Source organism: Bradyrhizobium sp. LeoA1Lang (assembly GCF_055413685.1).
The window spans coordinates 1-55,654 of the sequence record NZ_JBVAPG010000046.1 but is presented as its reverse complement, the minus strand read 5'-3'; the positions used below and the strand labels follow the sequence as shown (position 1 = coordinate 55,654).

The following is a 55,654-nucleotide window of genomic DNA, read 5'->3' as shown; positions in this document are numbered from 1 at the left end:
ACGCCACCCCTCGGAGCCGCCGTCGCTCGCCAGCGCTGCGCTTGGGGCGAGCGAGCGACGGCGGCTCCGAGGGGATGGCTTGGCCGGACCCCATGACCGATTTTGCTGAACTTGACGCACAGAACTGGAGAACCTGCACCTCCCTTTCGGCAACCTCACCGCGGAGCGGCCTTGAGAGTCACCTCTCCCGCTTGCGGGAGAGGTCGGCGCGTAGCGCCGGGTGAGGGCTCTCTCCATTCGGGGAATCCCAATGCGGAGAAACCCTCACCCCAGCCCTCTCCCGCTTGCGGGAGAGGGAGCGCAGCGTTCATCGCGGATACGATTCGACCTCATCTCATCATGCTCCAGGAACTTTCTTCCGGCGCCCTGATCGTGACCCCACTGCGGCCACGAGCCGCACCTGCATTTTCAAAAACCGAGTATGGTAGCTGCCAGCGCGCTCGGAGGCAGTCGTCTCATCCACGAAGCTGTTGCAAGCGCGCTAAGCGGTGATACGATCCTAACAACAGTGAGGAAACGCCAGAAATTGCCGCGTTGCAACGCAAGTTGAGCGGCGAATTTCTCCTCACGAAAAATCGGCAGCAGACCGATTGCAAGAGGGAGGACTGCAAGGTGAAGCTAACGAACATTTTTTTCGAACTTCCGGAATGCTCGATGGCTGCTACCATCAGCGGGTAAGCCCTTGTACGGCTACATTGTGCGCCGGCTGCTGGCGCTGATCCCCACGCTGCTATTTGCCAGTCTGATCGTGTTCGCCACGGTACGGATGATTCCGGGCGACGCGATCGACATGATGCTGAGCCAGAACGATCTGGCGGCTGACAAGCTGAGCCGCGAACAGCTCGTTCATGCGCTCGGCCTCGACAAGCCTATGGCCGAACAATACCTGATCTGGATCGCCGGCATCTTGAAAGGCGATTTCGGCCGGTCGCTCTGGCAATCGACCCCGGTCCTCGAACTCGTCCTGCAGCGCCTGCCTGTCACCTTCGAGCTCGGCGTTATCGCGCTCGCGGTAGGCCTCGTGATCGCGCTTCCGATCGGCGTCTACTCCGCCGTTCGGCAGGACACGGTAGGCGATTTCGTCGCGCGCTCGTTTTCGATTCTCCTGCTGGCCGTGCCGAGCTTCTGGATGGGCACCATGGTGATGGTGTTCCCATCGATCTGGTGGGGCTGGTCGCCCGAAGTGAACTACGTGAAGTTCGCCGACGACCCGATCCAGAACCTCAAGCAGATGATCGTGCCGGCCTTGGTTCTCGGCGCGAGCCTGTCGGCTGTCACGATGCGCATGACGCGCACCATGATGCTGGAGGTGCTGCGCCAGGACTACATCCGCACCGCCCGCGCCAAGGGTCTCAACCAACGCCTCGTCATCATGCGCCACGCCTTGCGCAACGCCCTCATTCCCGTGATTACGCTCGTGGGCCTCCAGGCCCCCTTGCTGATCGGCGGCGCCATCATCATCGAGCAGATCTTCGTCATCCCCGGCATGGGGCTTCTCCTGCTCGAGGCGGTGAATCAGCGAGACTACCCGATCATCACCGGCGTGTTCCTGACGGTGGGACTCGCAGTGATGCTCATCAACCTCATGGTCGATCTCAGCTACGGCCTGCTCGATCCCCGGGTGAGGACCAGATGACGGCGATCGAACAGGCCAATCCCTCCGTCGGCCAGGAGAGCAGACGCAACCCGGCACTGCAGTTTCTGGGCCGCCTGTTCCGCGAGAAGCCGTTTGGTGCCGCGGCCGGGATCATCTTTCTGCTGTTCGTCTTTGCCGGCCTGTTCGCGGATGTGCTGGCGCCCTATGGCTTCAACGAGATCAATCCCATACAGCGGTTGAAGCCGCCGTCGTGGGCGCATCTCTTCGGCACCGACAATCTCGGCCGGGACCTGTTCTCGCGCTGCCTGTATGGCGCCCGCCTTTCGGTGATCATCGGTTTCTCGGCCGCGTTTCTTGCAACCGTGATCTCGGTGCTGATCGGCGCGCTGACAGGCTATCTCGGCGGCCGCTTCGATATGATCACGCAGCGGTTCGTCGATGCCTACATGTCCTTTCCCGAACTCGTGATCCTGATCGCCGTCGTCTCCGTGGTCGGTCCGGGCATGCCGCAGATCATCGGCGTGTTGAGCCTTGCCTTCGGCATCGCCGGCTCCCGCATCATACGCGGCGCCGTCGTCTCCGTGCGCGAGCACATGTATGTGCACGCCAGCCAGTCGATCGGTGCCTCCACCAGCCGTATCCTTTGGCGGCATATCCTGCCCAACATCATGCCGCCGATCATCGTGCTGTTCACGACCCGCGTCGGCGCCGTGATCCTCGTCGAATCCGGACTGTCGTTTCTCGGTCTTGGCGTTCCCCCGCCGGCGCCGACCTGGGGCGGACTGCTGTCGGGCAGCGGGCGAACGTACATGTTCCAGGGTCCATGGCTGGCCCTGGCGCCGGGGCTCTGCCTGACCATCGTCGTCTATGCCACCAACGTCTTTGGCGATGCCCTGCGCGACCTGCTCGACCCGCGCATGCGCGGATCGCGATAGCCGGCGGCCATACAAAACAAACAAAGAGGAGGGAGAGGAACATGGATCGGAAGACGACGTTCGGCGGTTTCGCGCGAGGTTTGGCCATCGCGGCCACGCTTGGCCTGGCGCAGTCGCCAGCCCTGGCGGATGAAAAGCCGCAAGCGGGCGGCACGCTCAACATCGGCATGGTCTATGTGACCCTGTCGCCCCTGTCGTGGGATCCCGCCGACTGGACCTGGAAATTCCAGCAGGACACCGGGCTGATGTACGAACAGCTCTTTGTCGGCGATCTTTCCAAGGCCAAGCGCAACGGCGGCAAATACAGCTTCGTGCCCGACGCCTGGCTGCCGAGCGACGCCATCAAGGGTGAACTCGCGGAAAGCTGGGAATGGAAGGAAAATCCACTCCGAGTCGAGGTCAAGCTCCGCAAGGGCGTCATGTTTCCCGAAAAGCCGGGCGTGATGGCCTCACGCGAACTCGTCGCCGACGACGTCGTGCAGAGCTACTACCGCCTCGACAAGAGCCCGAAGAAGGTCCCAACCTATTTCGATCATGTGCAGAAAGTCGAGGCGACCGACCCGCATACGGTCGTCTTTACCTTCAACAACTATCACGCCGAGTGGGATTACCGTTTCGGCTGGGGCTATTATTCCGGCATCGTGCCGAAGGAAGTGGTCGACGCCGGCGCCGGCAACTGGAAGAACGCCAACGGCACCGGCCCATTCATGCTGACCGACTATGTCCAGGGCAACGCCGTCACATTCTCGAAGAACCCTATCTACTGGGACAAGGAAAAGATCGGCGGCCAGGAGTACAAGCTGCCGTTCGTCGACAAGATCGTCTATCGCACCATAAAGGACGAGGCCACATACCTCACCGCGCTCCGCACTGCCAAGCTCGACCTTCTCGAATCGATCAGATGGACCGCCGTGGACGAATTGAAGAAGAGTGCGCCCCAATTGCAGTGGTCGCGTTCGCTCGGGACCGGCGGCACCTTCCTCGCCATGCGCGTCGACACCAAGCCGTTCGACGACATTCGTGTGCGACGCGCCCTGAACATGGCGGTCAACAAGAAGGAGATCGTGGCCTCCTACTATAATGGCAATGCCGAACTGTTCGCCTATCCCATGCATCCGGACTACATCGGCTATTACGAGCCGCTGGAGAGCATGCCCGACAGCGTGAAGGAGCTCTTCACCTACAATCCTGACAAGGCGAAGGCCTTGCTGAAGGAGGCCGGATACCCAAACGGCTTCTCCTTCAAGGTCCAGGTCTGCTCCTGCTCGCCGGATCACATGGATCTGCTGCCGCTGGTTGCGGCTTATCTAGAGAAAGTGGGCGTCAAGCTGGAGATCCAGCCGATGGAATATGGCGCCTTCCTCTCCGCCATGACGACGAAGACCAACGCCGCGGGCTATTTCATGCGCAACGGCCACACCAATCCCACGACGTCGATCCGCAAGAGCTTCGTCACCAAGCAGACCTGGAATCCGTCGCAATACTCCGATCCAGAGTTCGACAAGAAGATGAACGACGTCTACCTGGAGCGGGACGAGTCCAAGCGCCAGGAGATGATCAAGGCGTTGACGCGCGACATCGTGGACAAGGCCCCCTATATCTGGCTGCCCGTCGACTACTTCTATACGGCATGGTGGCCGTGGGTGAAGAACTATGGCGGCGAACTGCGTGTCGGCTCCGAGCGACCCGGTCCCATCCATGCTCGACTCTGGATCGATCAGGGCTTGAAGAAGAAGCTTGGTTATTAGGAACGGTGAGCCTTGCAATGACGACGGCAGCCAAACCTCTCCTTAGCGTACGCAACCTCGTGACCCGGTTCGGTCGCGGGCGGGGGGCGGTGACTGCCGTCGATGATGTCTCCTTCGATGTCGGCGTAGGCGAGACGGTGGCTGTTGTCGGCGAGTCCGGCTCAGGCAAGAGCGTGACCGCGCTGTCGATCCTGCGTCTGATCCCCTCGCCGCCCGGCCGGATCGAAAGCGGCGAGATCCTTTTCGAAGGCACCGATCTCACCAAGCTCTCCGAGCGCGAGATCATGGAGATACGCGGCAACCGCATCGCCATGATCTTCCAGGAGCCGATGAGCTCGCTCAATCCGGTGCTCACGGTGGGATTGCAGGTTGCCGAACCGATCAATGTCCATCGGCGCAAGCCCTGGGATGCGGCGCTCGGCACGGCCAAGCAACTGCTCGGACGGGTGCGGATGTCGGATGCGGAATCGCGGCTCCGCGCCTATCCGCATCAGTTCTCGGGCGGCATGCGCCAGCGTGCCATGATCGCGATGGCGCTGGCCTGCGAGCCACGGCTGATCATCGCTGACGAGCCGACCACGGCGCTGGACGTGACGGTTCAGGCGCAGATCCTCGATCTCCTGAAGGATCTCGCCCAAAGTTCCCATTGCTCGCTGATCCTGATCACGCACGACCTCGGAGTGGTCGCACGATATGCGGACCGCGTCGTCGTGATGTATGCGGGGCGCGTGGTGGAACAGGCGCCGGCGCGCGAGCTTTATGCCAATCCCCGCCACCCCTATACGCGCGGCCTGATGGCGTCGGTGCCGCGGCTCGACGGCGACACCAGCAAGCGCCTGGTGCCGATCGACGGACAGCCGCCCAACCTCGCCAGGCTGCCGACAGGATGCGCGTTCGCGCCGCGCTGCAGGCAGGCCACGGACCTTTGCCACCGGGAGCGGCCGGCACTGGCCGCGATAGCACCGCAACACCAGGCCGCCTGTTGGCTGGAGACACCTGCACATGTCTGAGGTCGATGTCCTCCTCCGCGTCGATGATCTGCAGGTGCACTTCCCCGTGCACAAGGGCGCGGTGTTCCGCAAGCAGGTGGCGACGGTAAAGGCCGTCGACGGCGTCTCCTTCCAGTTGAAACGCGGCGAGACGCTTGGCCTTGTCGGCGAGAGCGGTTGCGGAAAATCGACGACGGGCCTTGCAATCCTGCGGATGTTGGAGCCGTCCGGCGGGCGCATCGAGTTCGAAGGCCAGGACATTACCCATTTCGACAAGTCCAGCCTCCGTCCGCTGCGCCGGCGCATGCAGATGGTCTATCAGGATCCGTTCGGATCGCTCAATCCGCGCATGAAGGTCCGCGATATCATCGGCGAACCGCTCGAGGTTCATGGCCTCGCGAACGACAGGAAGGCATTTGATCAACGGATCGCGCAACTGATGCGGACCGTCGGCCTGCTGCCCGACATGGCCGACCGCTTCCCGCACGAATTCTCCGGCGGTCAACGACAGCGGATCGGCATTGCGCGCGCGCTGGCGCTCGAGCCCGCGCTGATCATCTGCGATGAGCCGGTGTCCGCGCTTGATGTCTCGATCCAGGCCCAGGTCGTGAACGTCTTCGTCGAGCTGCAGCAGCGGCTCGGCATGGCCTATCTCTTCATCGCCCATGACCTTGCCGTGGTCCGCCACGTCAGTGACCGCATCGCCGTGATGTACCTTGGGCGGATCGTTGAAATCGCGGCACGGGACGAGATTTATCGCAAGCCGCTCCATCCTTATACCCAGGCACTGCTGGCGGCCGTGCCGGTCGCAGATCCCGTCGTCGAGGCCACCCGCAAACGCGTTCCGGTCTCGGGCGAGGTGCCGAGCGCCATGAATCCGCCGTCCGGCTGTCGCTTTCACACGCGCTGTCCGCTTGCGATGGATCGCTGTCGACACGAGGATCCTGCGCTGCGCGACCTCGGTGCCGGTCGGGCCGTCGCCTGCCACCTCCACGACATGGCCGCACAATAATGCCGTCCGAGAGGTCGACGCGGCGCAGTGATCCGGCTCGGTACACGCAAAAATACCTGAAGCGGCGCGAGGCGATCATCGGAACATCGGCGCGCCTGTTCAACCGCGATGGCCTGAAGGGCGCGACCCTTGCCGAGATCGCAGCGGATGTCGGCCTCCTGACCCACAGCATCACCTACTACTATCGCCGCAAGGAAGACCTCGCGGCGGCATGTCTGCTCGCGGCGATAGAGACAACCAAAACCGTGGTCCTCGACGCGGCACGGGAGAGCCGGCCGGAAGACAGAATCCGCAGCTACGTATGCGGCTACGCCGATCTCTTGGCGGAGATCGCCACCGGCACGCGGGACGAGCTGGTGTTCTTCAACGATATCCGCGCACTGACCGGATCCCATGCACGTCGCGTGTTCGACGCCTACAACGATCTGTTCCGCAGCGTGCGCTCGCTGCTTCCCCGCAGCGAGTCGGCGGAAGATCGCCTGTCGCGAAATGCGAGAGCCCACCTCCTGCTGTCGCTCGTCAACATGATGCGGGCGTGGATCTCACGCTATGAGCCGTCCGACTATCGGCCGGCGGCTGAAAGGATGTCTGCGATCCTGATCGATGGCCTTGCTCGGTCCCCCAAATCCTGGCGGGAAGGCGGAGCGCCCGAGCTCGGTTGGCCGCGAGCTGCGACCGCACGGGACGTCGTTCCAGAGGCCTTTCTGCGCGCGGCCACCATGATGGTGAATGAACAGGGCTATCGCGGCGCATCGCTGGAAAGGATCGCGAGCAGCCTCAACCTGACCAAGGGATCGTTCTATCATCACTACACGAGCAAGGACGAATTGATCCTCGCCTGCTTCGAACGAACCTTTGACGTGGTCCGGAGAATGCAGTCGCTCGCCATCGAGCGCAGCCCATCCGGTTGGGCTCGCCTCTGCACGAGCGCGCGGGAGCTTGTCCGCTTTCAACTGTCCGATCAGGGACCCCTGCTGCGGATCACTGCCTGGGGTGCGCTCCCGCTCGGCCGGCGAAAGGATGCCCAGGCCGGGCTCAACCGCCTCACCGAGCGTTTCGGCAGGTTTATCGTGGAAGGAATGGAACAGGGCCAGGTGCGCACGCTCGACGCCTCCATTGCCGCGCAGCTCGTGTCGACGATGGTCAATGCAGCGTCCGAGTTGCAGCGATGGGCGCCTGGTATCACCCCGGAGACGGCGGTTCGGCTCTACGCCCGTCCGCTCTTCACTGGCCTGTTGTCGACAGACAATTCCGCTAACTCGCCGGCGCCGAGAACCAGAGCTTGAACTGAAGACCCGGTGAATGATCGAGCATCTCGATCCGGGCGCCATGAAGGTTGGCCACCGCGGCGACTAGGCTCAGTCCAAGGCCGTTTCCAGGCGTGTAGCGGCTCTGCTCGAGCCGGTAAAATCGCTTGAAGACATGGTCGCGTTCGCACTGGGGAATTCCGGGCCCGTCATCCGTGATCGCAATGACGGCCCCGTCATCGACATTTTCGCAGGCGACCACGATCTTGCCACCGGCGCGGCCGTGCTTGATGGCATTGTCCACGAGGTTGGCGATCGCATCGAACAGGAGATCGCGGTCGCCGGTCACCCGCACCTCGCGGTCGCCAGTTATGGAAAGATCGGTGCCATCGCGCTCCGCCGCGGCATCATAGAGCTCGACGACCTCGCTTGCGATCTCGACCAGGTTCACGTTGCGAAACGCGCCCTTGCGCACCTGGGTCTCGATATGCGCGATCCGCGTGATCGACGAAAACATCCCCAGGACAGCATCGAGGTCCGCGATCGTGTCGCCGATCAGCGCTTGATCGTTCTCGCCGATACGCCCGCCGTGAAAGGCCTTCTCCAGCCGTCCGCGCATCCGGGTGAGCGGCGTCCGCAGATCATGCGCGACATTGTCGCTCACCTGCTTGACGTCGCCCATCAAGGCCTCGATGCGATCGAGCATCAGGTTCAGGTTCTCCGCCACGCGATCCCATTCGTCATGACTGCCGCGCAGCGGAATTCGCTTGTCGAGGCCGCTTTGCATGATGGCCCGGCTGGTCGCGTTGATCTCTTCTATTCGTCCCACCGTTCGCTGCGTGACCAGGATGCTCGCCACCACCGCAATCACAAACATCAAGAAAATGATCGCAATTACCGCCGCCCAGATCTTGGCGGCAAAGCTGTCGAGGTCGCTGATATCAGTTCCCACCAGCAGGCGATCGCCGCCCGGCAGCGTTGCAGACATGGCGCGAAACCGCGATTGACTTGCTGCATCCGACGCACGAGGGGCATGAAACTCCGTCCATCCCTGCGCTGCCGTGGCCGGCGAAGGCCATTTGTCGAGATTGCCGGCGAGAACGGCCGATGCATGATCGACCAGGAGATACACGTGTTCTGCAGAACTGCTGCCAGCTATCCGATTTCGGATCAGCTCAATCAGTTCCCTGCGTCCTGATCGCTCGTAAGCGCCGAGCAAACTGGAATATTCGGCCATGATGGCCTGATCTGATCGGCTGCGCACGAAAGAGGCAGTAGACAGATAGACATAGATGAAGATGGCGGAGGCGATTACGCCAAAGGTCACGATCGCGGCCAGCGCCAGCTTGAAGGTCGTTGACCTCAGTGTATCAGCCAGGAGCACGGAGACAGTACCCCATGCCGCGGACGGTATGGATCAACGGATAGGCCTGCTGGTCGTCGACCTTGCGACGCACGCGTCCGACATAGACGTCGATGATATTGGTCGAGGGATCGAAGTGAAGATCCCACACGTGCTGCAGCAGCATCGCGCGGGAGACGACGCGGCCTTCGTTGCGGACCAGATACTCCAGAAGCTGAAATTCCCGCGGGAGCAGCGGAATGTCCTTGCCGCGGCGGTTGGCGGTGCGCGAGATCAGGTCGATGGCGAGATCGCCGACCCGCAGGATGGTGTCCTTGGCGATGGTTTCGCTGCGCCGGCCAAGCGCTTCCAGCCGCGCCAGCAATTCGACAAAGGAGAAAGGTTTGACCAGATAATCATCGCCGCCGGCGCGCAGGCCACGGACCCGATCATCGACCTCGCCGAGCGCGCTGATGATCAGGAAGGGAGCGGCGACGCCACCGTCGCGCAATTGACGCATGACCGCGAGGCCATCGATGTCGGGAAGCATGCGGTCGATCGTGATCAGGGCATGGTCGCGAGACGTGCCGCGGCGCAGGGCTTCGTTGCCACTCGCGGCCAGATCCACCTCGTAGCCGCTGCTCGTGAGTTGCTCGGCGAGTTGGCCGGCGGTTTCCGGGTCGTCCTCGACGACCAGAATGCGGCGATGACCTGCCGTCATGGTCTTCTTCCGAATGACTGGCCACGAACGCGCGGCGTTCCTGCAGACCAGGACGTCGCGCAACTGGCTTTGTCGGAGACGCTCATCGTACTCCGATGGTTGCGCGGGACGGCTCACATGAATGTGACGATTACCCAAGGCCACCCGGCGAGGCTTCGCCGGAAGGTACCCTGGCGCGATCATCACACCGTCGTTCGGCAGTCAGTAGTAACCGTCGTACCCGCAGACGTTGACCCACTGCAGTCCATATCCCGTCCACACTCTGGTCCAGCAGTCGTCGTAGTAGCCGGCGTAGGCGGCGTAGGCGAAGGGCACGCCGATGAACGCAAAGCGATTGAAGCGGTTGCGGAAGAAGCGGTTATGGAAGCCATGCCGGAAGGCTGCGCTTCGAAAGGCTGCGCCTCGAAAGGCAGGGCTCGCGAAGCGAGGCGCGAATGCAGCATTCGCGAACCGCGCACTGGCAAACCGCCCACCCACAAAACGCGGTCCTCCGCCTATGGCGGCAAAACGCGGTCCTCCGCCCATGCCGCCGAAACGCGGACCTCCGCCTATGGCATGCATCCCGCCTCCGAAGCCACCGCCGCGGAAGCCTCCGCCAAAGCCGCCGCCGTGAAAGCCGCCGCCCATGCCACCGCCGTGAAAGCCACCGCCCATGCCGCCGCCATGAAAGCCGCCACCGCCGCCGCCCCCGAAGCCTCCGCGAGCGAAGGCCGGCGATGCCAGCGCAAGCGCGGTCGTGAGCGCACCCGCGATAAGGGAATTGACGAGCTTGCTCTTCATCCCGATTCCTCCTGGTTGAATTGCAGCGACGCATCACGTCGCGACAAGAGAAGGATCAGGAGAGCCAAATCTTCCTTCGACTTCAACTGACAACGGTGACAGATTCTGACACGAAAGTTATCTTCCGTGCTTGATCCTGATAAAGGCGAGCGATGGCACGTCTCCCGTCCTGGACGGGAAGAGGTTTGGAGTGAGTGGCTGCGTCCGCGAGCACGATGAGAGATCAGCCCGCGGAGGCTGCCTCCGCTTAGCGCAACGGTTTGCCGTTCTTCTCGTTGGCGCGACGGAAGGCGTCGGCGAAGGCGTTGCCGGGCTGTTCTTGCTTGCGCGGGGCAGAGGACGTCATCGGCCCGCGAGCACCGTCGCGCGATGAGCCCTTCGAATCCTTCTTGCCGGTCTCGTCGTCGAGCCGCAGCGTCAGCGCGATGCGCTTGCGGGCGACTTCGACGTCCAGCACCTTCACCTTGACGATGTCGCCGGGTTTGACGACCTCGCGCGGATCCTTGATGAAGGTCCTGGACATCGCCGAGATGTGCACCAGCCCGTCCTGATGCACGCCAATATCGACGAAGGCGCCGAAGGCGGCGACATTGGTGACAGTGCCCTCGAGGATCATGCCGACCCGGAGGTCCTTGATCTCCTCGACGCCTTCCTTGAACACCGCAGCCTTGAACGCCGGACGGGGATCGCGGCCGGGCTTTTCCAGTTCGCGCAGGATGTCGGTGACCGTCGGAAGGCCAAAGGTCTCGTCGACGAACGATTGCGGCTTCAACTGGCGCACGATCTCGCTGTTGCCGATCAGCGCCTTGATGTCGCTCTTGGTCGCTGCGAGAATTCGGCGCACCACCGGATAGGCTTCGGGATGCACGCCGGACGTATCGAGCGGGTCCTCGCCATCATTGATGCGCAGGAAGCCGGCGCATTGCTCGAACGCCTTCGGCCCCAGCCGCGGCACCTCCTTCAGCGCCTTGCGCGACTTGAACGGGCCGTTCGAGTCGCGGTGCTGCACGATGCTTTGCGCTAAGCCGGGCCCGATGCCCGACACCCGCGACAGCAGCGGGACGGAGGCGGTGTTGACGTCGACGCCGACGGCGTTGACGCAGTCTTCCACCACGGCATCGAGCGAGCGCGCCAGCTTGCTTTCGCCGAGATCGTGCTGATACTGGCCGACGCCGATCGCCTTGGGATCGATCTTCACCAGCTCGGCGAGCGGATCCTGCAGGCGGCGGGCGATCGACACCGCGCCGCGCAGGGTGACGTCCAGCCCGGGCAGTTCCTCCGACGCATAGGCAGAGGCCGAATAAACGGAAGCGCCGGCCTCCGAGACGACGATCTTCGTCATCTTCAAGTCCGGCAGCCGCTTCACCAGTTCGGTGGCGAGCTTATCGGTCTCGCGCGAGGCCGTGCCGTTGCCGATCGCGATCAGGTTGACGCGATGCTGAATGGCGAGCTTACCGAGGATCGCGAGCGCCTCGTCCCATTGCCGCTGCGGCTCGTGCGGATAGACCGCTGTCGTCGCCAGCACCTTGCCGGTCGCATCGACGACGGCGACCTTGACGCCGGTGCGATAGCCGGGATCGAGCCCCATGGTGACACGCGCACCGGCGGGCGCCGCCAGCAAGAGGTCGCGCAGGTTGGAGGCGAACACCCGCACGCCTTCGGTTTCCGCCGCCGTCCACAGCCGCATGCGCAGGTCGATGTTGAGATGCACCTGGATCTTGGTGCGCCACGCCCAGCGCACGGTTTCGATCAGCCATTTGTCGCCGGGACGGCCGAGATCGGAAATGCCGAAACGTTTCATGATCTTCAATTCATAGGCACTCGGCACGCCGGCAACCGGCGGCTCTGCCTCCGGCTGCATCTGCAGGTCGAGAATCTCCTCCTTTTCGCCGCGGAACAGCGCCAGGATGCGGTGCGACGGCAGCTTGTGCAGCGGCTCGCTGAAGTCGAAATAGTCCTTGAACTTTTCGCCCTCGGTCTTCTTGCCCTTGCGCACGGCTGAGACCATGCGCGCATTCGTCCACACCTCCTCGCGCAGCGCGCCGATCAGATCGGCGTCCTCGTCGAAGCGCTCGACCAGGATCGCGCGCGCGCCTTCCAGCGCCGCGGCGGCATCGGCCACGCCCTTCTCCGCATCGACGAAACCTGCCGCCTGCGCTTTCGGATCATGCTGCGGCTGCGTCATCAACAGCTCGGACAAAGGTTCGAGCCCGGCCTCCTTGGCGATCTCGGCCTTGGTGCGACGTTTCGGCTTGTAGGGAAGATAGATGTCCTCCAGACGCGCCTTGTTGTCGGCGGCCATGATCTGCGCTTCGAGCGCGGCATCGAGCTTGCCCTGCTCGCGAATCGAATTGAGGATCGCGGTGCGGCGCTCCTCGAGCTCGCGCAGATAGGTGAGCCGTTCTTCCAGCGTGCGCAATTGCGCGTCATCGAGCGCGCCGGTCAATTCCTTGCGATAGCGGGCAATGAACGGCACCGTGGCGCCCCCGTCGAGCAACGTGACGGCCGCCTCGACCTGCTGTTCGCGCACGCCAAGCTCTTGCGCAATCTGCTGATGAATCTTTGCCACGCAATTCCCTCTGCACCACTTCGAAGCAACCGAACCACCGGTCGCGAGGACGCCGCTTATGGACCATGCCCGCCGATTTGATCAAGTCGCAGCGACAGGCAGTTCACAAGCGCGGCCCGCGCGAACGGCGAATCGGTATCGCGGTCTGTGCGCCGTCAATCTGCCGAAGATGTGTCGAATCGTCCTCCGGCAAAGCTCTCCGACATTTTCTAGTTTGGCCTGCTTGACGAAGGGCAGGTTTCGTGATGTTCTTTTTTTGTTCTTTCGATCTTAAGTTGCGTACAAGAGGTATTTCATGGACGACGGGTATACCGGCGCCGAATCGTTTCAGTTTGTCTTCCACAATGATGATGAGACGCCACGGGAGTTCGTCAGGGAGCTCTTGCGCGCCGTGTTCGGCAAGTCGGAACGGGAGGCGATCCTGTTCGCGGCCGAGATCGACCAGCAAGGCAATGCCACCTGCGGCCCTTATCCGTCCCGGGTCGCGGCGGCGCTTTGGAAAACCGCGCAACAGCGCATCAGCGCGGCCGGGCATCGTCTTCAGATTACCAGCGAGGCAGTAAGGACCAGCGGCCCATGCGATTTGTGCGGCGCGCCGCCGCCGGTGCAGGAGGTGCAGCTCGGCGACAAGATCGCCTGCCTCTGCAGCGATTGCCTGCTCGCGGCAAGGGATGCATCCGAAAAATTGCAGGGCGAAGAATTCAGATACACATACGTCGCGATTGATTGGCATTTTGCCGGCATTCCGCGCAACCAGCTCGTGACGCGGGCGCGCGGCTTTCCGGGTCATATGCGTGCGGACGTTCAAGTCGCGCTGGACCGATTGCTCGCCTCACCGATCCACTTCTTCGGCGTCCACGAAGAATATCGCTACGAGACGCTGACTTTTGCGGGATTGATGAATGACGGGCGCAATGCGCCGGTGATCGCTCCGCCGCAGTATTATGAAGTCGACGTCGGCGAGCCGGCGGCGGTGAAATGTCTTAACAACGGATTGTGGCTGTGCCGCGCTGGCGAGCTTCGCTACGCGGTGCTGCTATCAATTTATCGCGAATCCCGCAACGAGGACGCGATCCGGATCGAGATCGCGGTGCCGACCGGCGCAACCGGCGACACCTTCGTGCAGCGCTGTTTTTCGGAACTCGAGCAAGCGGTGCAGGCAGCACGCTCCTATCGCGGCAAGATTCTTTCGCTCGACGGCGGAGCCGAATATCGCGGACGCTCAAGGGGAGTAACGGTGCACCGGTTGCCGCCGATCGATCGCGAGGCCGTTATCCTGCCCGAACCGACCCTAAGACTGCTTGAGCGCAATGTTCTGAACTTTGTCGGTAGCCGCGACGCGCTGCGCCGACTGGGTCAGTCGACGCGCAAGGGCATCCTGCTCTATGGCCCGCCGGGCACCGGCAAAACTCACACCATCCGCTATCTCGCGACCAACCTGCCGGGACATACGACGCTGATCATCACCGCCGAACAGATCGGGCTGCTCGAAGCCTACATGAATCTGGCGCGGCTGCTGCAGCCGACGATGGTCGTCATCGAAGACGTAGACCTGATTGCCAGCGACCGCGAACTGATGGGCCCGTGCGAGGAATCGCTGCTCAACAAATTGCTCAACGAGATGGACGGGTTGAAGGAGGATGCCGACATCCTGTTCGTGCTCACCACCAATCGCCCCGAAGAGCTCGAAAGCGCGCTGGCCGGCCGGCCCGGCCGCATCGACCAAGCGATCGAGGTGCCGCTGCCGGATGCGATCGGCCGCGGCAAGCTCGTGCGGCTCTATGGCAAGAACCTGCCGCTTGAGGAGAGCACCGTCGATGAAGCGGTGCGGCGCACGGATGGCGTCAGCGCCGCCTTCATCAAGGAGCTGATGCGGCGCCTCGCACAGGCCAGCATCGCGCGCGACGGCGGCAAGTCGGTGATATCAGCCGACATCGACGAGGCGCTCGACGACATGCTGTTCGCCGGCGGCCGCCTCAATGTGAAATTGCTCGGCGGCGCGCAGGAGATGGCCGCGGAGTGACGCACGCGCGCGTGAAGGGCCGCCGCACCTGGTCCGGCGATGCGATCGACGGCCCCCTTCATGCCGCGCTGTTCCGCCCTATATTAAGGGCCGATCCTGCCATGCCGAGATAAGGACCGCCGGCCTGACCGAGCAGCTCGCCCTTTTTGCCGACAATTCCTCCGCGTTTTCAGCGCCGGAGGGACTGCGCTATGCCGCCGATTTCCTTTCGCCCGACATCGAGCGGGAACTGATCGCGCGCATCGCGGCGCTTCCGCTGCAGCCGTTCCAGTTCGGCCAATATCAGGGCAAGCGGCGGGTGGCCTCGTTCGGCTTCCGCTACGACTATACGGAGCGCCGGCTACGCGAGGCCGATTTCATCCCCGACTGGCTTGGCCCCGTGATCGGGCAGGTCGAGGCCTTTGGCGGATCAGGGACCGAGATCGCCCAGGCGCTCTGCACCGAATACGAGACCGGCGTCGGCATCGGCTGGCACCGCGACAAGCCGCAATTCGACCGGATCTTCGGCCTGTCGCTGGGATCGCCGTGCAAGTTCCGCTTCCGCCGCCCGGCCGGCGACAAGTGGGAGCGCTTCACCCTGGAGGCGCAACCCCGGTCGATCTACCTGCTCTCGGGTGAGGCCAGGCAAATCTGGGAGCATAGCATCCCCGCCGTCGAAGCACCCCGCTACTCCATCACCTTGCGCACGATGCGGGACTGAGCGGCGCACCAGTGCCGTAGCCCGGGTGAGCGTCAGCGTAACCCGGAGCCGCTCTCAACGCAGTCTTAAGAAGTCCCGGGTTGCGCTGCGCTCCACCCGGGCTACGAAACTCGGCGCGACCTCGCTCCTATGGCGCAGCAAGAACTGCTACACTCCGTCTGATTCCGCATCGGGACCCCCATGGCACGACGAACCGGCAGCGCCGATCTTCCGCTCCATAACGGGCGCGTGCCCGCGTGGCTGGGCCAGCGCATGTCCACGCTCGGCGCGATCATCACGCAGGCGATCGTCCACCATTACGGGCGCGAGGAGTTCCTGCAGCGTCTCGCCCATCCGTTCTGGTTCCAATCCTTCGGCGCGGTCATGGGGATGGACTGGCATTCTTCTGGAATCACCACGTCGGTGATCGGCGCGTTGAAGCGCGGGCTCCCGCCGCTGCAAGACGAGCTTGGCATCTATGTCTGCGGCGGCCGCGGCAGCAACTCGCGTCGCACGCCGGACGAATTGACCGCCCTCGGCGAACGTACCGGCTTCGATGGCGCGGCGCTGACACGCGCCAGCCGGCTGGTGGCCAAGGTCGACAGCGCCGCCGTCCAGGACGGCTTCGAGCTCTATCTGCACGGCTTCTTCGTCACCGAGGACGGCAAGTGGACCGTGGTGCAGCAAGGCATGAACGGCGACAAGCGGCAGGCGCGCCGCTATCACTGGCATTCCGAAAATCTGCGCAGCTTCGTCGACGAACCGCACAGCGCCATTGACGGTCCCACGCAGGGCGAGATCATCAACCTGACCGACCACCGCGCCGAACGCTCGCGCTCGGCACAGCTCGATCTGCTCGGCGCGCTCGGCCCCGACGGTATCGCACGCGAATATGCCGCGCTTTCGAAGCAGCCCGATCCGCAGCCGGAGCTGCCGCATCTGATCATGCCCGCGCATCACGACGTGCGCGCCAGCGACGTGTTCACGCGCCGCTTGCACGGCACGCTGGCGGCAGCCGCCGAATGCGGCCCGCGCGATTTTCCCGAACTGCTGCTGACATCAGGCGTCGGCGCGCGCACCGTGCAGTCGCTCGCGATGGTCGCCGAAGTCGTCCATGGCGCGCCCTACCGGTTCAAGGATCCCGCGCGGTTCTCGCTCGCCCATGGCGGCAAGGACCGCCATCCCTATCCGGTGCCGATCAAGGTCTACGACGAAACCATCCGCGTGCTGAAATCGGCCGTGCAGCAGGCGAGCCTCGGCCGCGACGAAGAGATACAGGCGCTAAAGCGCCTCGACAATCAGGCGCGCCTCTTGGAGCGAACCGCAACCGGCCCATCCTTCGATGCGTTCGTCGCGCAGGAAGGCAACCGATCGCCCGCGCTCGGCGGCCGCTCCGTGTTCGGATGGGAGGCGGATATCGCTGGCAGCAAGCGCGCGACATCGGACAAATCGAAGTAGCGCGAATTCACACCACTTGTAGCTGTCGCGCCTCCTTGAGGGCGGACTTGATCAGCGGCCTGATCGCCTTGTCCTCGCGGCCAACCACCACGCCGGCCGCAAGCGCACGCGCCCGCCTGTTCTCGCGCGGCGCCTGCAGCGCCGCCGCCATGGCCATCTTCCGATGCGCAACAAAGTCGTTCAACGCGCCGAGCGCATCCTGGATCTTCTTGAGATGGCTGGACAGGCGCTTGAGCCGCTTTCGGTCGCGCTTGGCCGGAAAAAGCGCCTCAAAGAAGTCAACCGCATACCTGATCTTCTTGATCCTGATCCGGAGCTTGTGCCGCGCGCGCGGCGACAGCCGATCAAGATGCTGGCCTTGCTTGCGCGCCTTCCTGGTACGGCGGTGCAAAACGTCGGTCGCGAATTTTTCGATCGGGACGTCATCGTGCGCGTTTGGCGAGTTCGGCTTCGACTCGATCCACTCCAGCGTGTCGACCAGCAGCCTGCGGAACCGTTCCGAGCTCACCACCCTCTTCGCTCGCGCAAGGGCATTGGCGCGCTTCTCGCCGAACTCCTCCTTGATGGCCTTGCCGCCACGGCTCAGCGCGCGGTCATGCGTGACCGGCTCGACCTGCTCCTTGATGAACACGTCGATTTCGCGCGCAGGCGCGAGCTCAGCCGTGAGCCACTTCAGCTCGCGCTTAAGGGCCCCCGTCCTGGCACGAGGCAGCACCTTGGAGAACAGCGAGATCGCCGCGCGCAGCCGCCGGAGTCCTACCCGCATCTGGTGAACGCCTTCCGCATCAAGATTGCGGACGGTATCCGCGTTTCCAGAGAAATGACGAACCGTCGCGCGCGCGATGACGTGGAACGCCTCGCCCGCTGTCATATCGGCTTCCAACTCGATCGGCTCGGCGAAAACGACCGGTTCCTCGCTACCGCGCATGAGGCCATAGCCGCGGTCCGATTTTGACCGCAAGTCGAGCTCGGCTCCCGACCGTTGCTCGATCGCTCTGGCAACGCGGAACAGATCGGCCAGCCGCCCGCGTTTCAGCTCAAGTTCGAGTTCCTCGACAGGGCTCGCTCGGTGACCCGCGACGATCCTTCCCCGATCGATGGCGAGTTCGATCTCGCTTCTCCTGGTCCGGAGCGGAACGGTGGTGCGATGAATCGCCGTCTTGAACACGGGCTTCAGCTTGCGTTGCAGCTTCCTCGAGGCGAGCGGCTCGAGCGGAGTGTTGTCGGCCTCACGAAGGTCCGGCGTGCCGTTCTTGATCTCGGCTTCCCATTCGCCTCGGCCAAACTGCGCGCCATTCGCCGACTTGATCGTCTGGATGTTCGTACTGCCGTTTTGCCGCACGCGAAGCGTCAGGCCGTGGCGCTTCAGCTTGTGTTTCCCGGTATCGAAATAGGTCGAGAGCAGATCGCTCTCCGACCGTTCACCCATTTTTCCGCCGGGAATGCGCCAGCCGGCGAGAGATTTGAGGTTGCGCGCGGCGACGCGAAATTTCAGTTCCGTCTCGACAGCCATGCTTGCTCCGTATCGCTCTTCGGCCCGCCCGCAAACGTATAACGCGCGAGAACGGCGAAGAGTGCCGCGCTGCCGATCATAGTTTCACACCGAGAAGGTCGAACCCGCGCTACGGCATCCCTTCTGTCATTCCGGGGCGCGCAACGCGCGAACTATGATGTGCAAGCGCACATCAGAGAATCCATCTTGCGACATATGCAAGCGGTGAAATGGATTCCGGGTTCGATGCTGCGCATCGCCCCGGAATGACCAAGATGCTTGTCTACGGCCTGTCGAAGGACGGGCGTTGAGCGAAATCAAGTGAGACCCAGAGCATGCGCGGCAGACTGGAACCAACGCAAAAAAAAGACCGCAAGTTTCCCCTGTGGCCTCAGAGAGGTGTTGCTGATGTACGCCATGGTTCTTCAGGCACCTAACACGCCGCTCGTGCGCGAGCAGCGCCCCGATCCGTCGCCCGGACCGAGCGAGGTGCGCATCAAGGTCTCCGCCTGCGGCGTCTGCCGCACCGACCTGCATGTCGTCGACGGCGAATTGCCCGACATCCGCTATCCAATCGTTCCCGGTCACGAGGTCGTCGGCCGCGTCGATGTGCTTGGCGAGGCTGTCGACGGCCTTGCGCCCGGCATGCGCGTCGGCGTGCCCTGGCTCGGCTTCACCTGCGGCACCTGCCCCTATTGCCGCGAAGGCAAGGAGAACCTCTGCGACCATCCACGCTTCACCGGCTACACGCGCGATGGCGGGTTTGCGAGCCACCTGATCGCCGATGCGCGCTATTGCTTTCCGCTCGGCGAGGACGGCGACGATGTCGCGCTGGCGCCGCTGCTCTGCGCCGGCTTGATCGGCTGGCGCTCGCTGGTGATGGCCGGCGACGGCAAGCGCCTCGGCATCTATGGCTTCGGTGCTGCCGGCCACATCATCGCGCAGGTCGCGCGCTGGCAAGGCCGCGAGATCTACGCCTTCACGCGCGACGGCGACATAGAGGCGCAACAACTCGCCCTGTCGCTTGGCGCCGACTGGGCGGGCGCCTCCGGCGACAAGCCGCCGGCCGAGCTCGACGCCGCCATCATCTATGCGCCGATTGGTCCTTTGGTGCCGCAGGCCTTGCGCGCTTTGCGCAAAGGCGGCCGCGTGGTCTGCGCCGGCATCCACATGTCGGATATTCCGTCCTTTCCTTATGATATTCTCTGGGAGGAGCGGCAGATCGTCTCGGTCGCCAATCTGACACGCCAGGACGGCAGGGATTTTCTCAAAGTGGCGCGCGAGGCCGGCATCGAGACGACGACGACCACCTTTTCGCTGGATCAGGCTAATGAGGCGCTGACGCGCTTGCGCAGCGGCAATCTGGTCGGCGCGGCGGTGTTGCAGCCATGACGCCACCGCCCCCGCATCAAGGCGCGACCGACCAGGACCGCGTGCTGGATTTTCTTGGCAAGCCGTCCGGCGCGCAGGATACCCGGCGGGTCGACACGCACGGCTCGATCGTGTTCCTGAAGCCCGACCGCGTCTACAAGGTCAAGCGCGCGGTGAGGCTGCCCTATCTCGATTACTCCTCGCTCGACAAGCGCAAGCACGCCTGCGAGGAGGAGATCGCCGTCAACCGGCGCTTCGCGCCAGGTATCTATCGCGGCGTCGTGCCGATCACGGAAGGCGAAGCTGGCCCTGAAATCGGCGGCAAGGGAGAAGTCATCGAGTGGGCGGTCGAGATGGCGCGGTTCGACGAGAACAGGACGTTCGACCATCTGGCGGTTCGAGGCGAGATCACGCCGAAGCTCGCCGAACCGCTGGCCGAGGCGATCGCGGCGTCCCACGATAGCGCGCCGGTTTCAGATGGCGAGACCTGGCTCGCGTCGCTTCCCGGCCTCATCGAGCGCAACACGATCGCGTTTCGCGGCCATCCCGCGCTTGCCGGCGCCGAGGTCGAGCGGCTGCATGTCCTGAGCTGCGAGCTACTCGCCAGGAACCGACCGCTTCTGAAGCAGCGCACCGCCGCCAGAATGGTGCGGCGATGCCATGGCGACGCGCATCTCGGCAATATCGTGCTGATCGACGGCAAGCCGCGCCTGTTCGATGCGATCGAATTCGACCCCGTCATCGCCACCACGGATGTGCTCTACGACCTCGCCTTTCCGCTGATGGACCTCTTGCATTTCGGCAACCGCGCTGCCGCGAACCGGCTGTTGAATTCCTATCTGCAGGCCACATGGCAGCAGAACGCCGGCGCGCTCGCCTTGCTGCCGCTGTTCCTGTCCATCCGCGCCGCGATCAGGGCGAATGTGCTCCTGACCAAGCATGCGCAGGGCGGCGGCGCCGCCGTGCTGTCGGACGCGCAGTCGTATTTCGAACTCGCACTCGAACTGATCGCGCCGGGAAAACCGTCGCTCATCGCAGTCGGCGGTCGCTCCGGCACCGGCAAGAGCGTGCTGGCACGCGCCATCGCCGGACTGGTCCAGCCCGCACCCGGCGCGGTGCTGTTGCGCTCGGATGTAATCCGCAAGGAGATCTTTGGCGTCGGTCCGCTGGTCAAACTGCCCGAGTCGGCTTACGCGCCCGGAACGTCCGAACGCGTCTACGACGCGATGCTGGACCGCGCGCGAGCTGTGCTGGCTCAGGGGCTTTCCGCAGTGGTCGACGCCGCGTTCCTGAAGCAAGACGAGCGAAACCAGCTTCGCCCGCTCGCGGCTTCCCTCGGCGTCGATTTCTTTGGGATATTCCTGGTTGCCGAGACTTCCGTCCGCCTCGCGCGCATCGGCGCGCGCCGGAACGATGCGTCGGACGCAACCCAAGACGTGGCGCTATTCCAGGACAGCATCGACACCGGTGCCATCGATTGGGAGACCGTGGATGCGTCGGGAACGCCAGAGGAGACGCTGGAGCGAAGCATCCCACATCTTCCGCAGGGTAGCCTGTAGCCCGGGTGAAGCGTCAGCGTAACCCGGGGCCGCTCGCAAACGCGGATGCAGACGTCCCGGGTTACGCGTTCCGCTCCACCCGGGCTACGGGCTACAGATCGCTAATCTAGTGCTGCAGCACGTAGCGGCCGGGCGCAGCCTCCAGCGCGGTGGCGTCCTCGTCCTTGCCGGCGCCGCCCATGGGTGGCGGGGAGACCGGTTCGCCGGAATGGGCATTCAGGAACGCGACCCATTCGTGCCACCAGGAGCCTTCGCGCTTTGGTGCGACCTTCAGCCATTCATCCGGCCCGATATAAGGCCCGTCCTTCAGCTTGGTCAGGACCTGATACGAGTGCCACGGCTCGTTGGGAGCCGCGACGATGCCGGCATTGTGTCCGCCGTTCGTGAGCACAAAGGTCGTGTCCGCATCCGCAAGGAAATGGATCTTGAAGGTCGACTTCCAGGGAGCGACGTGATCGCGAAGCGTGCCGACGACGAACATCGGCGCATGCAGATCGGACAGCGAGATCGGCTGGCCGTCGACGCGATAGCGCCCTTCGGCAAGATCGTTGTCGAGGAAGAGCTGGCGGAGATATTCGGAATGCATTCGATAGGGCATGCGGGTGGCATCCGCATTCCATGCCATGAGGTCGCTGAGCGGCTGCCGCTCTCCGATCAGGTAGTCGTGGATCATCCGCGACCAGATCAGGTCGTTGGAGCGCAGCATCTGAAAGGCGCCCGCCATCTGGTTGGTCTCGAGCACGCCGCGCTGCCACATCATGTCCTCCAGGAACGCGATCTGGCTTTCATTGATGAAGAGCGTGAGCTCGCCGGCCTCGGTGAAATCGGTCTGTGCGGCAAGCAGCGTCACGGTGCGCAGGCAGTCCGGCTTCTCTTTGCTCAGCCGCGCCGCCGCAATCGACAGCAGCGTGCCGCCGAGGCAGTAGCCGGTGGCGTGAATCGGCTGGCCGGGGACGATCCGGTTGATGACCTCGATCGCGGCATCGACGCCAAGCCGGCGATAGTCTTCGAGACTGATGTCGCGGTCCTCGGGCGTCGGGTTGCGCCAGGATATCATGAAGACGGTAAAGCCGTTCTCGACCAGGAAACGCACCAGCGAATTGTGCGGCGACAAATCGAGGATGTAGTATTTCATGATCCAGGCCGGCACGATCAGGACCGGCTCAGGCCGGACTTGCGACGTGGTCGGCGAATACTGGATCAGCTCGATCAGTTCGTTGCGATAGATCACCTTGCCCTTGGTGACGGCGACGTTCTGGCCGACGGCGAACTCATGTTCCGGCCCGTGACCGGTCACCAGCGCCTTCCAATCCTCGAGCCAGTTGTGCAGGCCGCCGACGAAGTTGCCGCCGCCGGTCTCCATGATCTTGCGCAGCACCTCGGGATTGGTCAGCGCGAAATTCGTCGGCGCCAGCACGTCCAGCCACTGTCGGATCGCAAAATCCGCGATCGCCGCATCGTGCCGCGCCACGCCATGAACATCAGTGGTCGCGGATTGCCACCATCGCTCGGTCAACAGGAATGCCTGCGCCAGCATGTTGAAGACCGGCAATTCCCAATCCGGCTCGGAAAACCGCCGGTCGTTCGGCGCCGGCGCGATCATGCTCCAGGTGCGATAGACCGGATGCGGGCTCGCGAGTGTCTCGAAAAACTGCATCGCGTCACGGATCGCATCCCGTGTCAGCGTAAGCTGCTTGCCCGGCGAGATCGCCAAATGGAGCTGCCAGTCGAGCAGCGCCAGCGTAAGCGCAGCGGGAGACAACCCGCCGGTCCAGCGGGCAATCGTGGCGTGGGCCAGACGGTCGATCACGTCGAATGCCGATACCGGCTCGGACGGTGCTGGTACCGCGGGGACCGCCCCGCCGTCCTGCGACGACGGCTTGACCGGCTCGAATGTGACGACTTTGGAATCCATGGCCTGCGCTGTCATACCAATCTCCATTGGTTCCATTTACGCTAGCACCGCCACAGACCGTTTGAGCTGCATCAAACTGGTTTGCCACGGCCTCCCGCATGGATCAGGCGGTCCGAACCGCATGCAGCGAATTGCGTCCACGATGGACGCTGCGCTCCCTCTCCCGCTTGCGGGAGAGGGTTGGGGTGAGGGCCCTCTCCACGAGTCCCCCAGTAGAGAGAGCCCTCACCCGGCGCTGGCGCGCCGACCTCTCCCGCAAGCGGGAGAGGTGAAGTGAACGCGCTCCAGCTTTAAGCGAAGCCGAAAAATTCCTTGCCGCGGGCGATGATCTCCTTGTCGGTCGGGTGATCGCTCGCCTCGACGCGCAGGACGATGTTCGGGTGCGTGTCCTGCAGATGGTGCAGCAGCTCGGTCTTCTCGTTCCCCGGCCCCATGATCAGGACATTCGTGCAATTCTGCAACGCCTGGCCGATCGTCACCAAAAAGTTTGGATCGCTCTCGACCTTGCCCGCGCCGACGCTGTTGGCCTTGTGATGCAGATGGGACGAGGCAAGGTGGGCGGGCACCACGATGGTGTCGACGCCGGTCAATCCCATCCCGAAGATCTTGCCGGTGAGATGATCGATCCAGACGATGGCATGGGCATGCGTCGTGGTCGTCTTCGGCGTAGCGGTGCTGGACATTGCTTCTCCTTGCTCCAATTCAGCGGTCTTGGTGGATTCGATGGCGCTCAGCCGCCCATATATTGGCCGCCATTGATCGACAGCGTCGATCCGGTGATGTAGCCGGCCTCGTCGGCGGCGAGAAAGACGACGGCGCGCGCGATTTCCTCGGGCCGGCCGAGCCTGCCGACCGGAATCTGCGGCAGAATCACGTCCTTCATGACCTCCGGCGAGACCGCATCCAGCATCTCGGTATGGGTATAGCCTGGACAGATCGCGTTGACGGTGATGCCGACCTTCGCGCTCTCGAGCGCAAGTGCCCGCGTGAAGCCGAGCTCGCCGGCCTTCGCGGCCGAATAATTCGTTTGTCCGAACTGGCCCTTCTGGCCGTTGATCGACGCGATGTTGACGATGCGGCCGAACTTGCGCGACCGCATGCCCTCGATCACGGATCGGCACATGTTGAACAAGGCGTTGAGGTCGGTATTGATCACCGCATCCCATTGCGCCTTCGTCATCTTGTGCAGGCTGCTGTCGCTGATGATGCCGGCATTGTTCACGAGAATTTCGATCGGACCGAGCGCGGCTTCCACTTGCTTCACGCCGGCGCCGCAGGCGGCGAAATCGCCGACATCCCATTGAAACACCGGTATGGCTGTTTCAGCGTGAAACGCCTCGGCAGCCTTGGTGTTGCCGGCATAGGTCGCCGCGACGCGGTAACTTGCGGATTGAAGTGCCCGTGCGATCGCGGCGCCAATGCCCCGAACGCCGCCCGTAACCAATGCAACGCGTGCCATGTCGATCCTCCCTTGCCTCTGCGAGCTCTCCGTGAACCAATAAAGAAGGGAGGCCGAATGCCCTTTGATGTGGGTCAACAAGGGGAGGAAACTGCGCTGACATAGTGAGTTCGCCATTGATGCTAAGCGCCCCGCAGGCGGCTTTCGCCCGTCATCACGGAGAGATTCATGTACAGGAACATTCTGGTGCTGGTGCCCACGGAATTGTCGGCGCGTCCGGTCGCCGATGGCTCGATATCGCTCGCGGCCGCATGCAAGGCCGAGCTCGAGGCCCTGGCGATAGGCTACGAGGTAAGCAGCATACCGATGACGGCGGAAGGCGGCGCCGCGGTCGGCTCGATCTATGAGATCGAGCGACAGCGCGCGTTCGAGCGCGCTGACGGCGCGTTGCGCATGTTCGAGGCGCAGGCAAAGAATGCAGGCATCACCTACCGCTGTCGCGCCCTCAGCGCGCTTCCGGGCGAGGCGGTCGAGATCGTCGGCGCGGCCGCGAGGCTGCACGACCTGACGATCGTGTCGCAGCCCGAGGTCGATCGCGATACCTTCGACAACAACCTCGCCCAGGAAACCCTGTTCGAAGCCGGCGGTCCGGTGCTGTTCATGCCCTACACGTTCAAGGGCGCGTTCACGGCCAAGCGGATCGGCATCTGCTGGGATGGCAGCCGCGTTGCGGCACGCGCCCTGCACGACGCCATGCCGTTCCTGAAGGCGGCCGAGGCGCTGACGGTCATCACCGTCAACGAAGACGACAACGTGCCGAGCGAGGCGTCGCCGACCCATCTCGCGCGATACCTTGCGCATGTCGGCGTCCCGGTCCATCTGACCTCGCTCAGGATGGATGATGCCGAGATCCAGCCGGGCATCCTGTCGCTTGCGGCCGACGAGTCGCTCGATCTCCTGGTGATGGGCGGCTACGGGCATTCGCGCCTCAAGGAAACCGTGCTCGGCGGCGTCACGCGCGACATGCTGTGCTCGATGACCGTGCCGACGCTGATGTCGCACTAGATTCTTTGTTTTGACGCGTTTTCTTTACGCGAACCGGTATCCACTTCGCTCGAAAACGCTCCAGCTCCAGGAGACACGCATGCGCGCCCACCAGATCATGACCAGGGACGTCATCTCCATCAGCCCTCATGCATCCATCATGGATGCCGCCAACATCATGCTGCGCTGTCACCTGAGCGGCCTGCCGGTGATGGGCGAAGATGGTATGCTCAAGGGCATCGTCTCCGAGGGCGACTTCCTTCGCCGCGGCGAGATCGGCACCGGGCGCCGGCGCCCGGGCTGGCTGCAGTTCTTCGCCGGGCCCGGCCGCGCGGCGATCGATTTCGTGCATGAACGCGGGCGTCACGTCGAGGACGTCATGACACCGGATCCGATCACGGTGGACGAGCAGACTCCCTTGGACGAGCTCGTGCGCATCATGGAAAAGAAGGGTGTGAAGCGCCTGCCGGTGATGAGCGGCAAGATGCTCGTCGGCATCATCACCCGCGCCAGCATCCTTCAGGCGGTCGCGAGCCTCGCCGAGGAAATCCCCAACCCGACCGCTGACGACCAGCATATCCGCGATCGTATCCTGCGTCAGATCCAGGACACGGACTGGCGGCCCGCCGGCTTCCAGGTCACCGTGCGCAACGGTGTCGTTCATCTCCATGGCGTCATCTTCGACGACAGCACGCGCAAGGCGGCCATCGTGCTCGCCGAGAACACCGCCGGCGTTAAGGCGGTCCACGACCATCTCTGCTTCGTGGATGCTTATTCGGGCTACTACGTGGAGCCGCCGGAAGACGTCGGGGCGGCGAGGTGAACCGCCCCCTCCGGGAGCTCTGCCGATTCCGTGATTTCTAACTACGCCTCGTGAAGCGATCTTCCGAAAGCGGCCGATCTCTTTCGGAAATGCACGCAACGTGGGCGCATCAAGATTGATGCGTCGAGGATCGACGGCAAGCGCATATCGAAAAAGTACGACCGACATTCCGGATCGAACGAAAAGTTCTTGCGCATTCTGGCGAAGCCTTATCGGCTGGCGTATCCTTCGCGTAAGTATGGCGCGGCTTCAACGCAGCCGCCGCACGGAAATTCGTTCAAGATCGGACTATCGCCATGCTCAACGATGGGCGAGCATTTGACAGCGAGACGATAACGGCCGGCAGCCCGGGCATCTTGTCGGAGCGACCGCAAGCTATCGCGCGTGGATGGCGCTTTGCGCCGCGTTGGCATCAGCGCACAAGGCGCATCGTCACGGGAATAGCCGGGCTCGCTGCGGTGGGGACGGTATTGGGTGGCCTGACCGGCTATTGGACGACCTACAAGGCTCTCAATGACTGGATCAGCCGCAGAGAGGTGGTGATGCCGGCGCCGCGCCTCTCCATTGCCGTCCTGCCTTTCGAAAATCTCAGTGGCGATCCGGCGCAGAATTATTTCGGCGATGCGGTCGTCGAGAACCTGACGACCGACTTGTCGGTCAACATCCCCGCTCTTGTCGTCATCACCGGCGGCTCGGCACGGACAGACAGAAACCAGAGGATCGATCCCAAACGGATTGGTCAGGAGCTGAATGTCCGCTACCTGCTGCTCGGTTCGGTGCTTCGCTCCGCCGACCAGCTTCGCGTCAATGCGCGCCTGGTCGACGCCGAAAGCGGCGAGCAGTTGTGGGCGGATCGCTTCGACGGAAGCGCGGCCGATCTACTAAAGTTGCAGGATCAGGTCACATCCCGCATTTCCAGCTCGCTTCAATCCACCTTGCCGATCGCCTGGATGCGCAAGACACAGATGACGACGACCACGCTGCTGTCGATGTGACTTGACGCGGCGTCATCGCAGGAGAGGCCCGACAATCCCTACAATATGGTCGGATATTTTTTCTTCAGAAGAGAAGCAAACTTTCTGGCGGCTCATGCGTTGAGGCGGATAACCCGAAAGCTATACGAAGGTATACGCAGGGGCATACTAACGACATCCCTCACAGTTTTATTCTCGACCAACTCTTTCAGAACTAAAGCAAATTCGTCTCGACGCGCGGGCGACCGCGCTGCGGCCCTTTGCAATATCTAACACCCGCTAAGCATCTATAACGAGCATCATAGCGCGAAGGGCCTATGCTCTTCAGCATCGCAACTGTTGCATTCGCAAAGTTCCTCGGTCGCAGGCGATGAAGCAGGCCGACTGAAACTAGAAAGGATGAGCGATGCTTACGCAGGCTTTCAACGAGAGGCTGGGTCACCCTCACGTCAGCCTCCCGATCGGCTCGGAAACGCACCACGTTCATCCTGACACCGAAGGGCTCCGCCAGGAGCACAGGTGGCGCGACCTGAAACCGGATGATGCGGCTGCGATCGGGGAGATCGCAATTTCGCGCTGGGCGGGTTCGCAAGACGGTTCCCGATACGAGGAGGCGGCAACGCCGCCCGGTCGATATGTGGTGGCGATCGCCCTGAAGAGCACGCGCCTCACCCTGACACGGGGACGGCAGATCATCTTCGATGGGGTCATGCCGGCGGGCACCCTGCATGTCACGGCGCCTTCGACCCAGCTCGGTGCGCAGTTTCACGCCCCCTACGACTTCCTGCACTTCCATGTCTCCGCCGACTATCTTCGCGGGCACCGCGCCGCGGCGGAGGCCTGCTCGACCGGCGAAGATCTGGGCGACCTGATCCTGCTGCGGGACTCCTTTGCCGAGCAGCTCGGCAGGGCGCTGATCGAGCGCGGCAATGCCAGGGACCCGGCTTTCACCCGCTGCATTGGTCAAACGCTGGCCATGCATATCGCCAGGCTCGAGACGCCGCGAAGCAAGGTCAACGCGCTGCCGAAATGGCGGCTCAGGCGTGTCGAGGAGTATGTCAACGCAAACTACCATCGCAGCGTCAGCCTTGCCGATCTGGCCAAGGCCGCCGGCCTCTCCCGCATGCATTTTGCGGCCCAATTCCGGGCAGCGACAGGTTTCCGTCCGCGCGAATATCTGCTGCATCGGCGCGTCGACCGCGCGAAGTCGATCCTGTCCGACGGCCAGACGCCCCTCGCCGAGGTCGCATTGGCGGTAGGCTTCTGCACCCAGGCGCATTTCTCGACCGTCTTCAAGCGCATCACCGGGGAAACGCCGGCGCGCTGGCGCACCGCCAGCCGAAGCGCATCGCCCTCGCCGATCGACCAGAGCGTCCGGACAAAGATTCCCTTCCGCCGGCCACGGGCTGAAGTACGGCGCGCGGATCATCTCATTGCTGCGGGCGGTCACGCTTCGCTGTGAAAGCACCTGAGGCGGTGTCGCAAATTGCGACACCGGCCGCCCCATAGTCATTTGCAATCATTCGATTGAAAATCGGCATCACCGCCGTGGCAGCGTGCGCCGCGCATCGCCGCTTTTGCCGCGCGGAGCGATATTATTCCTATTTCGACCTGTCGGACGCAGAGCTGTCGGGTGACACCTTCGGTTATCGTGTAACACCTTTGGCTAAGGTTGCTAGGCGTCCGGAAAGCAATATGATGCCCGTAATTGGTCCCTCGACGATCTCAGGTCATTTGGAGTTCGGACGGGCACCGCGACCTGCTGCTCCGGTACGCATCAAGCTGATGCAGTGAAGGACGGAGAGCGTCGGCAACTTGCTTGATTGAGGTCCCGAACATGGGCGACCGCACGCAACGTGCCGTCCGCGAGGCCGGTCGGGGTTCGGCCGCGCCGGGGACCGTTTGCTTCGGTCCGTTTCGGCTGCATGCTGGGCAAAGAACGCTGGAGAAGGACGGCAGTCCGATTCAGCTCGGCGGCCGGGCGCTTGATCTTCTGATCGCCCTGGTCGAGCGTGCCGGCACGGTGGTCAGCAAGAATGACCTGTTGGCCAAGGTATGGCCTGACATCATCGTCGATGAAGGCAGCCTCAGGGTTCAGATCGCGGGCCTTCGGAAAGTGCTTGGCGACGGCGAGGCAGGCGCGAGATACCTGACCACGGTTTCGGGGCAAGGCTACTGTTTCGTCGGACGGCTTTCGCATCCGAACGATCAGGAACAGTCCTCGATCGGACCGGTCTCCGAACCGCCCCACAATCTGCCGGCGCGGCCGATGCGAATGGTGGGACGCGACCAGACCGTTCGCGACATATCGGCCAAGCTGAGGAGCGAGCGTTTCGTCACCGTCGTTGGGCCCGGCGGCGTCGGCAAGACCACGGTGGCGGTCTCCGTCGGCCATGAATTGCTCGAAGAGTTCGCCGGCGCGGTCCGCTTCCTCGACTTTGGGACACTCCATGACCCCGCACTCGTTCCAAATGTCGTCGCCTCGGCGCTCGGCCTCCTCGGCCAGGCCGGTGATCCCTCCGACAGTCTGGTGAACCTGCTTCGCGACAAGCGGATGCTGCTGATACTGGATTGTTGCGAGCATGTGATCGAGACATCGGCCGCGCTGGCCGAACGACTTTATGCGGAGGCGCCGCAGCTCCATATCCTGGCCACCAGCCGGGAGTCGCTGCGGGTCGAGGGCGAGCATGTTCACCGTCTGCAGCCGCTCTTGAGCCCGCCTGATGACGCAGGCCTGACGGCCGCGCAGGCACTCGCCTTTTCCGCAGTCCAGCTATTCGTGGAGCGCGCGGCTGCGAGTGGCGGCCGTTTCGTCGAACTGAACGACGCGGACGCGCGCCTGGTCGGCGAGATCTGCCGCAGGCTGGATGGCATTGCACTGGCGATCGAGCTCGCCGCCAGCCGCGCCAGCGCCTCCACTATCAAGGACACGGTCGCGCTCTTGAACGACGCGTTCAAGCTCCTGGGCGAGGGACAGCACGCCGTGCTGCCACGGCATCAGACCCTGCGCGCGACGCTCGACTGGAGCTACAAGCTGCTGTCGGAGCCGGAGCGTATGGTGCTGCGGCGGGTGGCCGTGTTTGCCGGCACCTTCACCCTGGAAGCCGCCCGCTCGGTCGCGGGCGCAGAGGACGCCGACGATGGGCAGGTGATCGCGGCCGTTGCCAGCCTGGTTGCAAAGTCCATGCTTGCGGCAGGCCCAACCGGCGCATCGACGCGATACAGGTTGCTCGATACGGCGCGGGCCTATGCCCTGGAACGGCTTGCCGCAAGCATGGATGCCGATGCGACGGCGCGGCGGCATGCCCGCTATTTCCTGCATCTGCTGCAGGAGATCGGCAACGGCTCGACCGCCTCATCGGAATCGAACCGCTTTGCGGCGATCGCCGACCAGTTCGGAAACATACGCGCGGCGCTGACCTGGTGCTTCTCCGAACGCGGCGACTGCGCAACGGGCGTCGCGCTGGCTGCGGCGGCCATGCCTTTTTTCCTCAAATTGTCCCTGTTCGCCGAGTGCCAGCTCTGGGCCAAGCGCGCGATCGCACAGCTTGAAGCGGCAAATCACAGCCTGAAATACGACCTCGACCTTCACGCCGCCCTGGGCCTGGCTTTGTTGCTCACAAAGGGGACCACCGACGACGTTCACGCCTTTCTGACACGCGCGCTTCGAATAGCCGAAGAAATCGGCGATGTACCCAGCCAGCTTCGCCTGATCGAGCGGGTTCACGTGTTCCAGATGAGGGCGGGAAATTTCACGGAAGCCCTGGCGCTCGCCAAACGAGGCGAAGCCGTCGCGTCCGATCACGGCGACCGCATTAAACTTGCCCATATGCGGATTGCGCTCGGCGTCTCCTGCCATCTTGCTGGAGACGCGCGGCTGGCCCGGTCCTATGTGGAATCTGCGTTGTTGCAGTTGCCGGGATCGGAACCTGATGTCGATGATCCCCTGAACTACGACTACTTCAGTCGCGCACGGATCACCCTGGCTCGGATCCTGTGGCTTCAGGGATATCCCGATCAGGCGGTCGACACGGCGCGGCGAGCCATCGCCGACACGATGCGTATCGGTCATCCTGCCAAGCTCTGCATGGCGCTGCTTTGGGCATTCTCGATCTTTGTCTGGAACTCGGAGACGGAGAATTACGAAGAATACGCCGACAGACTTATCCTGGAGGCGAGCAAGCACGCGCTGGGGCCATACCAGACGATTGGCTACGGGACAAAAGGCGTTGTCCTGGTGGCGCAAGGCCAGGTCGAGACCGGGATTGCGCTGCTGCGGGGCGCGCTCGAAGTCATGCGCAGCCATCGATACGGCTCGCTCGCGGATTTCCGCATCGCGCTGGCGCAAGCCCTCGCCACCATCGGGCAGGAAAAGGAGGCGCTGGATACGATCGATCTGGCAATCGCCCGTGTCGGGCACAACAAGGATATGTTCTGCATGCCCGAGCTGCTGCGCGCAAAGGCGGACGTGCTGCTCTCCGCGAGGAGCCCTGATCTGGAGCAGGCAGAGCGCTGCCTCAAGGAGTCGATCGACCTGGCCCGGCGCCAATCGGCGCTCGCCATGGAGCTGGTTGCCGCGACCTGCCTCGCGAGACTTTGGCTCGGGCAGGATCGCGCCGCCGAGGCACGCCAGCTCCTCGCGCCGACCTATGCCCGCTTTACCGAGGGGTTCAACAGCCCCGCGCTCAGGGCGGCAAGGGCGCTATTGGATGAGCTGAGCTCGCAACATCCTGATACGTCGACGGACGCAAGACTGGCCGTTCGGGGGTAAGGCTCTGAACGCATTCGTCAGAATGCCGATTGATTTGCGTCCATCCGGCAACCGCGATCCTGCGAACTCGAAATGAAGGTGCAGATCCGAAAGACCCGAGCCATCCGATCCGGCATGTTCTGTCGCGTAAGCATTCAAGACCACCAGCTTGCGCCATGGGCTCGCAGCGCCCCTCCCAAGGCAACGAGCCCACGGGGCCGTCCTATCCCCCCGCCCCATCCCCGGGACGGCCCCCTTTCCTCTCCATACATCATCCGCTTGCCGCGGCTTTCGCGGCTTGCCTTTCGAACGGGTTGCTGGCTCTGGCGAGAGACGATAGCGATAGCCTGGAGCAAGAAAAGTCATCACGCTTTTGGGAACCCGGCGTGGATCATGGCTCGTTCGCCGCAAGCCGCTCCCGTGATAGGAAACCCCGTCCAAACCGGCACCCTAATCCGGGCACAAATCATAGTTGGGCCAAAGGCGGCTCTCGCAGCAGGCAGGTAGCGCGTGCAGAGCGACAATAGCGATGAATCTGCACTGGCATTCGGACCATTCCGACTGCTGCCGAAAGCGCGACTGCTCCAAAAGGACGGCAATCCCGTACATATCGGAGGCCGCGCGCTCGACATCCTGATCTTCCTCGCCGAACGCGCTGGCGAGGTCGTCGGCAAGCGGGAATTGGTGTCGCGGGTGTGGGCCGATGTGAACGTCGACGAGGGCAGCCTCCGCTTCCACGTCAGCGCGCTGCGCAAGGTGCTCGGCGACAGCGCGTCCGGCGCGAGATATGTCGTGAACGTTCCTGGCCGCGGCTATTGCTTCACCGCGCCGATCGTGCGTACGGAGACGGAGCCTGCCGCAACACCGGCCGCCAGCCCTCCCCTTCCGGCGCAAATTGCCAGGATGATCGGGCGCACTGAAACGATCGAGAAGATTGCAGCCGAGCTCGCACGCCACCGCCTGGTCACGGTGGTCGGACCGGGCGGCATCGGCAAGACCACCGTCGCCCTGGCGGTGGGGCACCGTCAGCTTGGCACTTTTGCCGGCATGGTCAGGTTCGTCGATTTCGGCTCGCTGCGGGACAAGCGCCTGGTGCCGAGCGCGCTGGCATCGGCATTGGGGCTTTCGGTCTCCTCCGACAATCCGCTGCCGAGCATGCTGGCGTTTCTGCGCGAGAAACGCATGCTGTTGATCTTCGACAGTTGCGAGCATCTCTTGGAAAGCCTGGCGATGCTCGCGGAAAGCATCATCCGCGAGGCGCCGGAGGTTTCCATCCTGGCAACCAGCCGCGAATCGCTGCGTGCCGAAGGCGAGCAGGTGCATCGGCTGTTTCCGCTGGATTGCCCGCCGGAGCGCGCCACCATCACGGCTCCCGACGTGCTGGCCTATCCCGCGGCGCAATTGTTTGTCGAACGCATCGCCGCGAGCCTCGGCGGGTTCGAGCTCGGCGATGCCGAAGCGCCGGTGGTGGCGGAAATCTGCCGCAAGCTCGATGGCATTGCGCTGGCGATCGAGCTCGCCGCCGGTCGCGTCAACGCCTACGGAATTCAGGGCATCGCCACGCTGCTCAACAGTCGCTTCTCGCTGTTGTGGCAGGGTCGGCGCACCGCGGTGCCCAGGCATCAGACGCTGAGCGCGGCGCTGGGCTGGAGCTACGAGCTATTAACGCCTGCCGAAAGCGTTACGCTGCGCAGGCTGTCAGTGTTTGCCGGCAGCTTTACGCTGGAAGCCGCCCTTGCGGTGGCGTCCGACGATGGGACCGACGAAGCCGAGGCGGTCGAGGCGATCGCAAACCTGGTGGCGAAGTCGCTGATCTCGCTGCCGTCAACGGCTCAGCCGGTGCGCTATCGGCTGCTCGACACCACGCGCGCCTTCGCCGCGGAGAAGCTTGCGGAAAGCGGCGAAGCCGCAAGGATATCGCGCAACCACGCGATCTATTTCCGCGATCTCCTTGCGGGCATCGCGGCGAGAGCAGCAGCATTCTCGACCAGCGACAGCTTCACTCCCTATGCCGATCATCTTGCCAATGTCCGCGCCGCCCTCGATTGGAGCTTCTCCGACCAGGGCGACCGCGCGATCGGGATCGGGCTTGCCGCGGCGGCCGCCCAATTCTTCCTCCAGCTTTCGCTGCTGACGGAATGCCATCGCTGGGCGCGACAGGCGCTGGCGGGATTTGATCCGCAAATTGCCGACCCGCGCCAGGAGATGGAGCTTCAGGCCGCGCTTGGCGTCTCCTTGATGTTCACGCAAGGCAACACCGAGGAAGTCCATACGGCCTTCACCCGCAGCCTGGAACTGGCAGAGTCCCATAACGACCTGCACTGGCAGCTCTGGCTGCTGCGGGAGCTTCACATCTATCTCACCCGGATCGGCGATTATCGTGGCGCGCTGGTGATGGGCGAGCGCGGCGTGGTGGTCGCCAGAACACTGAACGATGCCGCCGCCATCCGTACCGCGGAATGGATGCTCGGGGTCGCCAACCACCTGATCGGGAATCAGAACGACGCCGTCTTGCAGTGCGAGAGCGCCACGACCCATGATCCGTCTCGCCTGCACATCCACATGCAGCGTCTGGGATATGATGACCGGATCATTGCGCTGGTCGCTCTTGCACGGAGCCTCTGGCTGATTGGGCGCCCCGATCGCGCCATCGCGGCGGCGAGATATGCGGTCAGCGAGGCCGAGCGCACACAGCAGCCGCTCACGATCGGCATTGGCCTGATATGGTCGATCTACGTGTTTCTCTGGTTCGGCGATTGGGACGATACCGACAAGCTGATCGAGCGTCTCATCAATCATGCGGCCACGCATTTTCTCGGGCCCTACCAGGCCGTGGGACTCGGACTGAAGGGCGAACTGCTGGTCCGCCGCGGAGAGCCCAAGATCGGCATCGAGCTGCTCCGCCAGGGCGCCGGAACATTACGGCAGACGCGGCACAAGATCCTGAGCACGGTGTTCGCGGCAGCGCTCGCCGAAGGCCTGGTGCAGGTGCGGCAATACGAGGAGGCGCTCGGCATCATCGACGAGGCGATCGCGCAGCGCGACAGCGCCGGACAGTCGTTCGACCTGCCGGAGATGCTCCGCGTCAAGGGACACGTCCTGGCGTCCTCGGCCCGTCCATCCGAGGCCGAAACCTATCTGATGCAGTCGCTCAAGCTGTCCCACGAGCAAGGTGCGCTCGGATGGGAATTGCGGGCCGCCGCCACCTTGGGACAGCTCTGGCATGAACAGGGCGATGCAGCAAAGGCTCATGCGCTGATCGCTCCGCTTTATGCACGATACAGTGAAGGCCTCGACAGCGCCGATCTCAGGTCCGTAAAACTACTGCTCGATGAGCTGGTTTCGCGCATCTAACAACATCTAACGCGCAAATTCGCCCGTGCTGGGCCATGCTCTCTGTACGATCTTGGGGCTGGTCGAAGACGGGATTTGCGAATGGCATTGCTTGATGACGCCCTCGATGCCTGCGGTGGGCTGGAACGATGGCGCCGGTTGAAGAGATTCACCGTCCACCTTTCCGTCGATGGCGCGCTGTTCTCCCGCATCGGCAATGCAGGGCGGCTCAAGGACATGGTCATGGAAGGTTCGACCGAGGTCCAGACGCTGCAATTCACCGGCTTCACCGCCCCCGACAGATGCGGCCTGTACCAGCCCGACTGGGTTGCCATCCAGAGCCTGCAAGGCGAGATCCTGCGATCATGCCGCGACCCGCAGACGGCATTTTCGGATCACCACGACGAGATGCCGTGGGACGATCTGCGCCTGGCCTATTTTTGCGGCCTCTCGCTCTGGAACTGTCTGACGACCCCATTTCTGCTGGCGCAACCGGAAATTGAGACCGAAGAACTGCCTCCCTGGAACACCGGCAGCCAGATCTGGCGGCGTCTCCGCGCGATATTTCCACCGACCATCGTTACGCATTCCCGGGAGCAGATCTTCTACTTCGATGACGATGGGCTTCAGCGGCGATTGGACTACCAGGCGGCGGGCGTGGCAATCGCGCACCTGACCTGGGCGCATCAGAAGTTCAACGAAATCGTCATCCCCACGCTCCGGCGCTGCCTGTCGCGTCAGCCCGATGGCACTCTGGTTACGAAGCCCGCGCTGATCGACATCGAGATCTTCGACGCGTCATTCGAGTAGCAGCTAACGAGCGGCGTCGACCATCCCGTTGTGCGCGATCACTCCTTGCCCTGAACGAAGAGCTGAATCAGGGCAACGAGGACATCTGGCGCATCCTCCTGGCTGAAGTGGCCGGCATTGGGCAGCTTGATGATGGGCCGGTCCGGCCATATTCCCCTGAAGTCGGCGATTTGGACCGCCGGCGAGATAGCTCTGTCCTTCATACCAACGGCGAGCATTGCTGGCTTTGACTTCAGATTGTCGACGAGTGGAAAGCCTTCAACGACGTATGGAGCAATCCGACCGAGCAGCACATCGAGCGGGAACTCGATCGCTCCGATGCAGTCCTCTTTTGCTGGAAAGGCCGAACCGTAGGCCGCGAGCCATTCGGAATTCACTGCCGACAGATTCTCAAGACCAATGATCTTCATGATGCTGAGAATGTTGACGTCCAGGTGTCCCAACACCTCGCCAAGCGTGCCGGCTTCGTAATGCTTGCGGACAAACTGAAACCAGGGCGTCAGCGCATCGAACTCCGCGTTGCCATAGCCCGCCAATGTGTTGAGCAGGAACAAGCGCTTGACGCGGTCGGGGTGTCGCAGTGTGAAGGCCGAACCGATCGGTCCGCCCCAATCCTGCATGACCAGGGTGATGTTCCTCAGATCGATCGTTTCGATGAGGTTCGTAAGGTTGTCGACATGGGCTTTCAGCGAATACTCGCGATCGCGAGGAGTCTCGCTTTTGCCGAAGCCCATGTGATCGGGAACGATCACCCTGTGCGTCGCAGAAAGCGGCGGAATAAAGTGTCGATATAGATAGCCCCAGGTCGGTTCACCATGCAGACAAACGATGGGATCGCCGTCGCCCTCGTCGACATAATGCATACGAAAGCCGTTCCCGTCAAAATAGTGCGGCGCAAAGGGCCAGGTTGCACCAAACGTCTCGGCTGCAGGAATCGTCATTCGCCGAATCTCCTCGTGCGCGGGGTGTCAGTTGCAATTATGTACGTCATATAAATGCCTCATCGAATGTTCGCTACCAACGACGAACCGTCGTAATGCCCGCACGACGATAATCTTTGCGTGAGAAGCCGCGCGTCGGCGACCGAAAATATTCGGTTCCGATTGAATCAGAACCGAATATCCAGATGGGTAGTCAGCCAGGCGCGAACGCCGTCCAGCGTCCGGAAGTCCTCCAGGGATCGCGTCGCGACGTCATGATAGGCGCCAGCCACCATCTCGCTCAGCGCCCCGCCCGGCCCGAGTTCCAAGAACACCGTCGCTTCGCTCTCGATGCAGGCCTGCAGGCAATCGGCCCATTGCACCGTCTGCGAGATCTGGGCCGCCAGCTTGTCGAGACCGGCTTTGACATCGATGACGGCCGCAGCGTCAATTCCGCTGAGGAGCCGGGTGCCGGCGGCCGGCAATGCCGCCACGGCAGCATGGCTTAACCTGTCGCGGAATTCCGTCGACGCCTTGGCAAGCCGCGGAGTGTGGGAGGCAACTTCCACCGGTACGTCGACAACCCTGGCCGCATTCATCGCTTTCGCGTCATCGGCGAGCGCGTTCAATGTTGCGCGGCTTCCGCCCAGGATGAAGGCATCGCCCGGATTGACGATGGCGACGGCGGCATCGTGCCGTTCGCACAAGGTGTCGATGGCATCGCGTGGAAGGCCGCGAACGAAGACCATTCCGTCACCGGGCCGCGTGGCGGCGTCCATCGCTTCCGCGCGGCGGGCCACCAGGTCGAGCGTATCTGTCATGCTCGTAAGGCCTGCGACGCCCCAGGCCGCCACCTCGCCAACGCTGTAGCCGGCAACGATGAGGCGGTCCGGCATTTGGTCGCGCAGCACAGACGCTGCGGCCAGCGCCTGCAGCGTGCAGAGGATCTGGCCGATGCGGTTGCGGTGCAGCACTTCCGCGCTCTCGCTACGGACGATCTCACGCGGATCCCGGCCGCCGAGCAGCGTCGCCGCATGGGCAAACAGGCTGGCGGCCTCCGGCGCATCGCCGGTCAGGGCGAACATATCGCGATGTTGCCGTCCTTGCCCGGAGCAGAGGATTGCGAGACTCATAGCCAGCCCAGCATCACGAAGAACACCGGCGCCAGCGCAGGATCGCATTGGACATCAGCGACAGGACCTCTCGTGGGCGTCGACGAAGAGGGTCATGGCCAACAGATCGGCCGATCCGCCGGGGCTGAGCCGGCGCACGATGAAGCTATCGTGGATGGCGCGGGCGCGCTCCCGCCAATCCGGCGCACCTACGCCGCCCTGGCCGAGAAACTGCCGCGCCACGCGGCGCGCAAACAAGAGACCGTCCAGCCCGCCGCGATGCAGCAGGTTGGTGTCCTCGACCGCGGCGATCAGCGCGAAGCATGCTTCGACCCGCGCGGCCTCGGTGTCATCGGCGGTAACGAAAGCTCCCCTGTGCAAGGCCGGCAGGCCGACGTGGTAGACGCTGGGAAATCCCTTGGCCGCTTCCACGCGCGCGCCACCGGCACCGAAGCGACGACGGGCTTTCATGCCATGGCTGTGGAGCAGCACAGGTCCACCGAGGATGCTGCTGCCCCACAGGCGCGTCACGGTTGCTCCGAGCGACAAAGCGGGATCGACCTGCCCGTTGCTCCTTGCTCCGGCCGCCGCGCACAGCAGTCCAAGGCCGAAGATGGCGCCGCGATGGGTGTTGATGCCCGAGGTCGCAGCAAACATCGCCGCCTCGGCCTTGAGACCGATGATCCTCAGTTGCTCCATCGCGCAGCCGCCGGCGCCGGCTTCCGCCAACGCAGCGAAATACGGGCCTATGGTTTCAGCACTGACGCGCAGTGTCTCGGCATCCATATCCTCGTGACTGCCGCGATCGACATGGCTCACGAGGCCGGGCTTCGGCCATGTCTCCACTTCCAGCAGCAGGCAATCCACGGCGCTTGCCGCGATTGCCGCCGCATTGGGCGCGCACGGCGCCTTCACCTGTGGAAGAGGTGCCCGCTGCTGCGCGCTCCATGCCAGAGCCAGCGTCATGACGGCATCTCCCCGGCGAGGAAGAGACTCGTATCGAGCAAGGCGACGCTATCGATGGTCTTGACCAGGACCCGGTCCGCATCCGCGTGCAACTCCCGCCAGTTCACAGCGGCGCCGTCGTCGCGGACCAGTTCGCCATCGAGCCGCATCGGCGCTCGCGCCTCGATCTCGGCAATACTAGCGACGAGACCTTCAACATCCGTGTCGCGCCCAATGCGCAGCAGCAGATCGAGATCAGAGCGATCGGTCAGATAATCCAGTCCAGTCAACACCCGCCAGGCAAGGCTGCCGAACACCCTTGCGTCCACCGCATGAAGCGAAGCGAGTTCATCGAGACGTTCGAGCGTCGGCCGCCACGCGGGCGGCGCCTTCCGAGCGGCCGCTCCCAACGAGGGCGGCGGCGCGATCGAGATCACGTCTTCGGCCTGCATCAGGAAGGAAAGCCGCCGCTTGCCGGCAAAAGGCGGCAATGGCAGGCCCACCGCCACGCCGTGACGCTCGCAAGGCGTGGCACGCCGGCCGATCAACGGCCAGCCGTTCTCGACCCATAGCGCGACCAACGGATCGGCCACCAGATCGCTCCGCGCAGCGAGCGCTGTGCACCAGCTCTCGGGGCGGACAAAGATCAGGTCATGGCGCCTCATCGGTCCCTCAGCGGGTTTGCATGGTGAGCTCACGAACGCGCTCCGCGATATCGGCGGCCTTCATGCGGCCACCGCGTTCCTTGCCGAGCGTGTCGCGTCGGTCGCGCGCATCGGACATGTTGCGCAGCAGTTTCTCCAGTTGATCGGCCAGCGAGACCTTGTCGTCCCAGGTGACATGCACGGCCCCGAGCTGAACCAGATTTTGCAGGCCGGGAGCGAACACCGGCGTGGACTTGGCCTTCTGCTCAAGCACCTCGATCGGCAATTTCGTCACCTTGGACATCGACGGCAGATCCATCACCGCCGGATCCGCGCCCGGCAATCCCACCAGCACGCGGGTCGCAAGCGCGGTGGCGAGGAAGGCTCCCGCCGCCGAATGGCCATACAGCAGCCCGATCGTAGGCCGGCCCTCGATATCCGCATGGATGAGCGACTTGGCGAGATGAGCCAGGAACTCGTTCAATCCCAGAAGCTCATCGCGCTTGCTCATGCGCTGGCTGTCGCTGTCGACGACGACCAGAATCGGGCCGCTTCCATTCTTGATCGAACCGAGAACGGCGCTGGAGAGCCTGATCGCCTCGTCGACACCGAGCGCGGTTCTATCAGCGACACCGATGACCAGGGCGCGATCGCCGGATCGCAGCGTGCCGGACCCGAGCAGAACGCCACCATCGTTCTTCACGTCATGGCCGTCGGGAAACATCGAGGCGAGAATCCTATCGAGCGTCACGGGCAATCCTCCGGAGCTTGTCGGCAAGTTCGATGAACTGATCGGCTGGCAGCGCTGGAACCGACGCAGCGTCCGGAACGCCTTCCGCCGCCCAGATCTCGACCGCATCCCGGCAGGCGCCAAAGCGTCGCAATCGATCTTCAAGGCGCGATTGCTCGGCATTCAACGTGTCGATGCCAAAGCCCGCGGTGGTCTCAAGCAATTCGAGGGCGGCTTCACGAAAGGCTTGCACGGTGTCGTCGGCAAAGAGTTCGGCGCCGCCGATCAGCCGCCGGTGCTTGCCGCCCATTGTGCGCCAGACCAGGGCACGGTCGTGCGAGTCGAACTCTTCCACGCCGCGATTGGTCTCGATGACCTCAGGACCGGAGACGGCGATACGTCCCTGCTCGGACACCGCGAGCGCCGAGCAGCAGCCCGCGATCAATCCACCGCCGCCATAACATCCAGAACGGCCGCCGATCAGCCCGATCACCTTCACGCCTGCGGTCCGCGCCTGGATCACCGCGCGCATGATCTCGGCAATCGCAAGCTCGCCCGCATTGGCCTCTTGCAGGCGGACGCCGCCAGTGTCGAGCAGGATCAATACCGGGATCGATTTCATCTCCTTCGCCGCGCGCAGCAATCCCGTCAGCTTGGCGCCGTGGACCTCGCCGAAAGCGCCGCCCATGAAGCGGCCTTCCTGTGCCGCGATGAACACCGGCGATCCCGCAAGGCGCCCGTGGCCGACGATGATGCCGTCGTCGAACTGCTCGGGAAGGTCGAACAGTTTCAGATGCGGGCTGACCTCGCGCTGCTCGGGGCCGATGAATTCGACAAAGCTTCCGGGATCAAGCAATAGCCGGATCCGCGCCCGCGCTGATGCCTCGTAGAAGCTCGTCGCTCGCGCCTGCTCCACCGATGGCTTTTCCAGATCCGCGACGCTCATTGCTCGTCCTCCGCCATCAGCCGGACAGCCTGGGCGAGACGCAGCGACACGGTGTCAGGCCGCGCGCCGCCGTCGTTGATAGAGAATTTGAGCCCGCCGGGCGAGTAGCGCTCGACGAAGGCGGCGACCACGGCGTCCCATACCTCGCCAAAGCCTTCGGCCGCAGTCTTGATCTCCAGCCGGCATTCGGTTTCCGGCAACACGCGCTCCGCCAGCACTTCCAGATTGCCTGAAGCCACCACGCCGATGATGGCCATTTGCCTGGTCCCGCCGGCACGGCTACGGGCCGGATGGTGAAAGCTCAGGTCTTCCATTGCGGCTATCCTCTCACCAGTTGCGGAATTGCGAGGGCGGCGCGTAGAGCCCGCCCGACCACCGTACGAGATCCTTGATCGAGCGCGCCGCCAGCATGCTGCGGTCGGCGTCGAGCGGATCGATGCCGAGATCCTCCGGCCGGCGGATCACGCCGCGCTCGCGCAAATGCTGCACCATTTTCCTGTCCCTGTTACGGCCGACATCGGTGTAGCCAGCAACACCGCGGATCGCCTGTTCGCGCTCATTCTCGTCACGGCACAGCAGGAGATTGGCGACGCCCTCCTCCGTGACAATATGTGTAACGTCGTCGCCATAGATCATCACCGGGGCGAGATCGAGCTTGAGCTTCTCGGCGAGCGCGAGCGCGTCGAGCTTCTCGACGAACAGCGGCGCGTTCTTCTCGCCAAAGGTCTCGCCGATCTGCACCACCAGCTTGCGGCCACGGCGGAGCAGCGCCGAGCCGTCGGGATCGGCCTCGCGGCCGGCCTGCAGCCAGGGTGTGCTCGGATGGCGCCGCCCGCGGGCATCGGCGCCCATGTTCGGCGCGCCGCCGAAGCCCGCAATGCGCGATGTGGTGACGGTGGAGGAATTGCCCCGCAGATCGATCTGCAAGGTCGAGCCGATGAACATGTCGCAGGCATAGAGGCCGGCGGTCTGGCAGAAGGCGCGGTTGGAGCGCAGCGAGCCGTCTGGCCCGGTGAAGAAGACGTCGGATCGGGCGCGGATATAGTCGTCCATGCCGACCTCCGAGCCGAAGCAATGGATCTGCTCGACCCAGCCCGATTCGATCGCGGGGATCAGCGCGGGATGGGGATTGAGGGCGAAATGGCTTGCGACCTTGCCTTTCAATCCCAGCCGCTCGCCATAGGTCGGCAACAACAGCTCGATCGCGGCGGTGGAGAAGCCGATGCCGTGATTCAGCCGCTGCACGCCATAGGGCGCGTAGATCGCCTTGATCGCCAGCATCGCGGTCAGGATCTGTCCTTCGGTGATGGCGCCGGGATCGCGCGTGAACAACGGCTCGACGAAGAACGGCTTGTCGGCCTCGACCACGAACTGCACGCGGTCGGCCGGGATATCGACGCGCGGCACCTTGTCGACGATCTCGTTGACCTGGGCGATGACGACGCCGTTCTTGAAGGCTGTGGCCTCGACCACCGTCGGCGTGTCCTCGGTGTTCGGCCCGGTATAGAGGTTTCCGTCGCGGTCGGCGCTGACGGCGGCGATCAGCGCAACCTGCGGCGTGAGGTCGATGAAATAGCGGGCGAACAATTCGAGATAGGTATGGACGGCGCCGAGCTCGATCTTGCCGCCGAACAGCATGCGCGCGATGCGCGCCGACTGCGGCCCGGAATAGGCATAATCGAGCCTCTTTGCGACGCCGCGGTCGAACAGGTCGAGATGTTCCGGCAGCACGATGCCGGACTGCACCATATGCAGGCCGTTCACCTTGGCGAGGTCGACGGCAAGCAGCGCGCGACAAAGCAAGTCCGCCTGCTTCTGGTTATCGCCCTCGAGGCACACCCGGTCGCCCGGCCGTATCACCGCTTCCATCAGGCGGGTGGCGTCGCGTGCTTCGACGATCTTACCCTTCGCCAGTTTCGCGCCGGCCTCGATGCGGGCATCGCGTGCTTGCCGGCCTTGCTGCCAATTCCTCATTCGCCATGCTCCTGGATCCGGCATTCCCTAACGATATGCGTCGGACCCGATTGGATCACTGAGGCGCTCCGGCGGGCATGTGTGAGAACCCTGTCCCGCCGGAGCCCCATGCGTCATTCGCAACCTTCTTGTCACCGCGCGGCCAACTTTTCAGCGTTGCGAGCAGCTTCTGTGATCACGGCCGCCACTTCCTTCGGATGGGATTCGTAGACGGAGTGGCTGGCGCCCTTGATCTCGGTGGTGTGGCTCTTTGCGCGGGCGTAGTACCAGCGCTCGAGATCGGGATTGATGATCTGGTCGCTCTCGGCGACGATGCCCCAGCTTGGCTTGGTCTTCCAGGCAGCTGCGGTCAGCGGCGTGGTGAAGACCTGAGCCGCGGCCAATACCTGGGAGCGCGCGAAAAATTCCGCCCGCTCGCGCGACAGGTCGGGTGCGAAGAGCTTGGGAAAATCCGGCGGGTTGAGATAGGTGTATTGATCCGGCGTCTTCTTGATCGCGCCTTCCGTCTTGGCCAGCACGCTCGGCATCTTCTTGCCAAGCGCGCCTTCATCCTCGCCGACGTCGGGCGCATGCGCGGCGACGTAGACGAGACCGATCACCTTCGGATGAACGCCGGCCTCCGTGATGATCGAACCGCCATAGCTATGGCCGACGAGCAGCGTCGGGCCGTCCTGCAAGTCGAGGATTCGCTTCGCCGCCGTCACGTCATCGGCGAACGAGGTTTCCGGCTCCTGCACCATGGTGACATGGAATCCTTCTTTGGTGAGGATTTCATACACGGGCTTCCAGCCCGATGCGTCCACCCAGGCGCCATGCACCAGCACGATGTTCTTGAGCGGCTCGGCACGCGCCGGGATAACTGCCGAAACGAGCGAAAGAGCGGCCGCAAAGGCGAGGCAGGCTTTGAGGTGTTTCATGTCCGAAGACTCCAGGTTGCGTCGTGCGAACCATAGAGGCAGAGCCTGTCTGCGTATTTCTGTAACTAAAGGGCAATTTCGACTTTGCACGCTGCCGAATAAATGTTGTCGGCGCGATCCGCTCGCTGGCAAACGTCAAGACGCACTTGCCCGTACCGGCGCAAGTGCGTCTTGTGATCTCACTCAGCCGCTGTGTACTCGACCCGCGTGCCATCGTCGCGGATCGGCACCGGCGCCATCGCCGCGAACACGCCGTCATGCCGGACCAGCGCGTGGAACAGCGCGGCGGCAACATGCATCAGGATCAGCGCAAAGAATGCGAAGGCCAGATAGAAATGCGCATTCCACAACAGCGTGCGCAGGCTGTCGCTCTGCGGCAGGATCGCGGGAAGGTAGATGCCGCCGTAGAGCTCAACAGGATAGGCCGATGCCGACAGCATGGCCCAGCCGAGCAGCGGCATGCCGATCATGAGAGCATAGAGCGCATAATGCGACAATTCGGCAGCGAGCTTCATCGGCTCGGGCAGGTCGGCCGGCAGCGGCGGCGCGCCGTAATAGAAACGCGTGACCAGGCGGATCAGCGCCAGCACCAGGATGATGCTGCCGAGCGTCTTGTGGATCGAGACCAGCGGCACGTATTTCGGCATGATCGTGGATACCATGCCGACGCCAATGAAGAGCATCGTCAGGATGCAGACTGCCATGACCCAGTGCAGCACGCGCTGAAGGGGAGAGAAGTGGTGGCGGATAGCGTTCATGGCTTCGGGCCCGTTACGGTTCGTGGATAATCCTTGGCCTCCGCCGTGCGGAGATCGTACGACTTGGCGTAGACCGATGAGCGGGCCGCCGGGAACGGATCGTCCGAGGTGCGCATGCCCGGCGGCAGCACGGTCGGATCGAAGTTGATGTCGCGGCAAGGACCATCCGCCTCGGCCTCGATCCGCTGCACGACCAGGGTGCCGACCTCAATGGTGCGACGATCCTCCGGCCATGCCTTGGTCGGATCTGCGGTGGGATCACCGGGATTGGCGACGGTCACCGTCATGGTCCAACGTTGCGGGCCAGTGCGAACCCGCTGCGTAATCTCCTGTTCAAGGAAGTCAGCATCAAGCTTCTTGAGATCATCTTGCGTCACCGGAACCACTTGCGCCTGCGACAGCAACGACCATCGCACCGCGTGATCGGCGCCGGAGTTGTCGGTGAAGATGAAACTGTTGAGGCCGTTGAAGCGATCCTCCGCATAGCTGCCGGTCCAGGGCGCATTCTTGGCCCAGGCGCCGAATGGCGCAAACTCCGGATGCGCTTCGGCAAACACCTTCATGGCGTTGGGGTCCTTGCTGCCCGCTGCGACCAGGAGTTCGTGAAAGCCTTCGGGCGTTGAAGCGGCAAAGACCGGCGCATTGATCATCGCCATGCGCCATTCCTGGCCATTCGGCGGCATGATCCGCAATCCCAGGCCGCGCACGCGGACCGATGCATCCGCGGCATCCGGATTGGGCGTGCCCAGATTGAAACGTCCCAGCGCCGCATACTGGCCGGCGGCAAGGACCGAGGCGCGTGAGATCGCCGCGCCATTGCCGTTGGATTCGAAAACGCCGGTGAAGCAGATGCCCTTGGCGTGATTGCGGCGGTAACCAAGCGCCGGGCCGCTGGGGGGCGCCAGCGCCTCCAACATCTTCCAGGGCGTCAGGCGCTCCGGCGAAAGCCATCCCGCAGTGTAGGCGAAGGCGGCCGCGCTGCCGGCGATGACGACGCCGATCAGCACGAGTGATCCCAGCACGGAACGTGCGGGAGATGGACGCGGCTCGGGCATTCAGACCTCACGATGACGATGGATAATTCTGTCCTGTAGCCACCACTATCCCTCCGGAGCATCGGAGGGTCTTCCCGAACCTGCCAAGACTCTTTCAAAATCGCACGGCCGGCAGCGGCAACGCGCTCGCGGCCGGAGGGGATTGTCCATGCGCCGCCCCCGTCCTAACCTGCCCGAAAAAACAGGTGGAAACGCAATGGCACGGATCAAGACTATCGAGACCGGACTCTACCGGATTCCGCTGTCGGTCACGCTGTCCGACAGCACGCATGGCGAAATCAACGCGTTCGAGCTTATCACGGTTCGTGTACGCGATTCCGACGGCGCGGAGGGCATAGGCTACACTTACACGGTCGGCCGCAATGGCGGCGCCATCGCCGACATCCTCCGCCGTGAGGTTCCCGAATTGATCGAGGGCCGCGAGGCCGACGATACCGAAGCGCTGTGGCACCACGTCTGGTGGCGCCTGCATTATGGCGGGCGCGGTGGCCCCACCGTGCTTGCGCTCTCGGCGCTGGACATCGCCCTTTGGGACTTGAAGGCGCGGCGCGCCGCGCTGCCGCTCTGGCGGCTGCTCGGCGGGTTCGATCAGCGCGTCCCCTGCTATGCCGGCGGCATCGACCTCGATCTGTCAGTCGAGGCCCTGCTGAAGCAGACCGACGATAATCTGGGCAAGGGCTTTCGCGCCATCAAGATGAAGGTAGGCCGTCCCGATCTCGGCTCCGACGTCGCGCGCGTGCAGGCGATGCGCAAGCATCTCGGCGACGGCTTTCCGTTGATGGCCGACGCCAACATGAAATGGACGGTGGAGGAAGCCATCCGCGCCGCGCGGGCGCTGCAGCCCTTTGATCTCACCTGGCTCGAAGAGCCGATCATTCCCGACGACGTCGCCGGCCACGCCCGGATCCTCGCCGCCGGCGGCGTGCCGATCGCGGCGGGAGAAAACTTGCGCACGCTCTGGGAGTTCAAGAACTATATCGCCAATGGCGCCGTCTCCTATCCCGAACCTGACGTGACCAATTGCGGCGGCGTGACCTCCTTCATGAAGATTGCGCGGCTTGCCGAAGCCTTCAATCTTCCCGTCACCAGTCACGGCGCGCACGACATCACGGTGCACCTGCTCGCGGCCTGCCCGAACCGTTCCTATCTCGAGGCGCACGGCTTTGGCCTCGATCGCTATATCGAGCATCCGCTCGTGCTCGAAGATGGCATGGCGCTGGCGCCGACCCGCGCCGGCCACGGCGTCAACTTCGACTGGAAAGCGTTGGCGAGTCTCGCCGCGTGAGCCGCCATGGATACTGCGCTCCCTCTCCCGCTTGCGGGAGAGGGCTGGGGTGAGGGTGTCTCCACGATGGGACTGTCCGTAGGGAGAGAGCCCTCACCCGCTGCGCCAACGGCGCAGCGACCTCTCCCGCAAGCGGGAGAGGTGAAGAGACCTCACGCCAGCCACACCGCTCGCGTGAATATGCGCTTTCAGGAAATCGATCAGCAGGCTCTTGGCGCTCTCGGCGGCGAGCGTGAGCGGAAACTCGTTCGACCATATGACGCAGCAGGTCAGATAGAAGGTCGGCTTGATCAACGCCGGCTCCGCAAAATCATTCAGCGAAAAGCCGGACATGTCGCCGAGATTGAGGATCGTGCTCGCCGCGCCTGAACGGACCGCAGAAAGTTCGCTTGCGACCGTGACGGCCTCCGCCGCCAGATTGAGAGACAGGCCCGCCTCGGCAAGGGTTCGATCAATCACGATCCGCCGCGCGTTCAAGGGACCGGGCAGCACCAGCGGGATTTTCGCGACATCCTTGAGCGAGATCGTGGGGCCGGCCGTCGCGTGAGCCGAGTGCCGGCTGCTGATCAGATAATGGTTCTGCCGAAACAAAGGCTGCCGCAGAACCACCGGGAAGAACTCGTCCTCGAACGCCAGCGCGAGATCCAGCCGGCTCTTCCCGACCTCCTCGCGCAGGAATTCACTGTCGCCGTCGATGAACTTCAGCGTGATCTTGGGGTATTTCGCCCGGCACTGCGCGATGAACGGTCCGACCAGCGTGGTGGAAAGCGACGCCGGCATGCCCAGGCCCACCAGCCCTTCGACATCGCCGACACTCGAACGGACGAGACCGGGGAGGTTTTCGAGCTTGCGCAGAATGGATGAAGCTTCCTCGTAAAGCTTCTCGCCGACCACCGTCGGCCTGACCCCGCGTGCGCTTCTCTGGAGCAGCGGTACGCCAAGGGAAGCTTCCAGCTCCACGATCTGCTGGCTGAGCGCGGGCTGCGCAACGTGAATGGTCCGCGCCGCCTGCGAGAAGCTGCCGGCCTCGACAATCTTCACGAAATAATAGAGATGGCGGTATTGCATCCGCCGGCCCTCACCAGCCCTGGGATCGTGGAATCACCACCTAAAAGCGTGGCTACTGTTCAAGTTTCATCGGCGTCGCGGCCACAGCCGAAATAGTATCAAATCGAACCAAACTTGTGGTAGTGGCGACACTCAAGCCGGCGATAGAACGTTGCTTGCTGTCGTGGTAACGGATCGATACGGGCCGGACAGCGTGGACGGCAAGGAAGTGGCATGACGCGAACGATCCAGTGGCAGTACGGAAGCGGTGAAGTCACGCTCGGTCTCGATGAGGCCGGCCCGGGCGCTTCCGTTGTCCTTCTGCCGGCCCTGAGTTCGATCTCGACACGGCAGGAAATGCGCCCTCTCCTCGATCGGCTTGCTTCCCGTTTCCATGTCACAACCGTCGATTGGCCCGGGTTTGGCGACCTGGAACGACCATCCGCAAACTGGTTGCCGGATATGCTCTCGGCATTTCTCGACTGGTTCCTGACCGAGATCGTCTCGCCACCTCACACGATCGTCGCAGCCGGGCATGCGGCGACCTACGCGCTGCACCAGGCGGCCAACCATCGCGGCACGATCGAACGTCTTGTATTGATCGCGCCGACCTGGCGCGGGCCATTGCCGACCATGATGAGTGGCGAGCGACCCTGGTTCGCCCGCATTCGCGCGGCGATCGATCAGCCTCTGATCGGGCCGCCGCTCTACCGGCTGAATGTCAGTCGCTTCGTGATCTCGAAGATGGCGCGCGGGCATGTGTACAGCAATCCCGATTGGCTCACCGGCGATCGCCTCGCCGCGAAGCTTGCCGTCACGCGAGCGGAAGGCGCCCGCCACGGTTCGGTGCGTTTCGTGACCGGCGCCCTCGACCGCGTCGACAATCGCGCGGCGTTTCTCGATCTCGCCCGTCGCGCAGATATTCCGATCCTTGTCATCTACGGCGCCGAGACGCCGCCGAAATCGCGCGCGGAGATCGAGGCCCTCACCGGGCTCCCGAACGTCCAGGTCAAGAAACTGCCAAAGGGCAAGCTCGCCGTCCACGAGGAGCTGCCGGATATTGTCGCCGACGAAATTCTGGCGATGATGTCAGGGTGATTTCAGCCATCATCCCCGCCGTTCGATTATTGGATCAGAACCGATGATCTGAACCTGTTGCCCAGGGGCACAGCTCGGGGTTTGGTGACGCAGCCCAACGGTTCCAGCAGATCGTCTGTCAAGGGCGATCGGCTGCCATTGTGCCTGTGCAAGCCGTGCGCTTTCGGAGTAGGTTTGAGGCACGCAACGGCCTTGCAAATTCTACTGGAGGCGGAACGACAAATGCCGACAAAAGATCCGGTCAACTGGATGTTGTCTGAAGCGATCGAATCGCTCGCGCGCGCCGAACGGCTGCATCGAAGATTGTTCAGCCTGCAGCCGGCCGGTCCGCGCGAGCCCAATTGGGAGCCTCCGATCGACGTGCTGGAGACCGATCGGGAGCTGTTGATCTTCGTGGCGCTGCCCGGCGTCGATCCCGATCAGGTGGTGGCGATCATCGAGAACGGCGTGCTGATCATCAAAGGGCACCGGATATTGCCCGCGGAGCTCCGCGATGCGCTGATCCACCGGCTCGAGCTGCCGCAGGGCGGGTTCGAGCGCCGCATTGCGTTGCCGGCCGGACGCTACGCCGTGAGCCGGACCGCCTCGAATGGATGCGTCGTGTTGCGCCTGTCGAAATCCGTGTGAGAATTCATGATGTCGCCTGATAGTCAAAATCCCGGTTCGGCCACCGCCGGTGCGAAAGTGGAATCGGTCACGATCCCCTCGGATGCACTGATCATCGTCGCGGTCCGCAACATTGTATTGTTTCCGGCCGTGATCGCTCCGGTCGCCATCGCCCGCGCGAAGTCGATCGCCGCCGCGCAACAGGCACTGCGCGAACAGCGGCCGATTGGAATCCTGCTGCAGCGAAACGCCGACATCGACGATCCCACGCCGGACGACCTGCACCGCGTCTGCACGATCGCCAATATCGTCAGGTACATCACCGCGCCCGACGGAACCCATCACATCGTCTGCCAGGGCGTGCAGCGCGCCCGCATCCTTGATTTCCTGCCTGGCACGCCATTCCCCGCGGCGCGTGTGCTTCACATTCCGGAGCCGACGACGACGTCGCCCGAGATCGAGGCGCGCTTTATGAATCTGCAGAGACAGGCCGTCGAGGCGGTCCAGCTCCTGCCGCAGGCGCCGCCCGAGCTGGTCGGCGCTTTCCAGGCAACGACATCTCCCGGCGCACTCGCCGATCTCACGGCGTCTTATATGGACATCAAGCCGCAGGAGAAGCAGGAGATCCTCGAGACCATCGACCTCGCCGCCAGGATGGACAAGGTTTCGCGCTATCTCGCCGAGCGGCTCGAAGTGCTGCGGCTGAGCAACGAGATCGGCCAGAAGACCAAGGCTGCCCTCGACGAGCGCCAGCGCGAAGTGCTGCTCCGCGAGCAGATGGCCACCATCCAGCGCCAGCTCGGCGAAGGCGAAGGCAAGGCGCAGGAAGTCGCGGAATTGAGCGCGGCCATCGACAAGGCGAAGATGCCGGCCGAAGCCGAAGGCCAGGCGCGCAAGGAGCTGCGGCGCTACGAGCGGATGCCTGAAGCCGCCGCCGAAGGCGGCATGGTTCGCAGCTATCTCGACTGGCTGATCGATTTGCCCTGGGCGCTGCCGGACGAAAAGCCGATCGATATCCGCGAGGCCCGGCGCATCCTCGATGAGGATCATTTCGGGCTGGAAAAGATCAAGGCGCGGATCATCGAATATCTCGCGGTCCGCAAACTGGCGCCGCATGGCAAGGCGCCGATCCTGTGCTTCGTCGGACCGCCCGGCGTCGGCAAGACCTCGCTCGGCCAGTCGATCGCGCGCGCCATGGACCGGCCGTTCGTGCGCGTCAGCCTCGGCGGCGTCCACGACGAAGCCGAGATCCGCGGGCACCGCCGCACCTATATCGGCGCCCTGCCCGGCAATATCATCCAGGGCATCAAGAAGGCCGGCTCCCGCGCCTGCGTCATGATGCTCGACGAGATCGACAAGATGGGACGCGGCATCCAGGGCGACCCGTCGGCGGCGATGCTCGAGGTGCTCGATCCCGAACAGAATTCGACCTTCCGCGACAACTATCTCGGCGTGCCCTTCGATCTTTCACGCGTCGCCTTCATCGCGACCGCGAACATGCTCGATACGGTTCCGGGACCGCTGCTGGACCGGATGGAGATCATCAGCCTGCCCGGTTACACCGAGGATGAAAAGCTCGAGATCGCGCGGCGCTACCTGGTGCGCCGCCAGCTCGAGGCCAACGGTCTCAAACCAGAGCAGGCGACAATCGAGGACGAAGCGCTGCGCTCGATCATCAAGGGCTACACGCGGGAAGCCGGCGTCCGTTCGCTCGAACGCGAAATCGGCAAGGCGCTGCGCCATGCCGCGGTGCAGATCGCGGAGGGCAGCTCAGCCAAGGTGACGCTCGGCGCTCGGGATCTCACGACCGTGCTCGGCCAGCCGCGCTTCGAAGGCGAGATCGCGCTGCGCACCAGCGTGCCCGGCGTTGCGACCGGGCTTGCCTGGACACCGGTCGGCGGCGACATTCTCTTCATCGAAGCAACACGCGTGCCCGGCAGGGGCGGCCTGATCCTCACCGGCCAGCTCGGCGAGGTCATGCGCGAAAGCGTGCAAGCGGCGTTGACACTGGTGAAAAGCCGCGCCGCGCAGCTCGGGATCGATCCGTCGCTGTTCGAGAAGAGCGATATCCATGTCCACGTGCCCGCGGGCGCCACGCCGAAAGATGGTCCGAGCGCCGGCGTCGCGATGTTCACCGCGCTGTCCTCGCTGCTCACCAATCGCACGGTCAGGCACGACACCGCGATGACCGGCGAGATATCGCTGCGCGGCCTGGTGCTGCCGGTCGGCGGCATCAAGGAGAAAGTCGTCGCGGCCGCGGCCGCCGGCCTGACCCGGGTGATGCTGCCGGCGCGCAACCGGCGCGACTTCGACGACATTCCGCAAGGCGCGCGCGACAAGCTGGAGTTCATCTGGCTGGAGCGCGTCGACGATGCGATCGCGCAAGTGTTGGAGCCGGCAAAATAGCGGGCCGACGCGCAATCGAGAATAGGCCGGGTACGCGGCTCCCCACGTGCCCCTCAATCCTTGCCCTTGGTCCTCACCAGATAGCTCACGATCGCCGGCACGTCCGCCTCGTCGATCGGCGCCTTGTAGGCGTTGATCATCTTGTGCACCTCGGCTTCCCAGGTCGCCTTGGGCAGCGGCGGCTGGTTCAGCACCATGTCGGGCGAGTGGCAGGCGAGGCAATTGTTGTTGATCGCATCGGCACTGGAGCCGCCGGGGAATAAGGCATCGCCTGCCGGCAGCTCCGCCGTCGTCGATTTGATCGTCGGCAGATCCTGAACCCAGGCCGGCGTCGAGGAGAGCAGCGCGCTTCCGAAGCAGCCGATCGCAGCCAGATATTTCAGCATGATCAGCTCCTAGAATGCCTTGACCTGCACGGTTTCGATGACGTTGCGCATGAAGCCACTGCCATTCCAGTTCGGCGTGTCCGGCTGGACCTCGCCTGCGGAATTGGTGCAGCGGACCATCAGCGCGTGATCGCCTTTGTCGGCAAGCGCAAAGTCCGTCTGCCACTGGCGAAAGCCGTACTTGCCGAAATCATCGCCAAGCTTAGCCGGCTGCCATGACTTGCCACCGTCGCTGGAAAACTCGACCTTGGCGACGCCGGTGTCACCGCCAAAGGCGATGCCGCGAGCGGGCACGCGCGTGCCTGCGGTGAACGATGCGCCATCAGTGATATTGGTGAAGAATGAGCGCGGCACCATGCGGTTGATCGGCACCATCTTCACGCCGCTCTGTCCCGGCACGATGCTGGCATGCGGCGTATCGGGAATCGTATATGCTACAGCCATCCAGTAATTATCGTCAGGCTTGTCGAGCACTTCGATGTCGCTCAGCATCTTGATCCAGTAGGTCGAGTACCATCCCGGCACGATCAGCCGCAGCGGGAAACCGTTGAGCAGCGGCAGTTGCTCGCCATTCATGGCGTAGGCGATCATCACTTCGCCGTCGCGGGCGTGATCGATCGCAAGCGACTTCCGGAAGGTCGGAGCGTCCAGGACGACAGGCTCGTCCAATCCCTTGAAGCGGACCTGAACGGCGCCGGCCTTGACGCCGGCGCGATCCAGCACGTCCTTCAGCCGTACGCCGGCCCATTTGGCGTTGCCCATCGCGCCATTCGCCCATTGCGCGCCGGGCACGCGCGGTGCGAAGAAGCCGCGCGAATTGCCGGAGCATTGATTGACCGCGGCAAGCTCCACCCGCGGCAGGTCGCGCAGGATGTCCGATATCGACAGCGACAGCGTCCGATCGACATGCCCGCGCACCGCAAGCCTGAAGGCGTTCACGTCGACCGAATTCGGGATCTCGGCCCAGTGCCAGCGCACGTAGAACTGATCGTTCGGCGTGAAGACGCCGCGGTCGAACACTTCCATCGGCGTTTCGAGCAGCGCCGGCCGCACCCGCTGCAGAATCATGTCGCCTTTTTGCGGAAAAGCATGCGTGATCGGCCGTTCCCGCGGCCCGCTCGCAAACGGCAATTTGACCATTTCTTCGGCGAAGGCCGGCGATACGGCAAGCGACAGACCGGCAATTCCAATGTTCCGGAGCACAGTACGGCGCGACGGACGTTCAGTGGGGGCGGAGCGAGCGGGATGCAGGTTTCGCAGCGAATGGCTGAGCGCATCTTCCTTGTCGTTGCGCATCGGAGCTTCCTCCTTGGGCAAGCGGCACCGAGCCCATCGGCACCGCCCATTGCAAATCCGAACAATAGCATACCCAGCCTAGTGTCGACGGGACATCTGGGTATTTCGAATTTGCCTGCTACCGAGGCAGCGAATCGCGCAACATCGTACGACACGCGGCCGATCAGGCCGCCAGCGCGTCCTGGTTGATTTCACCCTTGGCAAGCGTCGTCAGCAATTCGTCCGCCCGCTTTTCTTCATCGAGCGCGCCGTGCAGCAGCCGCTGGTCCTCACGAAGGTTGAGCTGGCCCGCAAGCGCGGCCACGCTTCCATAGGCTGCGATCTCGTAATGCTCGAGCTTCTGTGCGGAGGCGATCAGGCCGGCGTCGCGAAGGTAGCCGTCCTTCAGGATTACGCACATCTTCTCGGTCTCATGGATCAGCGCCTGCATGGCCTGATCCGTATGTTGCTCTGCGGCGGCGTCGTGCTTCTGCAGGATCGACCGCAGCCGCTCCTCCTGCATGATGGTTTCCCGCTGATGCCGCTCCAACGCAGCCCTTAGCGAAGGATGCGAGGCTGCTTTGGCCATAAGCAGCAACGCCTCGCCAAGCTGCTGCTCGACGCTGACAAGTTCCTGCAATTCGGCAAGGTACATGTCCTTGAATGTCGTGATCTCCATGGTGGTATCCTTTCGAACGGACCGCCGGCCAGCCGGCCGCCGCGGCCCTCAAGTGCAATCGCCGATCGGGTTGAAGGTAGCCCCGGCGGAGCTGCGCTCCCTCTCCCGCTTGCGGAGGAGGGCTGGGGGTGGGGTGCCTCTGCATTGGGACTCCCCGAGTGGAGAGAGCCCTCATGATCTTCCCCCGAAAAAGTGGACGGGTTTAAGCAGCTTTTAGCTCCATCTCGATCGGCGCGACATATCCGATGGCGGAATGGAGCCTCGTTCGATTGTAGAAGCCTTCGATGAAGGCGAAGATGTC

General features: G+C 63.5%; 44 protein-coding genes and 2 pseudogenes. 23 read left to right on the top strand and 23 right to left on the bottom strand.

What is annotated here, in order from left to right:
- Nucleotides 1-682 precede the first annotated feature (682 nt).
- From ACZYOF_RS17605 to ACZYOF_RS17580, 6 genes and pseudogenes are all read left to right on the top strand, one after another.
- Entirely contained in the window at nt 683-1,636 is a 954-nt protein-coding gene (locus ACZYOF_RS17605; protein WP_463716551.1) for an ABC transporter permease, read from the top strand.
- Nucleotides 1,633-2,532 carry an ABC transporter permease gene (locus ACZYOF_RS17600; RefSeq protein WP_394568122.1) on the top strand — a complete coding sequence of 300 codons (900 nt, stop codon included), beginning with the start codon at nt 1,633-1,635 and terminating at the stop codon, nt 2,530-2,532. The genes ACZYOF_RS17605 and ACZYOF_RS17600 overlap by 4 nt, the downstream gene beginning before the upstream one ends.
- 41 nt (nt 2,533-2,573) lie before the next feature.
- On the top strand, nt 2,574-4,280 hold the full coding sequence (locus ACZYOF_RS17595; protein WP_463716550.1) for an ABC transporter substrate-binding protein: 1,707 nt from the start codon (nt 2,574-2,576) through the stop codon (nt 4,278-4,280).
- Nucleotides 4,281-4,297: 17 nt separating this feature from the next.
- Nucleotides 4,298-5,290: an ABC transporter ATP-binding protein gene (locus ACZYOF_RS17590; RefSeq protein ID WP_463716549.1), complete on the top strand. Its 993-nt coding sequence runs from the start codon at nt 4,298-4,300 to the stop codon at nt 5,288-5,290.
- Nucleotides 5,283-6,281 carry an ABC transporter ATP-binding protein gene (locus tag ACZYOF_RS17585; RefSeq protein WP_463716548.1) on the top strand — a complete coding sequence of 333 codons (999 nt, stop codon included), beginning with the start codon at nt 5,283-5,285 and terminating at the stop codon, nt 6,279-6,281. Before ACZYOF_RS17590 ends, ACZYOF_RS17585 begins: the two co-directional genes overlap by 8 nt.
- Nucleotides 6,281-7,111 (top strand): annotated as a pseudogene (locus ACZYOF_RS17580) (TetR/AcrR family transcriptional regulator); the annotation flags it as partial. The gene ACZYOF_RS17585 and the pseudogene ACZYOF_RS17580, both read left to right, overlap by 1 nt.
- 424 nt (nt 7,112-7,535) lie before the next feature.
- Here ACZYOF_RS17580 and ACZYOF_RS17575 read toward each other — a convergent pair.
- The 4 genes and pseudogenes from ACZYOF_RS17575 to ACZYOF_RS17560 all read right to left on the bottom strand — a co-directional run.
- Nucleotides 7,536-8,471, bottom strand: a pseudogene (locus tag ACZYOF_RS17575) (sensor histidine kinase); the annotation flags it as partial.
- A 427-nt stretch (nt 8,472-8,898) separates the two neighbouring features.
- Nucleotides 8,899-9,591 carry a response regulator transcription factor gene (locus ACZYOF_RS17570; RefSeq protein ID WP_130578264.1) on the bottom strand — a complete coding sequence of 231 codons (693 nt, stop codon included), beginning with the start codon at nt 9,589-9,591 and terminating at the stop codon, nt 8,899-8,901.
- 201 nt (nt 9,592-9,792) lie between these two features.
- On the bottom strand, nt 9,793-10,371 hold the full coding sequence (locus ACZYOF_RS17565; protein WP_463716547.1) for a hypothetical protein: 579 nt from the start codon (nt 10,369-10,371) through the stop codon (nt 9,793-9,795).
- 247 nt (nt 10,372-10,618) lie between these two features.
- Nucleotides 10,619-12,940 (bottom strand): Tex family protein, encoded by a 2,322-nt coding sequence (locus ACZYOF_RS17560; protein WP_282528298.1) that lies wholly within the window; start codon nt 12,938-12,940, stop codon nt 10,619-10,621.
- Nucleotides 12,941-13,235: 295 nt separating this feature from the next.
- Between ACZYOF_RS17560 and ACZYOF_RS17555 the strand changes: the two genes are divergently transcribed.
- The 3 genes from ACZYOF_RS17555 to ACZYOF_RS17545 all read left to right on the top strand — a co-directional run bounded on the left by ACZYOF_RS17555 (nt 13,236) and on the right by ACZYOF_RS17545 (nt 17,100).
- Nucleotides 13,236-14,963, top strand: coding sequence for an ATP-dependent Clp protease adaptor ClpS (locus ACZYOF_RS17555; protein ID WP_282528297.1), 1,728 nt, complete (start codon nt 13,236-13,238; stop codon nt 14,961-14,963).
- Between the two features lie 28 nt (nt 14,964-14,991).
- Nucleotides 14,992-15,663 carry an alpha-ketoglutarate-dependent dioxygenase AlkB gene (locus ACZYOF_RS17550; RefSeq protein ID WP_349017008.1) on the top strand — a complete coding sequence of 224 codons (672 nt, stop codon included), beginning with the start codon at nt 14,992-14,994 and terminating at the stop codon, nt 15,661-15,663.
- Nucleotides 15,664-15,843: 180 nt separating this feature from the next.
- Nucleotides 15,844-17,100: a DUF763 domain-containing protein gene (locus ACZYOF_RS17545; RefSeq protein ID WP_463716546.1), complete on the top strand. Its 1,257-nt coding sequence runs from the start codon at nt 15,844-15,846 to the stop codon at nt 17,098-17,100.
- A 7-nt stretch (nt 17,101-17,107) separates the two neighbouring features.
- Here ACZYOF_RS17545 and ACZYOF_RS17540 read toward each other — a convergent pair whose 3' ends face one another.
- Nucleotides 17,108-18,613: a CYTH and CHAD domain-containing protein gene (locus tag ACZYOF_RS17540; RefSeq protein WP_463716545.1), complete on the bottom strand. Its 1,506-nt coding sequence runs from the start codon at nt 18,611-18,613 to the stop codon at nt 17,108-17,110.
- Between the two features lie 387 nt (nt 18,614-19,000).
- On the opposite strand from ACZYOF_RS17540, the gene ACZYOF_RS17535 reads away from it, so the two are divergent.
- Both ACZYOF_RS17535 and ACZYOF_RS17530 read left to right on the top strand, forming a co-directional pair.
- Nucleotides 19,001-19,984 carry a zinc-dependent alcohol dehydrogenase family protein gene (locus tag ACZYOF_RS17535; protein ID WP_463716544.1) on the top strand — a complete coding sequence of 328 codons (984 nt, stop codon included), beginning with the start codon at nt 19,001-19,003 and terminating at the stop codon, nt 19,982-19,984.
- Complete coding sequence (locus ACZYOF_RS17530; RefSeq protein WP_463716543.1) at nt 19,981-21,522, top strand: bifunctional aminoglycoside phosphotransferase/ATP-binding protein; 1,542 nt, start codon at nt 19,981-19,983, stop codon at nt 21,520-21,522. Before ACZYOF_RS17535 ends, ACZYOF_RS17530 begins: the two co-directional genes overlap by 4 nt.
- A gap of 106 nt (nt 21,523-21,628) precedes the next feature.
- On the opposite strand, the gene ACZYOF_RS17525 is transcribed toward ACZYOF_RS17530, so the two are convergent.
- The 3 genes from ACZYOF_RS17525 to phbB all read right to left on the bottom strand — a co-directional run bounded on the left by ACZYOF_RS17525 (nt 21,629) and on the right by phbB (nt 24,896).
- The gene (locus tag ACZYOF_RS17525) at nt 21,629-23,452 is read right to left on the bottom strand and encodes a PHA/PHB synthase family protein (RefSeq protein WP_463716542.1); all 1,824 of its coding nucleotides are present in this window, start codon (nt 23,450-23,452) and stop codon (nt 21,629-21,631) included.
- A gap of 275 nt (nt 23,453-23,727) precedes the next feature.
- Nucleotides 23,728-24,120: a hypothetical protein gene (locus tag ACZYOF_RS17520; RefSeq protein ID WP_463716541.1), complete on the bottom strand. Its 393-nt coding sequence runs from the start codon at nt 24,118-24,120 to the stop codon at nt 23,728-23,730.
- A 47-nt stretch (nt 24,121-24,167) separates the two neighbouring features.
- Nucleotides 24,168-24,896 (bottom strand): acetoacetyl-CoA reductase, encoded by a 729-nt coding sequence (gene phbB / locus ACZYOF_RS17515; RefSeq protein ID WP_463716540.1) that lies wholly within the window; start codon nt 24,894-24,896, stop codon nt 24,168-24,170.
- A 168-nt stretch (nt 24,897-25,064) separates the two neighbouring features.
- Here phbB and ACZYOF_RS17510 point away from each other — a divergent pair, with 168 nt between their 5' ends.
- The 8 genes from ACZYOF_RS17510 to ACZYOF_RS17475 all read left to right on the top strand — a co-directional run bounded on the left by ACZYOF_RS17510 (nt 25,065) and on the right by ACZYOF_RS17475 (nt 36,570).
- On the top strand, nt 25,065-25,901 hold the full coding sequence (locus tag ACZYOF_RS17510) for a universal stress protein (RefSeq protein ID WP_463716539.1): 837 nt from the start codon (nt 25,065-25,067) through the stop codon (nt 25,899-25,901).
- Between the two features lie 79 nt (nt 25,902-25,980).
- Nucleotides 25,981-26,703, top strand: coding sequence for a CBS domain-containing protein (locus ACZYOF_RS17505; protein ID WP_463716538.1), 723 nt, complete (start codon nt 25,981-25,983; stop codon nt 26,701-26,703).
- A 296-nt stretch (nt 26,704-26,999) separates the two neighbouring features.
- On the top strand, nt 27,000-27,698 hold the full coding sequence (locus tag ACZYOF_RS17500; RefSeq protein WP_463716537.1) for a hypothetical protein: 699 nt from the start codon (nt 27,000-27,002) through the stop codon (nt 27,696-27,698).
- A 385-nt stretch (nt 27,699-28,083) separates the two neighbouring features.
- Nucleotides 28,084-29,139 carry a helix-turn-helix domain-containing protein gene (locus ACZYOF_RS17495; RefSeq protein ID WP_463716536.1) on the top strand — a complete coding sequence of 352 codons (1,056 nt, stop codon included), beginning with the start codon at nt 28,084-28,086 and terminating at the stop codon, nt 29,137-29,139.
- 65 nt (nt 29,140-29,204) lie between these two features.
- A complete protein-coding gene (locus ACZYOF_RS17490) occupies nt 29,205-29,471 on the top strand; it encodes a hypothetical protein (RefSeq protein ID WP_130579080.1) in 267 nt (88 codons plus the stop codon).
- 43 nt (nt 29,472-29,514) lie between these two features.
- Nucleotides 29,515-32,448, top strand: a complete 2,934-nt coding sequence (locus tag ACZYOF_RS17485; protein WP_463716535.1) for an ATP-binding protein — start codon at nt 29,515-29,517, stop codon at nt 32,446-32,448.
- A gap of 489 nt (nt 32,449-32,937) precedes the next feature.
- Entirely contained in the window at nt 32,938-35,781 is a 2,844-nt protein-coding gene (locus ACZYOF_RS17480) for an ATP-binding protein (protein WP_463716534.1), read from the top strand.
- Between the two features lie 81 nt (nt 35,782-35,862).
- Nucleotides 35,863-36,570, top strand: coding sequence for a hypothetical protein (locus ACZYOF_RS17475; protein WP_463716533.1), 708 nt, complete (start codon nt 35,863-35,865; stop codon nt 36,568-36,570).
- Nucleotides 36,571-36,608: 38 nt separating this feature from the next.
- On the opposite strand, the gene ACZYOF_RS17470 is transcribed toward ACZYOF_RS17475, so the two are convergent.
- From ACZYOF_RS17470 to ACZYOF_RS17420, 11 genes are all read right to left on the bottom strand, one after another.
- Nucleotides 36,609-37,433: an alpha/beta fold hydrolase gene (locus ACZYOF_RS17470; protein WP_463716532.1), complete on the bottom strand. Its 825-nt coding sequence runs from the start codon at nt 37,431-37,433 to the stop codon at nt 36,609-36,611.
- Nucleotides 37,434-37,678: 245 nt separating this feature from the next.
- Nucleotides 37,679-38,623 carry a malonate decarboxylase subunit epsilon gene (locus ACZYOF_RS17465; RefSeq protein WP_463716531.1) on the bottom strand — a complete coding sequence of 315 codons (945 nt, stop codon included), beginning with the start codon at nt 38,621-38,623 and terminating at the stop codon, nt 37,679-37,681.
- Nucleotides 38,624-38,677: 54 nt separating this feature from the next.
- On the bottom strand, nt 38,678-39,568 hold the full coding sequence (gene mdcB, locus ACZYOF_RS17460; RefSeq protein ID WP_463716530.1) for a triphosphoribosyl-dephospho-CoA synthase MdcB: 891 nt from the start codon (nt 39,566-39,568) through the stop codon (nt 38,678-38,680).
- On the bottom strand, nt 39,565-40,245 hold the full coding sequence (mdcG, locus tag ACZYOF_RS17455) for a malonate decarboxylase holo-[acyl-carrier-protein] synthase (RefSeq protein WP_463716529.1): 681 nt from the start codon (nt 40,243-40,245) through the stop codon (nt 39,565-39,567). The genes mdcB and mdcG overlap by 4 nt, the downstream gene beginning before the upstream one ends.
- Nucleotides 40,220-40,942, bottom strand: a complete 723-nt coding sequence (gene mdcE / locus ACZYOF_RS17450; RefSeq protein WP_463716528.1) for a biotin-independent malonate decarboxylase subunit gamma — start codon at nt 40,940-40,942, stop codon at nt 40,220-40,222. The genes mdcG and mdcE overlap by 26 nt, the downstream gene beginning before the upstream one ends.
- The gene (locus ACZYOF_RS17445) at nt 40,929-41,867 is read right to left on the bottom strand and encodes a biotin-independent malonate decarboxylase subunit beta (protein WP_463716527.1); all 939 of its coding nucleotides are present in this window, start codon (nt 41,865-41,867) and stop codon (nt 40,929-40,931) included. Before ACZYOF_RS17445 ends, mdcE begins: the two co-directional genes overlap by 14 nt.
- Nucleotides 41,864-42,181: a malonate decarboxylase acyl carrier protein gene (gene mdcC / locus ACZYOF_RS17440; protein WP_463716526.1), complete on the bottom strand. Its 318-nt coding sequence runs from the start codon at nt 42,179-42,181 to the stop codon at nt 41,864-41,866. The genes ACZYOF_RS17445 and mdcC overlap by 4 nt, the downstream gene beginning before the upstream one ends.
- Nucleotides 42,182-42,194: 13 nt before the next feature.
- Entirely contained in the window at nt 42,195-43,841 is a 1,647-nt protein-coding gene (gene mdcA / locus ACZYOF_RS17435) for a malonate decarboxylase subunit alpha (RefSeq protein WP_463716525.1), read from the bottom strand.
- Nucleotides 43,842-43,972: 131 nt separating this feature from the next.
- Nucleotides 43,973-44,758: an alpha/beta hydrolase gene (locus tag ACZYOF_RS17430; RefSeq protein ID WP_463716524.1), complete on the bottom strand. Its 786-nt coding sequence runs from the start codon at nt 44,756-44,758 to the stop codon at nt 43,973-43,975.
- A gap of 179 nt (nt 44,759-44,937) precedes the next feature.
- Nucleotides 44,938-45,516, bottom strand: a complete 579-nt coding sequence (locus ACZYOF_RS17425) for a cytochrome b (protein WP_463716523.1) — start codon at nt 45,514-45,516, stop codon at nt 44,938-44,940.
- Complete coding sequence (locus ACZYOF_RS17420; RefSeq protein ID WP_463716522.1) at nt 45,513-46,571, bottom strand: catalase family peroxidase; 1,059 nt, start codon at nt 46,569-46,571, stop codon at nt 45,513-45,515. The genes ACZYOF_RS17425 and ACZYOF_RS17420 overlap by 4 nt, the downstream gene beginning before the upstream one ends.
- Nucleotides 46,572-46,767: 196 nt before the next feature.
- Here ACZYOF_RS17420 and ACZYOF_RS17415 point away from each other — a divergent pair, with 196 nt between their 5' ends.
- Nucleotides 46,768-47,856: a mandelate racemase/muconate lactonizing enzyme family protein gene (locus ACZYOF_RS17415; RefSeq protein ID WP_463716521.1), complete on the top strand. Its 1,089-nt coding sequence runs from the start codon at nt 46,768-46,770 to the stop codon at nt 47,854-47,856.
- A gap of 93 nt (nt 47,857-47,949) precedes the next feature.
- Here ACZYOF_RS17415 and ACZYOF_RS17410 read toward each other — a convergent pair whose 3' ends face one another.
- On the bottom strand, nt 47,950-48,924 hold the full coding sequence (locus ACZYOF_RS17410; RefSeq protein WP_463716520.1) for a LysR family transcriptional regulator: 975 nt from the start codon (nt 48,922-48,924) through the stop codon (nt 47,950-47,952).
- 213 nt (nt 48,925-49,137) lie between these two features.
- On the opposite strand from ACZYOF_RS17410, the gene ACZYOF_RS17405 reads away from it, so the two are divergent.
- From ACZYOF_RS17405 to lon, 3 genes are all read left to right on the top strand, one after another.
- Nucleotides 49,138-50,001 carry an alpha/beta fold hydrolase gene (locus tag ACZYOF_RS17405; RefSeq protein WP_463716519.1) on the top strand — a complete coding sequence of 288 codons (864 nt, stop codon included), beginning with the start codon at nt 49,138-49,140 and terminating at the stop codon, nt 49,999-50,001.
- Nucleotides 50,002-50,223: 222 nt separating this feature from the next.
- Nucleotides 50,224-50,628 (top strand): Hsp20/alpha crystallin family protein, encoded by a 405-nt coding sequence (locus ACZYOF_RS17400; protein WP_463716518.1) that lies wholly within the window; start codon nt 50,224-50,226, stop codon nt 50,626-50,628.
- A gap of 9 nt (nt 50,629-50,637) precedes the next feature.
- Nucleotides 50,638-53,013: an endopeptidase La gene (gene lon, locus ACZYOF_RS17395; RefSeq protein WP_463716517.1), complete on the top strand. Its 2,376-nt coding sequence runs from the start codon at nt 50,638-50,640 to the stop codon at nt 53,011-53,013.
- 53 nt (nt 53,014-53,066) lie between these two features.
- On the opposite strand, the gene ACZYOF_RS17390 is transcribed toward lon, so the two are convergent.
- The 3 genes from ACZYOF_RS17390 to ACZYOF_RS17380 all read right to left on the bottom strand — a co-directional run bounded on the left by ACZYOF_RS17390 (nt 53,067) and on the right by ACZYOF_RS17380 (nt 55,353).
- Nucleotides 53,067-53,399, bottom strand: a complete 333-nt coding sequence (locus ACZYOF_RS17390; RefSeq protein ID WP_463716516.1) for a c-type cytochrome — start codon at nt 53,397-53,399, stop codon at nt 53,067-53,069.
- A 9-nt stretch (nt 53,400-53,408) separates the two neighbouring features.
- Nucleotides 53,409-54,695, bottom strand: coding sequence for a molybdopterin-dependent oxidoreductase (locus tag ACZYOF_RS17385; RefSeq protein WP_463716515.1), 1,287 nt, complete (start codon nt 54,693-54,695; stop codon nt 53,409-53,411).
- A 163-nt stretch (nt 54,696-54,858) separates the two neighbouring features.
- Nucleotides 54,859-55,353 (bottom strand): YciE/YciF ferroxidase family protein, encoded by a 495-nt coding sequence (locus ACZYOF_RS17380; protein WP_130579041.1) that lies wholly within the window; start codon nt 55,351-55,353, stop codon nt 54,859-54,861.
- Between the last annotated feature and the right edge of the window lie 301 nt (nt 55,354-55,654).

Bases quoted from the DNA above. Each gene is read 5' to 3' on its own strand.
- ACZYOF_RS17410 (WP_463716520.1), bottom strand. From the start codon at position 48,924: ATGCAATACCGCCATCTCTATTATTTCGTGAAGATTGTCGAGGCCGGC.
- mdcC (WP_463716526.1), bottom strand. From the start codon at position 42,181: ATGGAAGACCTGAGCTTTCACCATCCGGCCCGTAGCCGTGCCGGCGGG.
- ACZYOF_RS17525 (WP_463716542.1), bottom strand. From the start codon at position 23,452: ATGACAGCGCAGGCCATGGATTCCAAAGTCGTCACATTCGAGCCGGTC.
- ACZYOF_RS17520 (WP_463716541.1), bottom strand. From the start codon at position 24,120: ATGTCCAGCACCGCTACGCCGAAGACGACCACGACGCATGCCCATGCC.
- ACZYOF_RS17600 (WP_394568122.1), top strand. From the start codon at position 1,633: ATGACGGCGATCGAACAGGCCAATCCCTCCGTCGGCCAGGAGAGCAGA.
- ACZYOF_RS17595 (WP_463716550.1), top strand. From the start codon at position 2,574: ATGGATCGGAAGACGACGTTCGGCGGTTTCGCGCGAGGTTTGGCCATC.
- mdcB (WP_463716530.1), bottom strand. From the start codon at position 39,568: ATGACGCTGGCTCTGGCATGGAGCGCGCAGCAGCGGGCACCTCTTCCA.
- ACZYOF_RS17590 (WP_463716549.1), top strand. From the start codon at position 4,298: ATGACGACGGCAGCCAAACCTCTCCTTAGCGTACGCAACCTCGTGACC.
- ACZYOF_RS17505 (WP_463716538.1), top strand. From the start codon at position 25,981: ATGCGCGCCCACCAGATCATGACCAGGGACGTCATCTCCATCAGCCCT.
- ACZYOF_RS17545 (WP_463716546.1), top strand. From the start codon at position 15,844: ATGGCACGACGAACCGGCAGCGCCGATCTTCCGCTCCATAACGGGCGC.
- ACZYOF_RS17445 (WP_463716527.1), bottom strand. From the start codon at position 41,867: ATGAGCGTCGCGGATCTGGAAAAGCCATCGGTGGAGCAGGCGCGAGCG.
- ACZYOF_RS17420 (WP_463716522.1), bottom strand. From the start codon at position 46,571: ATGCCCGAGCCGCGTCCATCTCCCGCACGTTCCGTGCTGGGATCACTC.
- ACZYOF_RS17465 (WP_463716531.1), bottom strand. From the start codon at position 38,623: ATGAGTCTCGCAATCCTCTGCTCCGGGCAAGGACGGCAACATCGCGAT.
- mdcA (WP_463716525.1), bottom strand. From the start codon at position 43,841: ATGAGGAATTGGCAGCAAGGCCGGCAAGCACGCGATGCCCGCATCGAG.
- ACZYOF_RS17555 (WP_282528297.1), top strand. From the start codon at position 13,236: ATGGACGACGGGTATACCGGCGCCGAATCGTTTCAGTTTGTCTTCCAC.
- ACZYOF_RS17535 (WP_463716544.1), top strand. From the start codon at position 19,001: ATGTACGCCATGGTTCTTCAGGCACCTAACACGCCGCTCGTGCGCGAG.
- ACZYOF_RS17475 (WP_463716533.1), top strand. From the start codon at position 35,863: ATGGCATTGCTTGATGACGCCCTCGATGCCTGCGGTGGGCTGGAACGA.
- ACZYOF_RS17400 (WP_463716518.1), top strand. From the start codon at position 50,224: ATGCCGACAAAAGATCCGGTCAACTGGATGTTGTCTGAAGCGATCGAA.
- ACZYOF_RS17425 (WP_463716523.1), bottom strand. From the start codon at position 45,516: ATGAACGCTATCCGCCACCACTTCTCTCCCCTTCAGCGCGTGCTGCAC.
- ACZYOF_RS17495 (WP_463716536.1), top strand. From the start codon at position 28,084: ATGCTTACGCAGGCTTTCAACGAGAGGCTGGGTCACCCTCACGTCAGC.
- ACZYOF_RS17485 (WP_463716535.1), top strand. From the start codon at position 29,515: ATGGGCGACCGCACGCAACGTGCCGTCCGCGAGGCCGGTCGGGGTTCG.
- ACZYOF_RS17405 (WP_463716519.1), top strand. From the start codon at position 49,138: ATGACGCGAACGATCCAGTGGCAGTACGGAAGCGGTGAAGTCACGCTC.
- phbB (WP_463716540.1), bottom strand. From the start codon at position 24,896: ATGGCACGCGTTGCATTGGTTACGGGCGGCGTTCGGGGCATTGGCGCC.
- ACZYOF_RS17430 (WP_463716524.1), bottom strand. From the start codon at position 44,758: ATGAAACACCTCAAAGCCTGCCTCGCCTTTGCGGCCGCTCTTTCGCTC.
- ACZYOF_RS17470 (WP_463716532.1), bottom strand. From the start codon at position 37,433: ATGCATTATGTCGACGAGGGCGACGGCGATCCCATCGTTTGTCTGCAT.
- ACZYOF_RS17510 (WP_463716539.1), top strand. From the start codon at position 25,065: ATGTACAGGAACATTCTGGTGCTGGTGCCCACGGAATTGTCGGCGCGT.
- ACZYOF_RS17390 (WP_463716516.1), bottom strand. From the start codon at position 53,399: ATGCTGAAATATCTGGCTGCGATCGGCTGCTTCGGAAGCGCGCTGCTC.
- ACZYOF_RS17540 (WP_463716545.1), bottom strand. From the start codon at position 18,613: ATGGCTGTCGAGACGGAACTGAAATTTCGCGTCGCCGCGCGCAACCTC.
- ACZYOF_RS17565 (WP_463716547.1), bottom strand. From the start codon at position 10,371: ATGAAGAGCAAGCTCGTCAATTCCCTTATCGCGGGTGCGCTCACGACC.
- ACZYOF_RS17380 (WP_130579041.1), bottom strand. From the start codon at position 55,353: ATGGAGATCACGACATTCAAGGACATGTACCTTGCCGAATTGCAGGAA.
- lon (WP_463716517.1), top strand. From the start codon at position 50,638: ATGTCGCCTGATAGTCAAAATCCCGGTTCGGCCACCGCCGGTGCGAAA.
- ACZYOF_RS17530 (WP_463716543.1), top strand. From the start codon at position 19,981: ATGACGCCACCGCCCCCGCATCAAGGCGCGACCGACCAGGACCGCGTG.
- ACZYOF_RS17385 (WP_463716515.1), bottom strand. From the start codon at position 54,695: ATGCGCAACGACAAGGAAGATGCGCTCAGCCATTCGCTGCGAAACCTG.
- ACZYOF_RS17570 (WP_130578264.1), bottom strand. From the start codon at position 9,591: ATGACGGCAGGTCATCGCCGCATTCTGGTCGTCGAGGACGACCCGGAA.
- ACZYOF_RS17585 (WP_463716548.1), top strand. From the start codon at position 5,283: ATGTCTGAGGTCGATGTCCTCCTCCGCGTCGATGATCTGCAGGTGCAC.
- ACZYOF_RS17415 (WP_463716521.1), top strand. From the start codon at position 46,768: ATGGCACGGATCAAGACTATCGAGACCGGACTCTACCGGATTCCGCTG.
- ACZYOF_RS17500 (WP_463716537.1), top strand. From the start codon at position 27,000: ATGCTCAACGATGGGCGAGCATTTGACAGCGAGACGATAACGGCCGGC.